49 protein-coding genes and 1 tRNA gene (1 of these 50 running past the window's edge) are annotated in these 57,671 nt (G+C 54.8%); 27 read left to right on the top strand and 23 right to left on the bottom strand.

The window, feature by feature from the left end; genetic code table 11:
• The 3 genes in view from gltB to AC2FIM_RS17535 are tightly spaced (at most 23 nt apart) and all read right to left on the bottom strand, a layout consistent with a single transcriptional unit that may run on beyond the window.
• Window positions 1-3,792, bottom strand: partial view of a glutamate synthase large subunit gene (gltB, locus tag AC2FIM_RS17545; RefSeq protein ID WP_271951683.1) — the 5' portion only. It extends 741 nt beyond the left edge of the window; only the first 3,792 of its 4,533 coding nucleotides appear in the window; its start codon is at window positions 3,790-3,792; the stop codon falls past the left edge of the window.
• Window positions 3,789-4,223, bottom strand: coding sequence for a GFA family protein (locus AC2FIM_RS17540; RefSeq protein WP_271951681.1), 435 nt, complete (start codon window positions 4,221-4,223; stop codon window positions 3,789-3,791). The genes gltB and AC2FIM_RS17540 overlap by 4 nt, the downstream gene beginning before the upstream one ends.
• Before the next feature lie 23 nt (window positions 4,224-4,246).
• Complete coding sequence (locus AC2FIM_RS17535; protein WP_271951679.1) at window positions 4,247-5,680, bottom strand: NAD(P)-dependent oxidoreductase; 1,434 nt, start codon at window positions 5,678-5,680, stop codon at window positions 4,247-4,249.
• A 230-nt stretch (window positions 5,681-5,910) separates the two neighbouring features.
• Here AC2FIM_RS17535 and AC2FIM_RS17530 point away from each other — a divergent pair, with 230 nt between their 5' ends.
• On the top strand, window positions 5,911-6,714 hold the full coding sequence (locus tag AC2FIM_RS17530; protein WP_142640289.1) for an undecaprenyl-diphosphate phosphatase: 804 nt from the start codon (window positions 5,911-5,913) through the stop codon (window positions 6,712-6,714).
• Here the strand turns inward: AC2FIM_RS17530 and AC2FIM_RS17525 are convergent, their stop codons facing one another.
• Window positions 6,715-7,698 (bottom strand): complex I NDUFA9 subunit family protein, encoded by a 984-nt coding sequence (locus AC2FIM_RS17525; protein WP_271951676.1) that lies wholly within the window; start codon window positions 7,696-7,698, stop codon window positions 6,715-6,717.
• A 198-nt stretch (window positions 7,699-7,896) separates the two neighbouring features.
• Here AC2FIM_RS17525 and AC2FIM_RS17520 point away from each other — a divergent pair.
• The 4 genes from AC2FIM_RS17520 to AC2FIM_RS17505 all read left to right on the top strand — a co-directional run bounded on the left by AC2FIM_RS17520 (window position 7,897) and on the right by AC2FIM_RS17505 (window position 11,904).
• Window positions 7,897-7,983 (top strand) — tRNA-Leu (locus tag AC2FIM_RS17520).
• A gap of 319 nt (window positions 7,984-8,302) precedes the next feature.
• Complete coding sequence (locus tag AC2FIM_RS17515) at window positions 8,303-9,283, top strand: AAA family ATPase (RefSeq protein ID WP_496708294.1); 981 nt, start codon at window positions 8,303-8,305, stop codon at window positions 9,281-9,283.
• A 58-nt stretch (window positions 9,284-9,341) separates the two neighbouring features.
• Window positions 9,342-11,630, top strand: coding sequence for a S8 family peptidase (locus AC2FIM_RS17510; RefSeq protein ID WP_496708299.1), 2,289 nt, complete (start codon window positions 9,342-9,344; stop codon window positions 11,628-11,630).
• Between the two features lie 4 nt (window positions 11,631-11,634).
• Complete coding sequence (locus AC2FIM_RS17505) at window positions 11,635-11,904, top strand: hypothetical protein (protein ID WP_496678849.1); 270 nt, start codon at window positions 11,635-11,637, stop codon at window positions 11,902-11,904.
• Window positions 11,905-12,369: 465 nt separating this feature from the next.
• Here the strand turns inward: AC2FIM_RS17505 and AC2FIM_RS17500 are convergent, their stop codons facing one another.
• Both AC2FIM_RS17500 and AC2FIM_RS17495 read right to left on the bottom strand, forming a co-directional pair.
• The gene (locus AC2FIM_RS17500) at window positions 12,370-12,588 is read right to left on the bottom strand and encodes a GDCCVxC domain-containing (seleno)protein (protein WP_142635985.1); all 219 of its coding nucleotides are present in this window, start codon (window positions 12,586-12,588) and stop codon (window positions 12,370-12,372) included.
• Between the two features lie 4 nt (window positions 12,589-12,592).
• Window positions 12,593-12,916 carry a hypothetical protein gene (locus AC2FIM_RS17495; protein WP_271950121.1) on the bottom strand — a complete coding sequence of 108 codons (324 nt, stop codon included), beginning with the start codon at window positions 12,914-12,916 and terminating at the stop codon, window positions 12,593-12,595.
• Window positions 12,917-13,015: 99 nt separating this feature from the next.
• Between AC2FIM_RS17495 and AC2FIM_RS17490 the strand changes: the two genes are divergently transcribed.
• The 3 genes from AC2FIM_RS17490 to AC2FIM_RS17480 all read left to right on the top strand — a co-directional run bounded on the left by AC2FIM_RS17490 (window position 13,016) and on the right by AC2FIM_RS17480 (window position 15,565).
• The gene (locus AC2FIM_RS17490) at window positions 13,016-13,414 is read left to right on the top strand and encodes a MerR family transcriptional regulator (protein WP_271950120.1); all 399 of its coding nucleotides are present in this window, start codon (window positions 13,016-13,018) and stop codon (window positions 13,412-13,414) included.
• Window positions 13,415-13,721: 307 nt separating this feature from the next.
• Window positions 13,722-14,921 (top strand): sensor histidine kinase, encoded by a 1,200-nt coding sequence (locus tag AC2FIM_RS17485; protein WP_496708293.1) that lies wholly within the window; start codon window positions 13,722-13,724, stop codon window positions 14,919-14,921.
• Window positions 14,918-15,565, top strand: coding sequence for a response regulator (locus AC2FIM_RS17480; RefSeq protein ID WP_496708292.1), 648 nt, complete (start codon window positions 14,918-14,920; stop codon window positions 15,563-15,565). Before AC2FIM_RS17485 ends, AC2FIM_RS17480 begins: the two co-directional genes overlap by 4 nt.
• 74 nt (window positions 15,566-15,639) lie before the next feature.
• Here AC2FIM_RS17480 and AC2FIM_RS17475 read toward each other — a convergent pair whose 3' ends face one another.
• The 4 genes from AC2FIM_RS17475 to AC2FIM_RS17460 all read right to left on the bottom strand — a co-directional run bounded on the left by AC2FIM_RS17475 (window position 15,640) and on the right by AC2FIM_RS17460 (window position 18,987).
• Window positions 15,640-16,392: a hypothetical protein gene (locus AC2FIM_RS17475; protein WP_496708291.1), complete on the bottom strand. Its 753-nt coding sequence runs from the start codon at window positions 16,390-16,392 to the stop codon at window positions 15,640-15,642.
• Window positions 16,393-16,551: 159 nt separating this feature from the next.
• Complete coding sequence (locus tag AC2FIM_RS17470; RefSeq protein ID WP_425595612.1) at window positions 16,552-17,385, bottom strand: cation diffusion facilitator family transporter; 834 nt, start codon at window positions 17,383-17,385, stop codon at window positions 16,552-16,554.
• A gap of 212 nt (window positions 17,386-17,597) precedes the next feature.
• Window positions 17,598-18,506: a c-type cytochrome gene (locus tag AC2FIM_RS17465; protein WP_496708290.1), complete on the bottom strand. Its 909-nt coding sequence runs from the start codon at window positions 18,504-18,506 to the stop codon at window positions 17,598-17,600.
• Window positions 18,507-18,519: 13 nt separating this feature from the next.
• Window positions 18,520-18,987 carry a c-type cytochrome gene (locus AC2FIM_RS17460; protein WP_496708289.1) on the bottom strand — a complete coding sequence of 156 codons (468 nt, stop codon included), beginning with the start codon at window positions 18,985-18,987 and terminating at the stop codon, window positions 18,520-18,522.
• An 86-nt stretch (window positions 18,988-19,073) separates the two neighbouring features.
• Here AC2FIM_RS17460 and AC2FIM_RS17455 point away from each other — a divergent pair, with 86 nt between their 5' ends.
• Window positions 19,074-19,919: a LysR family transcriptional regulator gene (locus AC2FIM_RS17455; RefSeq protein ID WP_142636002.1), complete on the top strand. Its 846-nt coding sequence runs from the start codon at window positions 19,074-19,076 to the stop codon at window positions 19,917-19,919.
• 435 nt (window positions 19,920-20,354) lie between these two features.
• Complete coding sequence (locus AC2FIM_RS17450) at window positions 20,355-21,053, top strand: hypothetical protein (RefSeq protein WP_142636004.1); 699 nt, start codon at window positions 20,355-20,357, stop codon at window positions 21,051-21,053.
• Window positions 21,054-21,477: 424 nt separating this feature from the next.
• On the opposite strand, the gene AC2FIM_RS17445 is transcribed toward AC2FIM_RS17450, so the two are convergent.
• Both AC2FIM_RS17445 and AC2FIM_RS17440 read right to left on the bottom strand, forming a co-directional pair.
• Window positions 21,478-22,110, bottom strand: coding sequence for a tyrosine-type recombinase/integrase (locus tag AC2FIM_RS17445; protein ID WP_496708288.1), 633 nt, complete (start codon window positions 22,108-22,110; stop codon window positions 21,478-21,480).
• A gap of 579 nt (window positions 22,111-22,689) precedes the next feature.
• Window positions 22,690-23,427 carry a polysaccharide lyase family protein gene (locus AC2FIM_RS17440; RefSeq protein WP_496678841.1) on the bottom strand — a complete coding sequence of 246 codons (738 nt, stop codon included), beginning with the start codon at window positions 23,425-23,427 and terminating at the stop codon, window positions 22,690-22,692.
• A 28-nt stretch (window positions 23,428-23,455) separates the two neighbouring features.
• On the opposite strand from AC2FIM_RS17440, the gene AC2FIM_RS17435 reads away from it, so the two are divergent.
• A complete protein-coding gene (locus AC2FIM_RS17435) occupies window positions 23,456-25,162 on the top strand; it encodes a winged helix-turn-helix domain-containing tetratricopeptide repeat protein (RefSeq protein ID WP_496678839.1) in 1,707 nt (568 codons plus the stop codon).
• A gap of 203 nt (window positions 25,163-25,365) precedes the next feature.
• Window positions 25,366-25,998 carry a tyrosine-type recombinase/integrase gene (locus AC2FIM_RS17430; RefSeq protein ID WP_496678837.1) on the top strand — a complete coding sequence of 211 codons (633 nt, stop codon included), beginning with the start codon at window positions 25,366-25,368 and terminating at the stop codon, window positions 25,996-25,998.
• Window positions 25,999-26,398: 400 nt separating this feature from the next.
• Here AC2FIM_RS17430 and AC2FIM_RS17425 read toward each other — a convergent pair whose 3' ends face one another.
• Together AC2FIM_RS17425 and AC2FIM_RS17420 are read right to left on the bottom strand one after the other, a co-directional pair.
• Window positions 26,399-27,685 carry a glycosyltransferase gene (locus AC2FIM_RS17425; RefSeq protein ID WP_281973948.1) on the bottom strand — a complete coding sequence of 429 codons (1,287 nt, stop codon included), beginning with the start codon at window positions 27,683-27,685 and terminating at the stop codon, window positions 26,399-26,401.
• Window positions 27,682-28,614 (bottom strand): FCD domain-containing protein, encoded by a 933-nt coding sequence (locus tag AC2FIM_RS17420; RefSeq protein ID WP_281973947.1) that lies wholly within the window; start codon window positions 28,612-28,614, stop codon window positions 27,682-27,684. Before AC2FIM_RS17420 ends, AC2FIM_RS17425 begins: the two co-directional genes overlap by 4 nt.
• Before the next feature lie 191 nt (window positions 28,615-28,805).
• Between AC2FIM_RS17420 and AC2FIM_RS17415 the strand changes: the two genes are divergently transcribed.
• From AC2FIM_RS17415 to AC2FIM_RS17370, 10 genes are all read left to right on the top strand, one after another.
• Window positions 28,806-29,855: a polyamine ABC transporter substrate-binding protein gene (locus AC2FIM_RS17415; protein WP_496678835.1), complete on the top strand. Its 1,050-nt coding sequence runs from the start codon at window positions 28,806-28,808 to the stop codon at window positions 29,853-29,855.
• A gap of 106 nt (window positions 29,856-29,961) precedes the next feature.
• Window positions 29,962-30,816, top strand: a complete 855-nt coding sequence (locus AC2FIM_RS17410) for an ABC transporter permease (protein WP_281973945.1) — start codon at window positions 29,962-29,964, stop codon at window positions 30,814-30,816.
• 1 nt (window position 30,817) lies between these two features.
• The gene (locus tag AC2FIM_RS17405) at window positions 30,818-31,609 is read left to right on the top strand and encodes an ABC transporter permease (RefSeq protein WP_281973944.1); all 792 of its coding nucleotides are present in this window, start codon (window positions 30,818-30,820) and stop codon (window positions 31,607-31,609) included.
• Window positions 31,606-32,670: an ABC transporter ATP-binding protein gene (locus tag AC2FIM_RS17400; RefSeq protein WP_281973943.1), complete on the top strand. Its 1,065-nt coding sequence runs from the start codon at window positions 31,606-31,608 to the stop codon at window positions 32,668-32,670. The genes AC2FIM_RS17405 and AC2FIM_RS17400 overlap by 4 nt, the downstream gene beginning before the upstream one ends.
• A 19-nt stretch (window positions 32,671-32,689) precedes the next feature.
• Entirely contained in the window at window positions 32,690-33,976 is a 1,287-nt protein-coding gene (locus AC2FIM_RS17395; protein ID WP_496708287.1) for a nucleotide disphospho-sugar-binding domain-containing protein, read from the top strand.
• On the top strand, window positions 33,973-34,332 hold the full coding sequence (locus AC2FIM_RS17390; protein ID WP_281973941.1) for a cupin domain-containing protein: 360 nt from the start codon (window positions 33,973-33,975) through the stop codon (window positions 34,330-34,332). Before AC2FIM_RS17395 ends, AC2FIM_RS17390 begins: the two co-directional genes overlap by 4 nt.
• Window positions 34,333-34,345: 13 nt before the next feature.
• Window positions 34,346-34,690 carry a cupin domain-containing protein gene (locus AC2FIM_RS17385; RefSeq protein ID WP_281973940.1) on the top strand — a complete coding sequence of 115 codons (345 nt, stop codon included), beginning with the start codon at window positions 34,346-34,348 and terminating at the stop codon, window positions 34,688-34,690.
• 12 nt (window positions 34,691-34,702) lie between these two features.
• Window positions 34,703-36,208 carry an aldehyde dehydrogenase family protein gene (locus AC2FIM_RS17380; RefSeq protein WP_281973939.1) on the top strand — a complete coding sequence of 502 codons (1,506 nt, stop codon included), beginning with the start codon at window positions 34,703-34,705 and terminating at the stop codon, window positions 36,206-36,208.
• A 34-nt stretch (window positions 36,209-36,242) separates the two neighbouring features.
• Window positions 36,243-37,631, top strand: coding sequence for an NAD(P)/FAD-dependent oxidoreductase (locus AC2FIM_RS17375; RefSeq protein ID WP_281973938.1), 1,389 nt, complete (start codon window positions 36,243-36,245; stop codon window positions 37,629-37,631).
• Between the two features lie 583 nt (window positions 37,632-38,214).
• Entirely contained in the window at window positions 38,215-38,970 is a 756-nt protein-coding gene (locus AC2FIM_RS17370) for an SDR family oxidoreductase (protein WP_496708286.1), read from the top strand.
• Between the two features lie 424 nt (window positions 38,971-39,394).
• Here AC2FIM_RS17370 and AC2FIM_RS17365 read toward each other — a convergent pair whose 3' ends face one another.
• On the bottom strand, window positions 39,395-40,297 hold the full coding sequence (locus AC2FIM_RS17365) for a 2OG-Fe(II) oxygenase (RefSeq protein ID WP_271951654.1): 903 nt from the start codon (window positions 40,295-40,297) through the stop codon (window positions 39,395-39,397).
• A gap of 130 nt (window positions 40,298-40,427) precedes the next feature.
• Window positions 40,428-41,336, bottom strand: a complete 909-nt coding sequence (locus AC2FIM_RS17360) for a LysR family transcriptional regulator (RefSeq protein ID WP_271951652.1) — start codon at window positions 41,334-41,336, stop codon at window positions 40,428-40,430.
• A gap of 96 nt (window positions 41,337-41,432) precedes the next feature.
• Between AC2FIM_RS17360 and AC2FIM_RS17355 the strand changes: the two genes are divergently transcribed.
• The 4 genes from AC2FIM_RS17355 to AC2FIM_RS17340 all read left to right on the top strand — a co-directional run bounded on the left by AC2FIM_RS17355 (window position 41,433) and on the right by AC2FIM_RS17340 (window position 44,505).
• The gene (locus AC2FIM_RS17355) at window positions 41,433-42,215 is read left to right on the top strand and encodes a CmcJ/NvfI family oxidoreductase (RefSeq protein ID WP_271951650.1); all 783 of its coding nucleotides are present in this window, start codon (window positions 41,433-41,435) and stop codon (window positions 42,213-42,215) included.
• 47 nt (window positions 42,216-42,262) lie between these two features.
• Window positions 42,263-43,051: an SDR family NAD(P)-dependent oxidoreductase gene (locus AC2FIM_RS17350; protein WP_496678825.1), complete on the top strand. Its 789-nt coding sequence runs from the start codon at window positions 42,263-42,265 to the stop codon at window positions 43,049-43,051.
• A gap of 99 nt (window positions 43,052-43,150) precedes the next feature.
• Window positions 43,151-43,996: an enoyl-CoA hydratase/isomerase family protein gene (locus AC2FIM_RS17345; RefSeq protein WP_496678823.1), complete on the top strand. Its 846-nt coding sequence runs from the start codon at window positions 43,151-43,153 to the stop codon at window positions 43,994-43,996.
• A gap of 167 nt (window positions 43,997-44,163) precedes the next feature.
• Window positions 44,164-44,505, top strand: coding sequence for an SDR family oxidoreductase (locus tag AC2FIM_RS17340; protein ID WP_496708285.1), 342 nt, complete (start codon window positions 44,164-44,166; stop codon window positions 44,503-44,505).
• A 323-nt stretch (window positions 44,506-44,828) separates the two neighbouring features.
• Here AC2FIM_RS17340 and AC2FIM_RS17335 read toward each other — a convergent pair whose 3' ends face one another.
• From AC2FIM_RS17335 to AC2FIM_RS17305, 7 genes are all read right to left on the bottom strand, one after another.
• A complete protein-coding gene (locus tag AC2FIM_RS17335) occupies window positions 44,829-46,454 on the bottom strand; it encodes a pentapeptide repeat-containing protein (protein ID WP_496678820.1) in 1,626 nt (541 codons plus the stop codon).
• Window positions 46,455-47,123: 669 nt separating this feature from the next.
• Window positions 47,124-48,539, bottom strand: a complete 1,416-nt coding sequence (locus AC2FIM_RS17330; protein ID WP_496708284.1) for an FAD-binding oxidoreductase — start codon at window positions 48,537-48,539, stop codon at window positions 47,124-47,126.
• 119 nt (window positions 48,540-48,658) lie between these two features.
• On the bottom strand, window positions 48,659-48,916 hold the full coding sequence (locus tag AC2FIM_RS17325) for a DUF4242 domain-containing protein (RefSeq protein WP_142640326.1): 258 nt from the start codon (window positions 48,914-48,916) through the stop codon (window positions 48,659-48,661).
• Window positions 48,917-48,943: 27 nt separating this feature from the next.
• Window positions 48,944-52,543 carry an adenylate/guanylate cyclase domain-containing protein gene (locus AC2FIM_RS17320; RefSeq protein ID WP_496708283.1) on the bottom strand — a complete coding sequence of 1,200 codons (3,600 nt, stop codon included), beginning with the start codon at window positions 52,541-52,543 and terminating at the stop codon, window positions 48,944-48,946.
• A 502-nt stretch (window positions 52,544-53,045) separates the two neighbouring features.
• Window positions 53,046-54,224, bottom strand: coding sequence for a carbohydrate porin (locus AC2FIM_RS17315; protein WP_142640335.1), 1,179 nt, complete (start codon window positions 54,222-54,224; stop codon window positions 53,046-53,048).
• Window positions 54,221-54,925, bottom strand: a complete 705-nt coding sequence (locus AC2FIM_RS17310; protein WP_246097354.1) for a DUF3299 domain-containing protein — start codon at window positions 54,923-54,925, stop codon at window positions 54,221-54,223. Before AC2FIM_RS17310 ends, AC2FIM_RS17315 begins: the two co-directional genes overlap by 4 nt.
• Before the next feature lie 86 nt (window positions 54,926-55,011).
• Entirely contained in the window at window positions 55,012-56,562 is a 1,551-nt protein-coding gene (locus AC2FIM_RS17305) for an amidohydrolase family protein (RefSeq protein WP_496708282.1), read from the bottom strand.
• On the opposite strand from AC2FIM_RS17305, the gene AC2FIM_RS17300 reads away from it, so the two are divergent.
• On the top strand, window positions 56,552-57,553 hold the full coding sequence (locus AC2FIM_RS17300) for an AraC family transcriptional regulator (RefSeq protein ID WP_271951637.1): 1,002 nt from the start codon (window positions 56,552-56,554) through the stop codon (window positions 57,551-57,553). The genes AC2FIM_RS17305 and AC2FIM_RS17300 overlap by 11 nt on opposite strands.
• The last annotated feature ends 118 nt before the right edge of the window (window positions 57,554-57,671 follow it).

Here is a 57,671-nt window from a genome sequence, read left to right as displayed (position 1 = left end):
CACTGCGTAAGACAGCTGCATTTTCTCGCCGTCTTTCAGGAACCGGGCGGCATCGCGCACGATTTCCGCATCCAGCGTATCGGGCACCGCGTTCCGGTCTCTGTCGCGATTATAGACGATGTTATGGGCACCATCGACGGTGATCAGCAGCGGGTTGAGGTCCAGATCATCCAGATGCGCCGACCCTCGGCTGACCTGCGCCAGCAGATCTGCCCGACCGATGATCTCGTCAATCGAGCGCGCACCCAGGCTGGCCAGCAGCTCGCGCACTTCTTGCGCGTAGAAGGTGATCAGGTTGACGACCTTATCGGCATTACCGGTGAATTTGGCGCGCAGGCTTTCGTCCTGAGTACACACGCCAACTGGGCAAGTGTTGGACTGGCACTGACGCACCATGATACAGCCCATCGCGATAAGGGCGGCAGTGCCTATACCGTATTCCTCGGCCCCCATCATCGCGGCCATGACGATGTCACGACCGGTACGCAAGCCGCCATCGGTTCGCAGGGTCACGCGATCCCGCAGGTTGTTCATCGCCAGAACCTGATGCGCCTCGGTCAGGCCCATCTCCCACGGCAGACCAGCATATTTGATGGATGTCGCAGGCGACGCGCCGGTGCCGCCATTGTGACCCGAAATAAGGATAATGTCCGCTTTTGCCTTGGCTACACCTGCAGCAATCGTGCCAACACCCGAGGACGCCACCAGCTTGACCGTCACCTTACAGCGCGGGTTGATCTGTTTCAGATCATAGATCAACTGCGCCAGATCCTCGATCGAATAGATATCGTGGTGCGGCGGCGGTGAGATCAGTGTTACACCCTTGGTCGAATGGCGCAGGCGCGCAATCAGGTCGGTGACCTTCATGCCAGGCAACTGCCCGCCCTCACCGGGTTTGGCACCCTGGGCAACCTTGATTTCCAGCTCTTCGCACTGGTTCAGGTATTCGGCGGTTACACCGAACCGGCCCGAAGCCACCTGTTTGATCTTGGCCGAGGGGTTGTCACCATTGGGTTCCGGCACGAAATGCGCCGGATCTTCGCCGCCCTCGCCGCTGTCGGATTTCGCCCCGATCCGGTTCATCGCAACGTTCAGCGTCTTGTGCGCCTCGGGCGACAGCGCCCCCAGAGACATGCCCGGCGTCACGAACCGTTTGCGGATCGACGTGATAGATTCCACCTCTTCAATCGGGATCGGCTTGCTCAGCGGTTTGAAATCCATCAGGTCGCGCAGATGGATCGGCGGGTTCGATTGCATCTTGGCCGAATACTGCTTCCACAGCTCGTAAGACGCCTTGTTGCAGGCCATCTGCAGCATGTGCATCGAAGTCGCTTCCCACGCATGGGTCTCGCCTGATTTACGGGCCTTATAGAAACCACCGATCGGCAGAACATCCAGACCGCTTTCCCAGCCCTTGGCATGGATCTCTTCGGCCTTGGATTGAATGCCCGTAACACCGATGCCGGAAATCCGGCTGGTCATACCGGGAAAAAATTCGGCGACCATGGCACGGCTGAGGCCCACGGCCTCAAAGTTCAATCCGCCACGATAGGATGAGATCACCGAAATCCCCATCTTGGCCATGATTTTCAGCAAGCCCTGGTCAATCGCCTCGCGGTACCGCGCGACATTTTCGGTCAGGCTGCCATCCAGCAACCCGCGATCAATACGATCGGCCAGAGAATCTTCGGCCAGATAGGCGTTGACCACAGTGGCCCCGCACCCGATCAGAACGGCGAAGTAATGCGGATCAACGCATTCCGCCGACCGCACGTTCAGCGAGCAGAATGTGCGCAGACCCTTGCGGGTCAGATGCGAATGCACCGCGCTTGTTGCCAGGATCATCGGCATCGCTACGCGACCCTGACCTGAATTCATGTCGGACAACACCAAATGCCCCGCGCCCGAGCGCACGGCCTCTTCGGCTTCGGCTCTAATACGGGCCAAAGCTGCGCCCAGCGCCCCTTGTCCGGCTTCAAAGCTACAGTCGATTTCTGCCAATGGGGCATTGAAGTTTTCTGCCAGTGCTTCCCATTGGGCATTGCCCACAAACGGGCTTTCCAGCACGATAATTTCGGTCTGGCTGCTGTCTTCATCCAGCACGTTTTTCAGGTTTCCGAACCGGGTTTTCAGCGACATCACACGATATTCGCGCAACGAGTCGATGGGAGGGTTGGTCACCTGGCTGAAGTTCTGGCGGAAGAAATGGCTGAGCGGACGGTACTGTTTCGACAGAACAGCCGATGGCGTGTCATCGCCCATTGAAGCCAGTGCCTCTTTTCCATCTTCGGCCATTGGCGCCAGAATCTGCTCCAGTTCCTCGATCGAATATCCGGCGGCGATCTGACGCTTGCGCAGCTCCTCGCCCGCATAGATCGGCGCTTCGGTGATGCAAGCCAGAGACTCGTCCAGATCGTTGATCTTGCCGACCCAATCGCCGAATGGCAGTGCGCGGGCCAGCTTGTTCTTGATCTGCGTATCGCGATACAGCTTGCCCTTTTTCATATCCACGGCCAGCATTTGGCCCGGGCCCAACGCGCCTTTTTCGGTCACGCTGGCCTCATCAATCGGGACCATCCCGGCCTCGGAGCCTGCAATTACAAGACCATCTCCAGTGACCACATAACGCATCGGACGCAATCCATTCCGGTCAAGACCGGCACAGACCCAGCGGCCATCGGTCATGGCCAACGCGGCAGGGCCATCCCAGGGTTCCATCACCGAGTTGCAGTAAGAATACATGTCGCGCCAGGCCTGCGGCAGTTCCACAGCTTGCTTGGACCAGCTTTCGGGCACCAGCATGGTTTTCGCCATCGGGGCCGAGCGGCCTGCGCGTACAAGAACTTCGAATACAGAGTCTAATGCGGCAGAATCCGACGATCCACCAGCGATGATCGGTTTGATATCCTCGGCGTAATCGCCAAAGGTGCCGCTGGCCATGCGGATTTCATGGCTTTTCATCCAGTTGACGTTGCCCCTGAGAGTGTTGATCTCACCGTTATGGGCCAGCATGCGGAAGGGCTGGGCGAGCCACCATTGCGGGAAGGTGTTGGTCGAATAGCGCTGGTGATAGATGGCAAAGGCGGATTCGAATCGTTCATCCATCAGATCGGGGTAGAAAACCGCAACCTGCTCGGCCAGCATCATGCCCTTGTAGATGATTGACCGGCAGGACAGTGACGCCAGATACAGCCCGGAAATCCCGGCCGCTGCGGCAGCCTTTTCAATGCGACGACGGATGACATAAAGCTCACGCTCGAATGTCTCTTCGTCCACGCCTTTGGAATTCGAGATCAGGATCTGCTCAATCTCGGGTCGGGTCGCGTTGGCCTTTTCGCCGAGGCAGGTGACATCAACCGGAACGTGGCGCCAGCCATAGATGTAATAGCCCATGCGCAGCACTTCGGATTCCACGATAGTCCGACACTGTTCCTGCGCGCCGAAATCGGTGCGGGGCAGAAAGACCTGACCAACCGCGATCAGCTGATCCAATTTGGGCTCGTGCCCAGTGCGACGGATCTGGTCATAGAAGAAAGGAACCGGGATTTGCACATGGATACCCGCGCCGTCGCCGGTCTTGCCATCCGCATCTACCGCGCCGCGGTGCCAGATCGCCTTGAGCGCGGCGATGCCAGCATCCACAACCTTGCGAGACGGCTTGCCATCGACTGAGACCACAAGACCCACACCGCAGGACGAATGCTCTTCTTCCTCGGAATAGAGACCGTTTTCGGCCATGAACTGACGTTTGGCTTCTTCGGCCCGCACCCAATCGGCATCATATTTGGTCATTGGCTGTCTCCTTCTTCCGGCAGGCCGTACATGGCTTCGACCTCAGCTTTGGTCATCTGCCGACGCTCGCCTGCGAACGCGTACCCGTCAGGCTTTTTGTCGATATAAAGTTCCAGTTGCAGCGGATTGTCCGTGTCGTCGAACAGGCCTGCTGCCATTTGGGTATGCCCGTGCATTTCACCCGGCAGCGTGATCCGGTACCACAGGGCCGATCCGCAATCGGCGCAAAATGCACGTTCCGCCCAATCCGAGGACGTAAAGGTCTTAACCGGCCCAAGGGCCGCATACCCCTCTTGCGCGGGAAACGTTATCAGCATCGAGCTGGTCCAGCGGCGACACTGGTCGCAATGGCACGCGCCCAACGACTCTTTCGCCGGGGTGGCAGTCACTGTGACCGCGCCGCACATACATTGGCCTTGCAATTCGGGCATCTCTGTCCCTCCTGTCGCGGGGCTTATTCGGCTGCAACCGCAGCCGTGTTGTTGAAACGGTCAAGGATCGCGTCGGCGCAGTCGCGCCCATCGCGGATCGCCCAGACCACCAGCGAGGCACCGCGCACGATGTCACCGATGGCATAGACCCCGTCCATCTCGGTCTCGCCGGTCTCGAACGCTGCTTTTACAGTGCCCCAGCGGGTCACGGGCAGGTCAGGCTGGCCAAACAGGGTGGGCAGGTCTTCGGGCTCGAACCCCAGCGCCTTGATCACCAGATCAGCGTCTTCGACATAATCCGCGCCTTCGATCAACTCGGGGGCCTGACGACCAGTGGCATCGGGCTGACCCAGACGCATCTTCTGGACCATAACGCCGGAAACCTGATCATCGCCGGTAAAGCCCTTTGGCGCGCTTAGCCATTCGAATACGACGCCTTCTTCCTCGGCATTCTGCGTTTCGCGCTGCGATCCGGGCATGTTCGCGCGGTCGCGGCGATACAGGCATTTGACCGAGGTCGCACCCTGACGGATCGAAGTCCGCACGCAATCCATCGCGGTATCACCGCCACCGATCACGACAACTTTTTTGCCTTCGGCATTCAAACGGCCATTGTCGAAATCTTCGACCTCGTCTCCAAAGCTTTTGCGGTTCGAGGCTGTCAGGAAGTCGATGGCCTTTTCAATACCCGTCAAACCGCTCCCAGGCATGGACAGGTCGCGCGACTTGTAAACGCCGGTTGCGATGATAATCGCATCATGTTTGGAACGGATTTCCGCGAATTTGGCGGCGTCCACGTCGCAATTCAGAACAAACTCAACCCCGCCATCAGCCAACAGGTCATTGCGGCGCTGAACAACGTCTTTTTCCAGCTTAAAACCCGGAATTCCATACATCAGCAGTCCGCCTGCCCGGTCATGGCGATCATACACGGAGACCTGAATACCCGCACGGCGCAGCATGTCCGCCGCTGCCAGTCCACCAGGGCCGCCGCCGATGATGCCGACGCTTTCGCGGCGCTCAGCACCCGGTACGACCGGCTTGACCCACCCCTTTTCCCAGGCTGTGTCGGTGATATATTTCTCGATCGAGCCAATGGTAACAGTGCCGTGCCCAGATTGTTCGATCACGCAATTCCCTTCGCACAGGCGGTCCTGTGGGCAGATGCGCCCACAAATCTCGGGGAAGGTGTTGGTGGCCTGACTGGTGTGATAGGCCTCCTCCAGACGGCCCGTTGCGGTCAGGTTCAGCCAGTCGGGGATGTTGTTGTGCAGCGGGCAATGCGACTGACAATAAGGCACACCGCATTGGCTGCAGCGGCTGGCCTGTTCTTCAGCTTTGGCAGCAGCGAATTCGGCATAGATTTCGTCAAAGTCTTCCGTGCGGGCATCTGCGGCCCGTTTTTCCGGCATTACTCGGTCGATCTGCACAAATTTCAGCATCGGTTGCTTGGCCACGGGTCAGACTCCATGAATTGGCTTGGTCGCGCCTCTTTAAAAGATGCGTAGGGGGATTAAAAGTCAAGTGTACTGACCTTTTTTCAAAAACTTTGCGGGATTCCACCGATGACCAGTGAGAAATACAGGATTTTAGTTCCGATTCGGACCTATTTGCATCCTTTTCTTTTCCTTACCGCGCTTATACGCAGGGATCACAAAGAACACGTGACGGCAGCACGGGCAGGTAAATGAGTCTTTTTCAGTTGATTCTTGCAGCAGTCATTCAGGGAATTACCGAATTTCTGCCGATCTCATCTTCGGGTCATCTGATACTTTTACCCAGCCTGACCGGTATGGACGATCAGGGGTTGGCCATCGATGTCGCTGTGCATGTGGGCACTCTGGGCGCCGTAATTCTGTATTTCTGGTCTGATGTGAAAATGGCGATTTCCGGACTGCCGCAGGCTCTTTTGGGGCGCACCGATACACCACAAGCCCGATTGGCCCTGGGGCTGATTCTGGCCACGATCCCAACCGTCATTGTCGGAGCGATCCTGTTCAAAACCGGGCTCAGCCAGTCTCTGCGCTCAATGACGGTCATCGGCTGGACGATGCTGGGGTTCGGCATATTGCTCTACTGGATGGACCAGAAAGGGCCGCAAAGCAAAGAAACCTCTGACTGGGGCCTGCGCGATGCGATGATCATGGGCCTGTGGCAAGTTCTGGCACTGATCCCCGGAACATCCCGGTCCGGGATCACGATCACCGGGGCGCGCCAGCTTGGATACAGCCGCGAAGACGGCGCACGCATCGCGATGTTGATGTCCATACCCACGATTCTGGCATCCGGAGCGCTGCTGTCCACAGAGGTCATCCGCCAGGCAAATGCCCAACTGGCGTTCGACAGTGCTGTTGCTGCCTTCTTTGCGTTTCTGTCCGCGCTGCTTGCCTTGTCGCTGATGATGCGCCTGTTGCGCAGCGTCAGCTTTACGCCATACGTGATCTACCGCGTAGTAGTGGGCGCAATCCTTCTGGTCATCGCCTACAGCTGATCAGGTCCGCATATTGCTGGCCGAGTTCTGTATGTCGTCGTACTGACCCGAGGGGCGGAACTTCCACAGATAATCCGGCAGGACCGATTCCAGCGTCGCCGGCTCGATCCCCAGATCGGCAAAGCCAAGCGCGCTATCTGAGGCAACATTGTCGTGACGCAGATTCTTGAGCTGATCACGCGTCAGGATATTGTTCGGAAACAACTGAAAGCTCGCAAATTTCATTATGTCCAGCATTCCCGCCATGATCCGGGCCACCCAAAAGGGAATCCCAAGGATAATCCGGTGGCGGTTGATCACATCCAGCATCTGCAGCATCAACGCACGGAAGGTTTTCACTTCGGGTCCGCCCAGTTCGTAGACACCCCCGCTGGCCTGCCCCAGCACGCCCTGCACCGCAGCCTTGGCGACATCATCCACATAGACCGGCTGAAATTGCGTCTGGGCCCCGACCAGCGGCAGAAATGGCCCCATCCGGGTCATCGCAGCGAAACGGTTGAAGAACTGATCCTCGGTTCCGAAAATCACCGAAGGGCGCAGGATCATTGCACCCGGCATATGCGCCAGAACACCGGCCTCGCCCTGCGCTTTGGTACGAGAATATTCGCTCCCCGCCTCGGCATCAGCACCAATGGCCGAGATATGGACCATACGGGTTACACCTTCAGCGGCTGCTAGACGCGCAACGCGTTCAGCCCCTTCGGTTTGAACGGTATCGAATTCATTCCGGCCAATCTCGTTCAACACACCAACACAGTTCACCACCGCATCAGCCCCCCGCATCGCCAAAGCAACCGAAGCGTCATCGCGGATGTTACACAGGACAGGTTCGACTTGCCCCACCGCACCGTAGGGTCTAACAAACATCGCTTCGTTCGGACGGCGCACCGCAACCCGAACGCGCCAGCCTTCATTCGCCAGACGTCGCGCAATATACCGGCCGACAAATCCGGATCCGCCATAAATCGTGACCAGTTTGGACATTTGAGGGCTCCTGCTATTGGGTCCTGATCCGATCTACCGCCCAATGCCCTTTCAAACAAGGCGCAATAACGCCGCGCAGCCACGAAAAAGCAACGCGGCACAGACGGTTGAAAGCAGTGGTTAAAAAACTTTCAAAAAACTTTCCGAATCCGGTTGACGCCTTCCGCCAGTAGGCTTAAACGCGCCTCCACGACACCTGCCCAGGTGGCGGAATTGGTAGACGCGCTAGCTTCAGGTGCTAGTGTCCGTATGGACGTGGAGGTTCGAGTCCTCTCCTGGGCACCAAATATCCAAAATATTATTATATTTTACAATCACTTAAGGCGGGTATCTGTATTTCTATCCACCTTATAGCCCACCTTTGAGCGTATGGTGTTATTCCAGCTTTCCGACTTGAAGGGCGGAAAGCAGACCTTCGCTGCGTCTGCACAGGGGGCACAACACGACGGCAGGTGCGGACATTCAGATATGCTTTTCTGAGGTAGAGGACTCGGGATCCTATGAGCAGTCACATCTTTGGGCGAGCCTAGAAATGAGGCAAGTTTCTATGGATTTCTTAGACCTGAACACCTAAGATTCTCGCCAAGAGCAGGGAGAAATTTCAGTGGCACGTGGCGAACTCATGAAAAAGCTTTTGGCCAGCTATGGCCAGGAAGACCAGTTTCGTGCGGTCGCCGAAGAGATCATTGGCGAAGAAGAACGGAAAAAAAACAAGGTTCTGGCACGCAGTCTGCGTAAGACATTAGAGAATCTTGGACAGTTTCCTCAGGCTAAGGGGCTTGCGCCGCTCATTCCATTTCCGGATGAAGCAAGCGAATTCATTCAGCGCATAGAGCCAAATCGAACGGCTCAAGATATCCAGATGTCCACCGACAATATTCGGCTCTTCACAGGATTGCTTCGTGAATTCCGCAAATCGGATCAGATCAAACAGCATGGGCTTCCCGTTCGATCCAAGTTGCTCTTTTGCGGCCCTCCTGGGTGCGGGAAAACGCTTTGTGCTGAGGTTTTTGCCCACGAGCTTGGGCTTCCGCTCTTTGTGGTTCAGTTGGACCGTTTAATGTCGTCCTATTTGGGCGAAACAGCAACGAACATCCGCAAGATTTTCGAGTTCGCAAGGCGCCAGCCTTGTGTTCTGTTTCTTGATGAGTTTGATGCGATCGCGCGATCTCGGGACGATGGTGGGGAACACAGCGAACTGCGCCGTGTTGTCAACAGTCTGTTGCTTTTCATAGATCAGATTCAACCAAGTGGTTTCCTCCTAGCAGCGACCAATCTTGACCAGTCACTTGATCCTGCGGTTTGGAGGCGTTTCGATGAGGTAGTTTGGTTCGATGCGCCCGACGAGCGAATGGTACGAAAGTTCCTGAAGAATGCGTTCAAGAACGTCATTGCCGATTTCGAACCCGAAGAACAGGCCTCAAAGGTGAAGGGATACTCTTACGCCGAACTCGAAAAAATTTGTACACAAGCCATTAAGCTCTCTATTCTTGGACGCGCGAAAACCGTGTCGTTTCGTCATTTCAACACAGCCGTTGAGGATGCAAAAAGGCGTGCAAAACGCACAAAGCGCCTCGCCAGCTAAACAATTGTAAAAACCATTGCCCCAGTATGATCACTTGCCGCTTGTGCGGCTCCCCGAAATGCTTGCTCGCCGAAAGACTGGACGCCCAGGGCCGAAACCGGCCCGCGGCGGCGGACATGGAACTGTCGTGCGGACCGAAGTGGATGACGCTGTCCAAACACAACGTCAACAACGACCACCGGAATTCGTAGACCCTTCTCTCATCCTCAAGGTCGAAATGACTGGAATGTCGATGGAAAATGATTGGGAAGGGGTGGGGCTGCGCCTTCTTTCCAGTGATGACGACAATACGCTTGTACTTTTTTCATCAAATGAAGAACTGACGGATTTTAGACGCAAGCTGGCTGCCTATGAAGGGCCCAAGCCAGCGGGCCAAGTAAACCGTAGCTTTGCTGGGTTCATTGACCGTATCGAAAGTGTTTCCACTCTAGAGCCAAAGGATCGCCTTGGCATAAGGCTGATGGAGCGCGGCTTTACCGACGTAACCGACTTTCATGATAACGAGATCTACCTCGTTGACATCGAACTCTGGGACTTTGCTGGGCGTGACGCGCGCAGCAGAAAGGCCGATGAAATCAGTGCATTTATCGAAGAACGGAACGGTGAGGTCTTTGACATCTATGTCGGTCCTTCTCTAACGATCCTTCGCGCACAAGCACCTGGCCATGCACTTCGGCCCATCTTATCCGTGCCTGAAGTCGCAATCGTCGATCATCCGCCCGAGCCAGACCTCGCCGCGCAGCCTATTGTCGATATGGCCCTCGGCGATCTGCCGCCAGTTTCGCCGGTTTCACCGGATGCGCCAATTGTGGCAATCCTTGATAGTGGCATCAATGCCCACCCGCTTTTGGATGACGTGCTGATTGCAACAGAGGCATTTCCGCCGGAGCTTCAAACGGCCGATGTTTGGGGGCATGGAACAAAGGTTGGAGGCGCTGCAGTATTCGGTGACTTGCGTGAGCAGATCGCCAGCGGTTCGCTTCAGAAGTCCGTTCGCTTAGTGTCAGCCAAGATCATTACCGATCAAGGTCAGTTTTATGAGCGCCGAACTTTACCAAACCAAATGCGGACTGTCTTACAAAGCTTGAACGAGCGATACGGATGTCGAATTTTTGTCTTATCCTTAGGCGACAATAAGTCCTGGTTTGAGCGGGGGCGGGTCGGCCCTTGGGCTATGACGCTAGACGAGCTCGCCCGTGATTTGGACGTTCTTATTTTTGTATCAGCTGGAAATCGCCCGCCACGCGGCGGCAACGCAGTCGAGCAAGCGGTCACACAATATCCGCAGTATCTTCTTGAAGATGCCAATCGCATATATGAGCCATCTGGAGCGGCAAACGTGGTGACAGTCGGAGCAGTCGCGCATGGTAGCGGCTTGAGTCCGATTCACCGTGATGATGCACATGTAAGCGCCATTACTAGGGAACGCTTTGAACCGTCGCCATTTACGCGCGCCGGACCAGGCGGAGGCGGTGTCGCAAAACCTGATTTCGTAGATTTCGGCGGTACTATGGTATTCAGCGCTATCACCCGATCCTTGCAAACCGCGCCAAATCTGCCAGAGGCAGGTATTGCAACGCTTAACCACGATTTCGTTCGTCAGTTGTTCACTTCAAGCAGCGGTACGTCTATTTCAACTCCTCTGTTGGCACGCAAAGCGGCGCTCTTGTTGCAACGATTCCCAAATGCATCAGCCAATCTGATCCGCGCGCTTCTCGCTGGCGCTGCTTCTGTTCCGGACGAAACCTCCAATCGTCTGCAGGCTATGGATAAGCAGGAGACTACCTCGATCATTGGCAACGGGTTCATCGATCCCATGAAGGCGGCATACTCTGATGATCATAGGGTCATATATTTCGCGGAAGACATCCTAGATATTGATCGGTTTGCGATCTATCGCATACCCATTCCTGCTGAATTCCAAACTGGCGGCAAACGGACTATTCGAGTCTCGCTTGCATATGATCCGCCGGTTCGACGAACACGCGCCGAGTACCTTGGTACCAAGATGGACTTTCGCCTCATTCGAGGGTGCCCCCCACAACATATATCAGACTACTTTCGTAGCCATGTTGGTGAGGATACAGAGCACCCAGAGATGTCAGGCAGATACGATTGTGACCTCAAGCCGAACAAGACCCAACGTAAGGGGAACACGCTTCAAACTGGCTCGATTACGTTTTCGAAAGACACGCTGGACTACGGCAACGAGTATCATTTGGTGGTAAGATGCATTGAAGGCTGGGCGACCGATGAGCTGCGCCAAAGGTTTGCAGTTGTCGTTGAGCTGGAACATCAAGCTGGCGTCCAACTATATGCTCGCCTGCGAGCAAGGGCCCGCGTATAGAGCCATGGAGCTTGCATACCCCATAAATCTCAATGGCTTTGAGGATGGTTCCACCAGCGGGGATGTTCTAACACGCTATGGCGAATTCCTAGGAGTCTGGGCGTTCGTAAAAGACGAAGACAACGAAACCGGTATGTTTCATTTCACGGTGCAGGGCGAAAGTGATCCAAAGTTCTCTGAACAAGTTGGTGTTCTGAGCAGTGGCATGCTTACAGGCCTGGCAATGAGCAAGCTATGTGGCTCCATTCGCGATTGGCATGAAAGCCGAGCCTGATCTCGGTTCACGCATTCACTGAAATCGTCACGTTGCGAGCGCAGCCAATGTCTCCTTCGAAAGGCCGCAACGCGGCATGAAGGCTACGCCACTGACGTCGGCTCTGGGGCGCTCGAGAAGGCGGCATAATGGCTTGAAAAGCCAGATGCTGCAGCGCCTCCGATGGCCGCGAAGAGCCCAATCTGTGAATTTGATTTTCTCGCTGCGCGCGCTCGCAGCATAGATTTTGCTGAGCGGGCATCATCTTGAACACGGCAGTGCGGCGTAAAGAGCGGCTATTGGTGCCGGGCGCAGCGAGGTTTTGTCAGGCAATTCGCGAGACGCGGACTTTGCTACCGTTAGCCATGGCGCAGAGTTGTGCGAGTTTGATGGTCGCGAAGCGCAGAAACCAGACTTTGCAAACTTTGGCGGACGAGCCAATGCGGACACTCAACATCTCTCTGGTATGCTGCGGTTGCGACCCGCTTATCCACAACAGCAGTCACCTAGCTGAATTGGCGGGCACGGGACAGTTGCGTAAGAACAAAAAACACAGCAATCGCCTTCCAATGGCTTCAAAACGACATTGCATGATTTGCATTCATAAAACCACTGGCACGAGTCAGTTGGCATTTTCTCGGTTTCAACGTGCCCACACCGAGGGCAGGTCAAAGTGCTATCCAGCACCACAGTTTGTTTTGTCATTGTCTCACATCTGCATGATTAGATAATCGTTGATTTGAGCCTCATTGAACACGATGACCCATGCCAACGCGGTAGTCGCCGTGTTTCCGACAAGCCACCATTTCAGATTTGCCAACGTCCCGTTTCGATGCGCTACGAACCACGAAACCGCGACCAGCACTGTTGAGATGGCGAGAACATAGTAGCTTGCTGCCGCTATTTTTCCGAATATCGCCAACCAACTGCCACCCAAGCCGAGCAACATCATGGCCATTGGAAGAACACAGCATGTCGCGACCCCCAGAGCGGAAACCGATCCCAGGTAGCTGAGGGTCACATATTTTTTCATCTTTCGCTCCCTGGATAGGCGATTTGATTGTGTTGAGGCACCGGCATTCAATGCGTATAACTCCTGTAGTAACTACAGGATCAAGTGGAGGCACTTCACATGATTGCGATAGGCGAGGCTTCCCGGCAATGCGGGGTCGGCATAGAAACTATCCGCTATTACGAACGCGAAGGTATCGTACCAAGACCCGCACGAGCTCTGAACAATCGTCGCCTCTATTCGGCAAGCGATGTTGGAAGACTTCGATTTTTGAAGAAGTGCCGTGACCTGGGGTTTCCTCTATCTGACGCAAAGGCGCTTTTGGAGCTGTCAGAAGGAAGTGCCGAAGACTGCCGATCAGTGAAAGAACTGGCCGAGGCACACATTGCCAGCGTTCAAAGCAAGATTAGTGAGCTCAGACGCCTAGAGTACGCCTTGAGTGAGCTTACGGCCAATTGTGATAGCGGAAACGTTCAATGCCCGATGCTGCAAAGACTGAGAACGATGGACGATATCTGACTCTGGCCACTGGACGGAAGCGCAGGATCTGAGATTTAGCCAGATCAGGTCAGACCAAGGTCTGTGGTGCGATAACAGATTGTAGTTCATAGTCGATTTCACGATGAGAGCGAAAGTAACTGACCTGACGATTGGCAATTGGTCGCTGTCGCGAGTCTTTCTTGCGGCCAGCATTTTCGTGATGGGTACTGCTACCGCAATCGTCGGGGTCTGGGTGTCAAATCGAATCCAGAACGCAGTCGTGCAAAACTCCGCCAATTCCGCTGCGCTATATATGGAAAGCGTAGTATCCCCGCTCAGCCAGGAATTGGCACATGGCAACCATCTTTCTGAGCAGGCGAGCCTGGCGCTGGACGAGATTTTCATGACCCAGCCAATGCGTGACCGCATTGTCTCCTACAAATTCTGGAAGCAAGGCGGTGTGATTGTACATGCCTCTGATACAGACATCATTGGAAACCGTTTCAATCCAACGGATGACTTAAGGCGGGCGTGGAGCGGTGACATCTCCGGCTCTTTCAAAGAGCTTGATCATGCCGAGAGCGCCGCCGAGGCGGCTTTGGGGATACCACTACTTGAAGTTTACAGCCCCATCCGCGAACTTTGGTCCGGCGAAATCATCGCAGTTGCGGAGTTCTACGAAAGAGCTGATCAGCTTGAGTTAGATTTAGCCAAGGCCAGGCGAACAAGTTGGTTGGTCGTCGGTTCCGCATTTCTGGCAAGTACTATTGTTCTGTATTCCATTGTCGCAATTGGCGACAAAACTATTCGACGACAGGGGGCTCTTCTTAAACAGCGCCTGACAGAAAGTGAGAGGATGGCCGAGCAGAATGCCCGGCTGCGGTCGCGTGTAGTAGATGCGTCAGAAAGATATGCCACGCAAACAGATCGGTTCCTCAAAAATCTCGGTGCCGAGCTACATGATGGTCCTGCGCAATACCTGTCGCTCGCCGCCCTTAGACTGGAGGCGGCGTTTTCCAAAGAGTCCGAAAGTTCTAAAGAGGCAGAGGAAATTCAGCAGTCTTTGCAAAAATCTCTGGCTGAAATTCGTGCAATATCGCGAGGGCTTTCTGCGCCAGATATCGACAGCTTGTCACTCGTCGATGTTGTGAAGAGAGCCGTAGAGGATCACGTCGAACACAGCCCGTTGCGACCGGATATTTCACTTTTGGGTAGCCAGGCCCCAGAGTTGTCATTGTCCGACAAGCTGTGCGTTTTTCGGTTCCTTCAGGAGACGCTTTCCAATGCCGCGAGATATGCTCCAGCTTCCAAGTGCACCGTTATCTCTGAGGCGCAGAACGACCGCATAGTTATAAAGGTCAAAGACGACGGGCCTGGTTTTGACAGGTCAGAAGAAACCGCGTTGCGAGACGATGGTGGCCAGGGGCTTATGGGCTTGCGGGATCGGGTCGAGAGTATTGGCGGCAGGTTCGAAGTCGCATCGAGACCGGGTGAGGGCACCACCGTTTCTATGACACTCTTTCCCAGAAAGTTAGGCACATCATGACTACATCTGTCGTAATAGCTGATGATCACCCGATATTCAGGGATGGTTTGCAACGCACGCTGGATGAAGCTGATGGTTTTGAAGTTTTAGCTGCCGGGTCCAGCGCTGATGATGCAGTATCGCTGGTCGTCATGCATCAGCCGGACATAGCCATTCTTGACCTCTCGATGCCCGGTGGCGGGATAAGCGCAACACGTAAAATTGCGGCAATGGCAAATCCGCCTTTCATTGCAATCTTGACGGTCTCAGAGAACAGCAGCGACGTCGCGGACGCGTTGGAGGCGGGCGCGATAGGGTACATCGTGAAGGGAGTAACCGCGAGCGAATTGACCGCTTCCTTAAGCAGCATCGCCGCAGGTGAAGGGTTCGTTTCTCCGGGCTTGGCCTCGCGGGTACTGCTTCAAATCAACGCTGACACCGGCACCTCTAAGAACAGCAGCATTCTCGATGACCTTACGCATCGTGAGGAAGAAATACTTCGACGTGTAGCCAAAGGACTGAGTAATCGTGAAATCGCTGACGAGTTAGACCTTCAGGAAAAGACCGTGAAGCACTACATGACGGCAATACTGTCCAAGCTTCACGCGCGAAACCGAGTAGAGGCCGCGCTCATTGCCCATGATGTTTGGAACAAGGGAGACTAACAGCGGTCTCTAGTACGAAGATGGCGGCCCCCTCTACAAGAAGCCACCAACGGGTTATCTACTGGAGTTGCTGCTCAGTTGGCAACCGACTGCAACCTTCGGCGATCGGAAGCCGTTGCGTTTCTCTCAACAACAGTCCGGTTGTATGGGTCTTTCAGCTCGTAGCGCCCAAACTCGATCTCCTCTTTCCAACCATTGGCATAGTTCACTTCGATATTTTTGCCCTGGCGTTCAATTTTCGTAGGTCGACTTCCAGCAGTGCCGCCTTGCCCAGAAGAGAGCACGTTGTCGATTGAGATACCATTCGCCAAAGACCGAAGCCTTGAGACGTCAGCACCGGTCGCAGGGCGTTCCTCAACAGTTCGGTTCTGAGCATTCTTTCTCTCATACCGCCCGTTTTCGATCTCCTCCTTGGTTCCGTCGGCGTAACGCACTTCAATGCCGTTAGCGTTTGTTTCGACCTTTGTTACACCGGTCGAACCCAAGGGTTTACCACCTGCTTGAGACCGATCCTTCTTTCCGCTGCCCTTATTGGAGCGTTTGGAGTCGTCATCGTCATCATCATCGTCGCGACCACCTTTGCCTGATCCCGAATTGTCGTCACGATCATCATCCCGGTCGTCGTCGCGGTCATCATCTCTGTCGTCATCCCGATCATCATCGCGACCATCCCCGTCGCTTCCCCTGCCGCTCTTGGCAAAGGCATATGATGGTTCAAAATGTAGGCGACCATCGGCATCAAACGCTGGCACATAAGGTGTTGCCGCGATCAACGAAGCCAACGCCGCGGTACTAAGAAGTTGACCCAGCTTTCTTTGAATTTTCATTTTCGCCTCCAATTTTGAGCATCACGCTTCGTGACGTTGGAGGCAGGTTACTTCTTGTTCGGCTTCCCCACATCGGGCTTAGGTCTGACGAATTTCAAGCCGAACGTCTTAGTCAGATCAGTCAAACCAATTGGGTTTTTGCTGAGCCATGTGACCAGTTTAGCGGGAACTAACCCGGTCACCCTTCAGCTCGTCATCAGGTTCGAGGTGAATGACAAAGACAGAACCCGGATACAAACGATCCAATTCTTCCTTGATGTCATTGCATATATCATGCGCCGCGCTGACTGGCATTGTGCCGTCCACAACAAGATGAAACTCCACAAAGATGACGTTTGCGGATCTACGCCCTTTGAGGTCGTGGTACTCCAAGGCTGCGCCGAGATTTGCTTCGATTGCATTAGTAACGGTCTGCAAGTCATGATCCGAAAGGGTCACATCAATCAGTCCATCGACAGACGCCCGAATAACTTTCCAGCCCTCCCACAAGATGTTCAGTGCAACAAGAATTGCCAGGATCGGATCGAGGATCAGCCAGCCGGTGACAAGTGCAAGTATCAGACCTGCGATGACACCAACTGAGGTCATGACATCTGTGAAAATGTGCCGGGAGCTCGCCTCCAATGCAGGCGAACCCTCGCGACTGCCGATTTTGAGCAATAGGTAAGCCCATGCGCCATTCACGCCCGTTGCAATGACACTGACGGCGGTTCCAAAAAGAGGCGCATCCTCAAGATGCGGGTTTGGGAGTGCCAGTACAGCTTCTCCGATGATCAAGAACGCCGCCAGAACAATCAGTACGCCCTCGACGACAGCGGAAAGATACTCAGCTTTTTTGTGACTAAAGGGGTGGTTTTCATCAGGGGGTTTATTGGCAACCCGAACCGCAAAGTATGCCAGCAACGCCGCAACGACATTCACGGTAGATTCCATTGCGTCCGACAACAACGCCACCGAGCCTGTCAGCAACCAAGCCAACAGTTTCAGAGCCACTACCGCAATGGATATTGGAATGGATTAAAGAGCGATTATTTGTGTCATTTGACCACAACGCTCAATCAATCATGAACAGAATCTCGGGGTATTGCTGAGCTCCGACGTTCAAAACGTAAAACAGGTGGTTGGTGAAAAGGGAATAGGCCCTGCGGCTTCCTACCGGCGATCGACGACAGCATCTGGTCCCCCTGCATGGCGCCAAACGACTGTTACTCTGATGGAAGCACCGCCGACGAAACAGGAACCGCCTTGAGATAGGCGGCAATCGCCAAACGGTCCTCATCGGTGAGGCGAGTTGTGTTCTCGATGACCTCTACCATCTCACCACCAGCGCTGTCATAGTCCGGTGTAAAGCCAGATTTGAGGTACTCGGAAATGTCGGCCTCGGACCAATCAAGCTGGTCTGAGGTAAGGCCCGGGACGCGACCCTTCCCGTTTGGATTTGGTGCACCTGTCAGCCAAAGGTCTCGTTTCAGACCACCTAAGCCATTTCGCGGCGTATGGCATTCGGCGCAGTGACCCAACGCCTCCACTAAATACCTGCCATGTCTTTGTTGGTCGGTCAAATCACCTTCGACTACCCAGCCTGGTGTCATGAACAACAGTTTCCATCCCCCCAATCCACGACGAACATTGAAAGGAAAACCGACTTCATGAGAAACGCTTTCGGCTTTGGACGCTGGCAGGGTTCTGAGGAATGCAAGGAGCGAAATAACGTCTTCGGCCGTAATGTTGGCGTAAGATGTATAGGGAAACGCTGGAAAATAGTGCTGCCCTTCGGGTCCGGTCCCATGGATCAAGGCATTGGCCAGATCCAGGGCAGACCAGGACCCAATACCAACTTCTGGGTCACTGGAAATGTTGGGGGCAATGAACGTGCCGAATTCCGTCTCAAACCGGCGACCACCGGAGAGCATGAGCTTGTCCTCACCAACCGCATCCGGCGCTGAATGACAAGATGCGCATCCTGAGGCGTGGAACACGATTTCGCCTCTGGTGAGATCCGGATGCAAACCGTCGAGTTTAGATTGATCCGTTCTTTGTGGTCGGGTCAGCACCAAACCTGCCAACCCAACCAAGAGTGCAACGAAAGCGGTGAAAAGGAAAAACCGCTTCACAGCTATCTACCAATTAATCTTTTGGCGCTCTGTACGCTTTGTGACATGCCGAACAGCTTCCACCCAGATCGCCCATAGCCGCTTTCAGGGCATCAACATCTTGCCCTGCCGCAGCCTGCATCGCAACAGCGGCATCTGCCATAGCCTGCCCTTTCGCACCAACGTCAGGGGAGTTTTCCCAGATTGTCGGCAGTGCACGGGTGGACGGATCGGATACGTTGTCTGATCCTGCGGGCCACATCGCGGATTGATCGATCTGCGTCAGAACCACCAGGTTGTTCGCGGCCCGTGTTGCTGCTTCGGCGTCATATTCCACCTCGCCCTTGGCCATACCGCCCAGAGTTCCAAGATTGAAGGAATAGAGCTGCATGATTGAAGTCCGAGCTTTCACAGCCGGATTTTCGCTTTCATGGGCGATGGCTGCGCCAATGGCCGCTACAGACAAAATGCCTGCCGCCAAAATTGAGAACTTCTTCATCATGATGTCTCTCCCTGTTCAATACTTCGAATGTTAGCTTGAACGAATTTACTTGTAATTGTTTGTTATTCGCCGCCTCCTGTTAATTTATGAACAACGATAATTGGGATGACATTCGATATGTGCTTGCCGTTGATGGATACGGTTCGCTGAACGCGGCGGCGGAAGCTTTGGGGGTAACGCATGCGACAGTCCTGCGCAGAGTGGTTGCCTTTGAACAGAGAAGTGGCTGTGCGATTTTTCGGAAGAGCCCTTCTGGATATTCCACGCTGCCTGAGGCCAGAACAATTCTCTCGGCTATGGAAAACGTTGAAGATGCGGTGCTTTCAGTAGAGAGGGCAATCGTAGGCGCGAACCGCTCTCCTGTTGGTCACGTTCGCATCACGTCCACTGACAGTCTTTGCCAGATGGTATTGCCTCAGATTTTGAATGAAATTTCCAAAGAGTACCCAGGGTTGGAACTGACTTTGTTGAGTAGCAACAGCCACCGTGATCTATCCCGGCTGACTGCGGATATCGCTGTGCGCCCATCGATTAAACTTGAGGACGGCCTGGTTGGAGAACGATCAGGCACATTGTCGTTTGGGGTCTATGATGATGGTTCCCCAAATCGTAAATGGATGAGGCTTGACGGCGCGTTGAGCCGCTCTCTGCCTGCCAAGTGGCTAGCAGAAAACGCGAATACCGAACAAACTACCAACGGAGCAGACAGTTTTTTGGTGCTTCAGCAGATGGCCGTTTCCGGAGCGGGCAAGACATTTTTACCTGAATTCATCGGCGACGCTGACCCCCGCCTTCATAGATCGCCCGGCATGAATCCCCAAATCGAAGTTCCGCTCTGGGTCGCGACATTAGAGGAAATCGCGCAGACACCAAGGTTTGCTGTCGTGCAACGGGCCTTGGTTGAACGCATAGCCAAAGCTCTAGCCAACTGAAATCACCTAAATACAGTTGTAAGCAGTCGCATTATTTGCAGAGCAGCATTACGAGTTCAGTGTTTCAAAGGCCGACATTCCGATGCAAGGCATTCAGCGCAATAGCGGCTTTAGGCTGACTACGGATGTTGCCGCGGTCAAGTCGGAAAGCTGTTTTGTCCAGCATCTGACGCAATTGATCACAGCACGGTGGTGGAGTACGTCTGTCAGACCGGGCGTTCGTAATACTCGCGGCGAAAGTTTCGTGCGAACCCCATTTTGGGTTTGCCGCAATGGTGACGAAAGTCGGCCATAACGTCTGTGCCGACCAATAATCCGTCAAGATATGTTTCGAAGGCTGAACTGTCATGTTCTCTAATCCCTGTGCGCTAATCGTGGACCCAAGCAATGCATACGGCTAGCATCGGAGATCACACAGCAAGAAGGGAGAATCACATGTCGAAGTTCACCAACAGAACAGCTGTCCATGGGGTTGCTGCACTCGTAATCTGCTGTTTCGCGGCAATCGCTCAGGCACAATCGGCAGGCGAGGAGATGTCGTTCTTCATCACTAGTGTAGGCAAAGGAGACGGTGCCAATCTAGGCGGCCTCGACGGCGCCGATGCTCATTGTAATGCACTTGCTTCTGCGGTCGGTTCTTCCAAAACTTTTTCGGCCTATCTGAGCACGTCAATGTCCATTGATCGCAGCACCGACCCGATGACAATAACCAACGGCATTTCGGCACGCGACCGAATCGGGGCGGGTCCATGGTACAATGCCAAGGGAGAACTCATCGCCAACAATGTAGAAGACCTGCACAGCGACAGCGTGAACATTAGTATTCTGACCGCACTCGATGAAAACGGTAACCCTGTAAATGGGCGTGGTAGTCAGCCGAACAAACATGACATTTTGACCGGCTCCGATTCTGCCGGACATTTCTCGACGGCAGGTGGCGATACGACATGCAGCAACTGGACTTCGAATAGTGAAGACGGGTCCGCGATTGTCGGACATCATGACCGTGTAGGTCTCAATGATGCGCGAAACATGGTGTCCTGGAACTCGTCGCACGGCTCGCGTGGTTGTGGAGAAGAACATCTGCCACGTTCTGGCGGGGCGGGTCTGTTTTATTGCTTCTCAACGGACTGATCAGACAGCGCTGGTGCGTGTGCCACCCGCATTGCCGCTAGTATTCACCAGGTCAATTTTTCGGGGCGCATTCTGGAAGCGCTCGTTGTCGCCATCGTAAGCAATGAGCGCTGTTTCATGCGTCCAGATTTTCCAATCTGGATGCACCGAAAGCTCCGTTTGAAATTCGGACTATGACCTCGCCTTGAATGGCCGGTTTGACGAATAAAGTTGCACCGCAGCGATGCGCGTGCAGCAGCTGCGAACCGATGCTGCGTCAGCAATAGCAGCGGTTGCATAAGGCTGCTTTGTCCGCGATGTGTGAGTTCGACAGAGCCGGGAGTTCGCACTTGCAGCGAATGACCGCAAAGCGGGCTGCGACCGCAGAATCTTGCCTGGGTGCTCATTGTCCGGAATGGGCCGTCCTTTCGAACGGCCCTTTAGTCTAGATTTCAATGGCTTCGGCAATGGTCAATGCATCCTCAAGTTCGACACCAAGGTATCGGACCGTGCTGTCCATCTTCGTGTGACCGAGTAGGAGCTGAACAGCTCGGAGGTTGCCTGTCTTCTTGTAGATCTGCGTGACTTTAGTTCTCCGCATTGAATGGGTGCCATACGCGCTCGCCTCAAGACCGATCGATGTGACCCAATCTCGGACGATCCGTGCATATTGGCGGGTCGAAATGTGCAGGCGCTCATGAAAGCGCCCGGGCCAAAGGTACTCGGAACCGACCATCAGCTCGTCCTCCATCCACTTTTCGACAGACGCGCGCGTTCCTTCGGATATCTCGAAGCGCACAGGTTTTTGCGTCTTGCTTTGAAGGACTGAGGCTCGTTCTTTGATTTGGCCTGAAGCCATGACATCGACCACTTTCATCTTCACCAGATCACAGCCGCGGAGCTTGCTGTCGATCGCCATGTTGAACAGGGCGAGATCGCGGCGGTTCTCGGCCAATTCAAGTCGAACCCGTATCGCCCAGACGTGTTTTGGTTTCAGTGGTCGCTTCTGGCCGACGATACGCCCTTTGTTCCAGGCAGGGCGAAGTGCGCGAATGGCTGGTAGGTTTGGTGTTTCCATGACTGATCCTCCGATCCGCCATGCCCTCCCAAAACGACAACCCGACGTTGACCGGAGCATTTTATCACGACACGCTGCGCTGCCTCCGAGGTCCGCTCTGAGCCCATTCTGTAAATTCGGCTTTCCTGCTGCGTGCGCTCGCAGCGTGGAAAATGCTGCATCAGCGTAAGATTAGGTGCTGCCGCGCAGTGGGAAAACCAGCCATTCGTGCAGAGCGCAGCAAGGATCAAAGGTCGAATTCACAGATTGCGGACTTTCCTGACCTTCGCGGCGCATCGTACCAAGGTCAGCTTCCAAGAGATAGAGCTGTTTTTGGACCCTCTGTGTGCAGCCTCCGCTGCCATGATTGCGAATATCAATACGCCAACTCGACGGATGGCGAAACTGAGCTTTCAAGCTACAAAGTCGGGTGTCCGCCGCCTGCTGCCAATTATCTTACCCAAGAACCGGTTCCCGCTTTTTTTCGAGCGGGTCCGTATATGTAAGGGGGGGATCAAGACGCACGACACGTGACGGACACGGCGCATAGCCGAGAGTATCCGGAACACGAAGGCGCCGGTTTTGCGTGGCCTGCAGCCCTTACCACTCCGAGATTCGGACGTTCCGATATGATACCGAGACGTTGTCGGTGTCAGGGATATTCTTGGCACCGAAGAGGCCATATCTGAACTGAATCTCGCCGCCCTCGGCCATATTGGGTCTGCCAGATGAGTCGGCAATAACCTTTCCATCACATTCGACCACAAACACACCGGGCGTTTTATCCTTGAGGGATTTGCGCGGCGTAGAATCGTATTGGATGCGCACAGAGACCTTGTGCCAGTCACCGAAATCGTCCGCAGAGATGCAGTCGCGTGCTCGGAAGGTGTAGCCATCATTATTCAGTTCGAAACCATAAAGCATATCGGAGCCCGTTTCGAATTGGCCGACGGTCAAACGTGCGTTGAGTGCATTGTAGCTGAAATCCTCCGGAATGAAGATCTCCCACTCGTACATACGCCGGTCTCCGGCGCCAGATGACGATGTTTCGAAGTACTCGATCCTGTTTCGGGAGCGGCCACAATCTGAGGTGTTGCGTTGTAACTCGTCAGAAAAATATTCACGATCGCTGCACTCGCCAGGAAGAAGCCGGAAACTCTCACTTCCGTCCGCATGGCGAACAGGGGCATCTGCACGAGGTGTGGTCAAATCGAAACTCTCGGCAACAGCCGAGTTGGCGAGAAGCAATGCAATTGAAATTGCAAGAATGCGCGGCGGCAGGCCCGCACGTGCAGTTCGCATTAGAAGATGGTTCGCTGTTTTCGTCACACGTTTCATCAAGTATCCTCGTTCGTGGGAGCGGAAGATGCTCCTCCCCGTTGCCGAAGGGCCACTGTCGAAAAAGTCGAGACAGTGGGCATTGGCGATGGTCGAATTGGAGGACCAGCCGGTGCGATTTACCAAACGAAAAACCTTGAAATCTTCCGAAATCCGCCTGGGAACCGTGATTGTCGAGCGGACAACCGGCCGGGTCTACGACTTGGCCGGAAACGAAATAGAGCTGAGGCATCAATCCCGCGAAGTCCTTGTGGCATTGGCAAAAAAAGCCGACCAGACAGTAACACGCGAAGCGCTGATCGACGAGATCTGGTCAGGCCGCGCCGTTGCAGCCGACAGCGTCGCGCAATGCATCGCGGAAATCCGGCGCGTGGTGGGCGATACCGAAAAACGCATTATCGAAACTGTTCCGCGTGAGGGCTACAGGCTGGTCCTGCCCGCCCCGGAAACCCACTCCACGACTTCGAAGAAACGGCTTGGCGCCTATTCGATGGTGGCCGCCCTCGCGGTTTTCGCCCTGATCACCGCCTATGTTCTGACGCGCCCTGACAACGACATCGATGCACCGGTGGTCGCCGTCCTGCCGTTTGAGGATTTCTCTGTCGAGCCGCACAAGGGCTTCTTGAGCGACGCGATCAGTGAAAACATCATAACCGCCCTGGCACGGTTTCCACAGATGGCGGTCATTTCGCGCCGCTCCAGCTTTCAGTTTCGCGACTCGCCTCAAGGGATTAGTGAGATCGCCAAGGCGCTTGGGGCCGATTTGGTTCTTGAAGGCAGCCAGCAATATGACGGCTCGCGGCTGAAGATCACCGCCCAGTTGATCGACGGCGCAACAGAAGCCCATATCTGGGCGGATGAGTTCGACGTGCCGCTGAGTGCGATGCTTGAGGCAAACAGCGAAATCAGCCGAATAATCGCCAAGGCTGTGGGCACAAACGTGATTGATACCGCGGATGCCAGCATGTCCGCTGGCGATGTCAGCGCCTTGATGATCTCGAATGCAGCGCAAAGCCGGATCATGCGCAACTTCACCCGCGAAAACCTGCTGATCAATATCGAGGAACAGGAACAGTCCATGAAGGACTACCCGGACTCCGCCTGGGGATTTTTGGGGCAGGCCCTGTCGTTGCGTATCGGGCTCCACAATGGCTGGATCGAAGGCGACGAAGTGGCCCTGCGCAAACGGATGAACGATCTCGCCCGCCGGGGCGTCGAGCTCGATCCCAACAATTTCCTGGCCTACCATGCGCTCGGGCGGGCCTTGATGTTCGACGGCAATGTCGAAGACGCGGCACGCGCATTCCAGCGCGGGATCGAATTGAATCCTTCGTCCACCATCGTTGGCAACGGGCTCGCGGTATCGCAGATATATCAGGGCAAGACGGATGAGGCCCTGGCGACACTTGGTCAGCTGGAGCGCATTGACCCGCTCAAACACTTTGACCTGCAATGGAACAAGGCGTGGGCGTTGTGGCAGAAAGGGGACTGTGACACCGCTCTGGACTCGTTCAAATCAGCGCCCTCGATGCCGGTCGCGGCAAACAAACTCCTTGCGGCCATTCACCATTGCCTTGGCGACAAAGACAATGCGGCAAAAGCCATGAGCGACTATCTTGCGGAGAACCCTGACTGGACCGTTTCGCGGGTGAAGGGCATAGAATCCCGGATGTGGACCGCCCCCGGGGCACTGGATCGCTGGCTTGTCGCGATGGAGGCTTCCGGAATGCCTTAGCATTGATGGCGTCCCGCAATCACGGCATTGCAGACAATCATTCATCGCGCGGAAAAACGCACTCAGGGCTCGGAGCTGTCTGATGCATACGCGGCATGGTACACCTACATGACAAGTCCAAAGCAGTTATAGAAATTATGCTATTATCCATCGTCAGCGCGATGCCGACGCTTGGGTTTGGAGGGCGGTATGGAGGGCAAAATATGCCTAGAGTACAGCTTCCAGCAATCACCCCCAAACAACGAGCTTGGAACAAAGGTCGCATCATCGGGCAAAAGCGCCCGTTGCGACCCAAACAGGTCTGGGCCATCCGAGCGCGTCTCGAACTGGCAAACAATTTGCGAGATCTGGCGCTCTTTAATGTCGCGATCGATAGCAAGTTGCGTGGATGCGATTTGGTATGTCTCAAGGTGAGCGACCTCGTAAACGCTGATCAAGTGCGCGAACGTGTTTCGGTGGTGCAAAGCAAAACAAAGCGGCCAGTTCAGTTTGAACTGACTGAAAACACGCGTGATTCCGTTGCCAACTGGGTCAAAAGTCCAGAAATGTTGAGAGGCAGCTTCATGTTTCCAAGTCGGTTCCACGACCATCCCCACATTTCAACACGCCAATACGGCCGACTTGTCAGGGATTGGGTCGCAGCAATTGGCTTAGAACCAAGTGGCTACGGCACGCACTCGATGCTCAGGACGAAGGCCGCTGAAATTTACCGTAAGACTGGGAACTTACGAGCAGTACAACTGCTTCTTGGCCACACAAAGATCGATAGCACTGTTAGGTACTTGGGCGTCGAAGTCGAAGATGCCCTAAGCATTGCTGAGAAGATCGACATTTGAACTTTAGGCGAGCGGTACAAGCCGTTCGCCTTCCGTAAGCAGCCATGCAGCAATCATCTTCTGATGACAGCAAAGAGCCCTTTCTGACGGATGCCGCGCGGGGCGCGAATGGCAGCAAAGCGTACGATTCTGAATCAGGGAAGCCTGACGACGAAGGACCATCAAATGCGCCTTCAATGCATTTTACCAAAACTTGTTGGCGTTGGGTTTCGACGGGGAAGATTCGACTTTTTACTGCGTGGGATACGCGCCAATCTTCTTGCGAGCACCCATTTTCAATCGGTCAGCAGGTCAGTTGCTTCTGACATAAGGTACTGCGCAAAGAAAAGACGCACGGCGATCAGAAACTGCCAAATTCCGGAGCGATTTCTGATCGTGCCAAGGGCATTGTCGCCTAACATCAAGCCGGTACAAGAGCCACCTTCAGGACAGCCTCTGCAGCTTTTCGCGTGCCCGAGTGCTTCTTCATCACATCCGACATTTCAGCTAGATGAGTTTTCATGGGCGCATTGTTCAACAGCTCCAGAATCAGGGACCGCAGGTCTTCTGGCTCCCAGTCTGCGCGATGGATTGCGCGCCCCACGCCCACGGCCTCGGCGCGTTGCGCATTGTCATGACCATCCCAGCAATAGGGCATCACCAGCGACGGAACACCGTGATACAGAGCCTCGCAAAAGCTGTTGTTGCCACCATGGTGGATGATCACGGCGCATTCGGCCACAACAGAAGGTTGGGGAAACCAGCTTCCCAGAATGACGTTATCAGGAACCTGACTATAAGCCTCCAGAAAGCCACCCACATTCACCAGGAACCGCGCCGGCAATGTGGCGAAGACCTCTATCATCCGCCCGATCAGCTGTGTGTCACTTGCCCCGAGAGAGCCGAAACTGAGATACACCAGCGGGCCGTTGTCCTTGGGGAAATGCGGTGACTTGAAATGGCCTTCATCCCTCACGCAGCCTTCGAGAAAGACAAACTGGCCTTCAGGCAAAACCTCGGCGCGCTGGTACCGCACGCAGGCAGGCGCCAGAAGCAGGTTGAGCCACGGTGACGTTTCAAGAAAAATCCCTGCGGGAAGGGGCGGTAGTTTCCGGGCCTTGCGAAATTCGTTGTACCTGCGATGTGGGGCGCGGGTGTTGTCCACATAGGCCTTTTCGAATTCGGTACGTGCCGGAACATCATCGGGCGCCAGACCAGAGAGATACGGTGGCACGTTGGCATCAGGTAGCTCGGTTTCCGCACAGGATACGATCCGCACCCAGGGGCAGCCAGCGTTTGCGACAGCGGGAAACATGATGACGTTATCGAGCAGAATTGCATCCGGTTTGATCCGGTTGAAGAGGTCTCTTAATCCGTCTTCGACAGCTTCGGCTGTGCTGACAATCGCCTCCCAGGTTGGAGCGACGTAGGTTGCCAGCTGATCGAGGGCGGACAGGTTGAAGTGCGGTAGATGCGTGTTGATAAAGCCCTGCCAGTAATCTTCATTTGACGCGTCGTTGCTGCGCCTTTGCTCAGGAAGGTGATACTCCTTGAAACCATATTCAGCGAACACGCCGGTGAAGCCCGGGTGGCAGATAAACACCGGGTTGGCACCCTGTCGTTCCAGTTCCTGAGCTATCCCGACGCAGTTCAGCGCGGCACCAAAGCTTGCCTCGGGGAACAGGGCAATGGTTGGCCCGGATGTCATGACTGCACCCCGCGTTTCATTGGAGGAATACCGCGGTTGGCGGCTTCGGGGCGGCGCACCCGGGACTTGCGTAGGTGCAGGACCATCTGGTCCGCCGCCAGGTCGAACTGATTGCGCTCAAGGCTTTCAAGAATTTCCAGATGCTCTTCCAGCGATTGCCGTAGCCGGAAATCCGGTATCGAGGCATCTTTCTGGGTGGTGCGGCGCAACCGGTGATGTGTCAGCAGGCTGCCGCGGATGAAACGGTTGCCGGAACATTCGGCGATGAAGCTGTGAAACTCTGTATCAATTGCCCGGAACCCGGAACAGGTGATGCTTCCGTTACGAAGCTTCAGGATGTCTTCCATCTGGCTGCGCAGCAGCCCGGCGCGCTTGAAATCCATTGTGAACCTAGGTGCCAGGATCGCCTGAGGTTCCATGGTCAGACGGAAGGCAACGCTGTCTTCGACGGAATTTGGGGAATCAAGGATTGGCTGAAAGGCCCAAGATCTGCCGGGCAATTGGGTAACAATGCCATCGCGAGATAGTATTTTTAATGCATTAAGTACAGTATTGCGTGAGACTTTGTAACGACGCACGAGGGCACTGGCGGACTGAACTTCGCCGATACGGCGCTCGGCGCGATCAGACAGAATGCGCCTAGCTAGGGAATCTTCGAGGTCTTCTAGCCTGCGTACTGCTTCGGCCTGTTCTTCTCGTGTCTGAATTGCCAGAAAATAACCCTCCTCCTCCTTCCATGACAGAACTCCGTTTTCTTCCAAAAGCTTAAATGCAGACCTGATTGGGGTTCTCGACACACCACAGGCGGCGGAAAAGCCCTGTTCGGGCAAGTGGTCGCCGGCCTTCATGCCGCGTTCGAACGCTATGTTCAACACTTTTTGGGCTAGCTCGAGGTGGTTTTGTCGTGTGTTGCGACGCGCATCGGTCATCAGCTCGGCCTTTCGGGGGCAAAAAATTCGGGAAACAAGCCACGCCCCGAAAAAGAACATTGAATACAGATTGACGTATCTTTTCACATAATAATACTGAATCCAAGGCGGTCAGCAAGAACCGCTTTGAAGAATCTAAGATCACGAAGCGTTGGCTTTGCGATCATCCAACATTGAACTGGAGGAATGGTATGTTCCACAAATCACCTACTGCCCGGGCCCTGATTGGGGTGGGTTTGACCTGCTTCGCAAGTGCCGCATGGGCTGATGATCTCGTTGTGTCCAACTGGGATGGCTACATGGCACCTGATGCCGTTGAGGCGTTTAACACCGCGTCCGGCAACACCGCTGAACTGGTGCTACACGCAACCAACGAAGAAATCATGGGCAAGCTGATTGCCTCGAAGGGCAAAGGCTATGATGTGGTCTTTGTGTCTTCGCCGTTCGCCGAAGTGTTGCACAACCTCGGGCTGGCTGAGGAACTGGACCATGCAAAGCTGCCCAACGCGGCCAATCTTTATGCCGAGGCAACGACGCTTAACCACGATCCGGGCAATAAGTTCTCGATGCCTTATGCGTGGGGCACAACCGGGTTGTGCTATCGCTCAGATCTGGTGGCCGACGTGCCCGACAGTTGGATGGACCTGTTAGCACCAAGTGATGCAGTCTCCGGCAAAACCACCATGCTAGCCACGGATCGCTGGCTGTTAGGTGCAGGGCAACTGGCCAAAGGTTATTCGGTTAACGAAACGGATGCCGACAAAATGGCCGAGGTCCGCGACCTGTTGATTAGCGCCAAGGGCACGCTGCTGGCCTATGACGACACCACTTTCTATTCCAAACTGGTATCGGGTGAAGCGGAGCTGGTGCACGCATGGGATGGCTGGTGCAACTATGGCATCGCCGAAAACGCCGACATCAAATACGTTGTGCCTGAAGAAGGGTCTGATCTGTGGGTTGATACCATGGTGATCCTCAAAAACTCTGAACACAAAGACGCGGCTTATGCATTCGTGGATTACATCCTGGGTGCCGAAACGCATCGCTGGGCGGCAGAGAACATTTTGTACAAGGTTCCAAATCAGGCCGCGATGGAAGGGCTGGATGCCAGTCTGATTGAGACTTTCCCGAACATGGGCATGAGCCCGTCCGAGATGACGGCCTATGAACAACTTCGTGATGTGGGTGAAGCGCAGCGAGACTATTCGCGCATCGTTTCGGAAATCAAGGCGGCGAACTAACATCGCCAAATAGGTTGGGGCGTTTCGCCAAGGCTTGGTGCCCCTTTCCGCTATTGTTTAACCTCTCCCGTCGCGTTGCAGCGGCGCGTGGACAGAAATTGCCGCCATGAAAGACCGCAAACCCATCTACCTAATGTCGCCCGCGCTGGCCTGGTTGACCGCGTTCATGGTTATCCCGTGTCTGCTAATTTTGGCATTGGCGTTTTTCCGGCGCGGTATTTACGGCGGTATTGAATACACTTTTACGCTCGAAAACATCGCACTGGTGTTTGACCCGCTTTATGCCGGTATCTTTCTCAAATCGGCCTGGATTGCCGGGCTTTCGGCTTTGATCGCGGTGGTCGTTGGTTATGCGGCGGCCTACGCGATTGCCGCGATGCCGCGCCGGCGCCAGCCTGTGCTGCTGTTCTTCGCAGTGCTGCCGTTCTGGTCAAACTATCTGGTGCGCACTTATGCTTGGATCGTGCTGCTGAACCGCGAGGGACTGATAACCGGTATCGCGCGCGCCTTGGGGTATGACGGAGAACTGCCCAAACTTCTCTATACCGAAGGCGCCGTTGTGGCCGGGTTGGTCTATAACTACCTGCCCTTTGTGATTCTTGCCTGTTATGCGCCGCTGTCGCGCCTGAACCCAGAAATATCCGAGGCCTCACGCGATCTGGGCGGATCAGGCTGGACCACGTTTCGCCGGGTGATCCTGCCGTTGACAGTGCCGGGAATCGCCACCGGTTTCGTGTTTGTCTTCGTCCTGTCGATCGGCAACTTCGTAACCCCGGCATTGCTGGGGGGTGGGCAATTCCAGATGATCGGCAACCTTGTTTATGCCCAGTTCCTGACCGCCAATGACTGGCCGTTTGGATCTGCGCTATCGATGATATTGATCGCAATCATGATGGGGCTGCTGACATTGCAGACCTTTGCGACCGAACGTGCCTCTGGCGGCCGTGGCGGAGGCAGCTGAGATGGCCGGGAAAAGCAACCTTCGCCTGATGTACATGATCATTGCGGCCGTGTTTGCGTTTCTTTACGTGCCGATTTCGGTGTTGTTCGCCCTGTCCTTCAACGAAGGCGGGTTGCCCACGGCCTGGACCGGGTTCTCGGTCAAGTGGTATGGCGCACTTCTGGCCAACGATCAGATCCTTGGCGCGGCCCTGAACACCCTAATCGTAGCCGTAGTGTCAACGCTGATGGCAACGGTTCTGGGCACCCTGTTGGCAATCGGCGTGGAAATCCGTCGGCGCAAGGGGCGCTTTCTGGAAACCATCATCTTTGCCCCGATGATCATCCCGGACATTGTTCTGGCCATCGCGCTTCTGAGCTTCTTTTCCATGCTGAATGTCACAATGGGCCTGCACACGATCATTGCCAGCCACGTGGTGTTCAACCTGGCCTTTGTGTGTTCGGTGGTGCGCGCACGCCTGAAAACCTTCGACTGGTCGATTGTTGAGGCCTCCACCGACCTTGGCGCATCCACCCCGGTCACATTATGGCGGATCGTGCTACCGGTCATGATGCCCGCAGTCATTGCGGGGGCGCTTCTGGCTTTTACCCTATCGGTGGACGAATTCATCATCGCCTTTTTCACCGCCGGTGCGGGACGCGATTCCATCACCCTGCCCATGCAGATATTTGCCATGATCCGGTTTGGTGTCACGCCTGAGATCAATGCGCTGGCCACCCTCGTCATGACGCTGTCGGTGGTTGCACTGGCGCTGTCGCAACGTCTGAACCGCGGAGGTTTGCCGGGACAATGACCACCCCTCTTTTGTCACTTCGCAATGTCGAGAAATGCTTTGGCGCTGTTCAGGCGGTAGCCGGCCTGTCGCTGGATATCGCGGAAAATGAGTTCTTCGCGCTTCTGGGTGCCTCGGGTAGTGGCAAAACCACCCTGCTGCGCATCCTCGCCGGGTTCGAGATGCCAAGCGCGGGCACCGTGCATCTTGATGGTCACGACATTTCGCATGTGCAGCCGAACCATCGGCCCGTGAACCTGATGTTCCAGTCCTATGCACTGTTCCCACATATGAGTGTTGCACAGAACATCGCCTACGGGCTTGAAATGGAAAAACTGCCCCGCTCGGAGATCAAATCGCGGGTGGCCGATATGCTGGACATCATCCAGCTATCGCATCTTGCTGGCCGCAAACCCGATCAGTTGTCAGGTGGCCAGAAACAACGCGTCGCACTTGCCCGCGCGCTGGTCAAGAGACCCCGCCTGTTGCTACTGGATGAACCGCTTGGCGCTCTGGACAAGAAGCTGCGCGGCGAAATGCAGCTAGAGTTGAAGCGCATCCAGGATGAGTTTGGCATCACCTTCATTGTCGTGACCCACGATCAGGAAGAAGCGCTGGTCATGGCCGATCGCATTGCCATTCTGAAAGATGGTCAGCTACTGCAATGCGGCAACCCAAGGGAAATCTACGAGCATCCTGCCAATCGCTATGCTGCGGATTTTATCGGTGTCATGAATTTCCTGCCTGCAAAGGTATCGGGCGGCAAAGTTCTTGCCGCCAACGGCCAGATGTTCAAGGCTGAGCTTCCCGATGGCCTAAGCGACGGGGCGGATGTTGTCGCGGCAATCCGGCCAGAGCGGCTTCACTTGGGCGGCGAGGGCAATGACAACAGCCTTTCAGGCACCGTGCGGGCGATGGCCTATCATGGGCTTGATCTGCACCTGCATCTGGAAACACCCACATCCCCGCAACCGGTTTTGGTACGCCTGACCGCTGATGCGGCTGAAATACGCCCCCTGTCGATTGATGATGACGTCACCGTCGGCTGGTCGGCCAAGGATACCCGCATTTTTGCGGCTTGAAACAACAAAGGAGACTACAATGACACAGAAAACCTTTGCATTTTTCCCCGAAGCGGCTTTTGGCCCGGCGCTGAACTCGGTTGGTATTGCCCAGGCGGTGGAACGTATGGGCCACAAGGCCGTGTTTCTGTCCGACCCTGGTTTTATCGAGGTGTACGAAGGCTATGGGTTTGAAGCGCATCCGGTCAACCTGTCCGAGCCGATGCCACCTGAACAGATGGCCAAGTTTTGGGAAGACTTTATCAACGGTCATATCCCGAATTTCCGCAAGGCGCCGATCGACCAGATTGATAACTACGTCAAGGAATGCTGGGAGGCGATTGTCGACAGCGCCAAATGGGCGGAAAAGGATCTGCCGGGAATTCTTGCCAAGATCAAGCCGGATGTGATTTCAGTTGATAACGTCATCCTGTTCCCCGCGATCAAGCAGTATGGCGTGCCGTGGGTACGCATCATCTCATGCTCGGAAAACGAGATCGACGATGACAGCATTCCACCGCATCTGTCGGGTATGGCCGAAGACGATATAGCAGGTCACGCCGCGTTCCGGGCCCGGTTCAACGAGGTGATCAAGCCGATCCATGGCGATTTTAACGCCTTTTTGGAAACGACGGGCGAAGACGCCTACCCGATTGGCCAATTCTTTGAAGCGTCGCCCTACATGAACCTGCTGCTCTACCCCGAGCAAGTGAAATACACCCGGTCCGCGCCGCTTAATCCCGCACAGTTCCAGTATCTTGAAGGCTGTGTGCGTCAGGACGAACCTTATGAGGTGCCGACTTTCAAAAAGAACAATGACGGGCCGTTGCTTTATATCTCGTTTGGGTCTCTGGGGGCGGGTGACACTGATCTGCTCAAGCGTCTGATCGATCTTGTCGCCAACTCGCGCTACCGTGCGTTGGTCAATGTCGGCGACTACAAGGAAGAGTATTCAGACATCCCCGACAACGTCATCATCGAGGGCTGGTATCCGCAGCCTTCGGTGATCCCGCAGGTTGATGCGGTTATTCACCATGGCGGCAACAACTCGTTTACCGAATGCCTCTATTTCGGCAAACCGGCGATTATCATGTCCTATGTCTGGGACGGGCACGACAATGCGATGCGGGTGCAGGAAACCGGGCATGGGTTCCGCTCGGATCGCTATGAATGGACCGACGAGGAATTAATCGCGAAGATCGAAGCCTGCCTGACGGATAAGGCGATGGCCGACCGGTTGCAGCAAACCTCGGCCCATATGCAATCGCAAAACGGACAGGAAAAAGCCGCCAGGATACTGGTTGATCTGGCAGGGTCATCCGCATGACCAACCTGTCTTCTACGGCCCCCCATATCCATCAGGCGACCAACTATGATGACCTGCTGGATTGGGGGCCACAGCCCGATATGGTCGAAGGTCAGTCACATTCCACCGGGCGGCTTTTGCACAAAGGACCGGACAATTCACCGGAAACCGGCGTCTGGTTGTGTTCGCCGGGGTGCTGGCGGTTGTCTGTGCCGCGCGACGAGTTCTGCCACTTCGTCGCCGGAAGAGCCACCTATGTGTCAGACAGCGGTGAAGTGATCGAGGTCAGTGCGGGCACCTGCGTGCTGTTCCCTGCTGGCTGGACCGGAGAGGCCACGATCCACGATACCACCCGCAACATCTACATGCTAGCCTGAAGGGGACACGCCGATGAAAACACCCGTGATGCACAAGCCGCTTGAAATCACTGACACGGTGGACTGGGGCGAGATTCCGACCATGATCGAGGGCACATCGCACACGTCCGGTAAACTGTTGCACAAGGGGCCGGACGGGCAAAGCGAGTGCGGCTTGTGGATCTGCACGCCGGGCAAATGGGACTGCCATGTCACGAAGGATGAATTTTGCCACTTTCTGGAAGGGCGATGTACCTATGTGCATGAAAGCGGCGATGTCATCGAGATCATGCCCGATACGGCTGCGTTTTTCCCGCAGGACTGGAAAGGGGTGTGCACGGTACACGAGACGGTCAAGAAGGTCTACATGATCCGCTGAAGGGAGCGCAGAATGCCTGGTGAAACGACAGCGCGATATTATCTATCGCCAACCTACGAACTCAGCCAAATGCCGGGTGTGCCAGTGATCGACCCGGCCACTCAGGATCAGGTTGGTATACGCGCCCAGGTATCCGGTGAGGAGCTGGAAGCCACTCTTGCCCGGGTCAATGCAGCACAAAAACTGTGGGCAAAAGTGGATGCCAAATCCCGAGCGCAGAAGTTGCACGCGCTGGCCAGCAGGATCGAGGCCACCGACATGACGCAATGCGCCATTCTGATGAGCCGGGAGATGGGCAAGCCTTACCCCGAGGCGATTGGTGAGGTCGCAAACTGTGCACCCGTCTTCAGGTATTTCGCAGAAATGGCACGGGATGAGGCCGGTAAGCTGGCCGGCACCACACAAGCCGGATCGCTGCAATATGCGCGGTATGAACCTTACGGCGTTTCGGCCCATATCATGCCGTTTAATTTCCCGATCCTGCTGATGTGCTGGACGGTTGCGGCCTCATTGGCGGCGGGCAATGGCTGTGTCATCAAACCGGCCGAAGCGGCCACACTTTCAACGCTGGAATTCATGCAGGTGTTTGACGATATGCCACCGGACCTTGTGGCCTGTCTGCCCGGCGGGGCGCAGGTTGGACAGGCACTGGTGGAAAGCGACAAGACCCACGCCATCGCCTTTACCGGCTCGGTGGCGGCGGGGCGGGCCGTGTCTGGTGCCGCAGGCGCGCGGATGAAACCGGCAGTGATCGAGGCTGGCGGTTCTGACCCGATGATCGTTACAGATCATGCGCCGCTAGACATTGCCGCCGCCGGCGCGGTTACCGGGGCATTCCACCTGTCCGGTCAGGTCTGCACCTCGACCGAGCGTCTGTTTGTGACGGATGCCGTCCATGATGCGTTTGTAAGAGCTTTCGTTGCGGAAACGAGCCGTCTGCGCATTGGCAACGGGCTTGAAAAATCCGAAATAGGCCCATTGGTCAGCAAGGCGGCACGCGACAAGGTAGAGCGTTTGGTGGCTGATGCCGTGAACAAGGGTGCAAAGGTCGAATGCGGCGGGCGGGTGCCACCGGGGCTGGACAACGGCTGGTACTATGAACCAACAATTCTGACCGGATGTCGCCCGGATATGGATCTGCTAAAGCAAGAGATTTTCGGGCCGGTTGTTGCCATTGTCCGCGTGCCTGATTTTAACGCGGCGCTGGAACAGGCCAATAACAGCCCCTTCGGGCTGGGCGCTTCGATTTTCACCACCGACCTCGCCGAAGCACATGAAGCGTCAGAGCGGTTGGAGGCGGGCATGGTCTGGATCAACAACCCGATGATCGACAATGATGCGTTGCCGTTCGGGGGGTGGAAAAGCTCGGGCCTTGGGCGCGAGTTGGGCCGGCAGGGGTTGGATGCATTCCGGCGCTCAAAAATGGTTGTTCTTGATCACAAACCGGTGCGCCATGAGTGGTGGTACCCTTATCCCGACGATTGGTTTCTGGAAACAGGCGGGCGCAAACATGTCTGATCCGTTCATGCAGTACTTTTAGAAAGCCTGTCAGGTGCAAAATTTTTGCGATCCCGATCAGTTAACCAAAACACCGTTCTGGACCAGTTCTTATGTGCCAGGGGCTGACAACCCATCCCTTGAGGATGATCTGACCTGTGATCTGGCGATCGTCGGCGGGGGATTCACCGGCCTGTGGAGCGCGCTGAAGGCCCGCGAACGCTGGCCGGACAAAAACATCGTTGTTCTGGAGGCCGACAGATGCGGGAATGCCGCCAGCGGGCGCAATGGTGGTTTCTGCGCCCCAAGCATTTCACATGGGGCGGCCAATGCCGTTGCCCGCTGGCCGAAGGAAGCCGAAACCCTTGTCCGGCTAGGCCACGAGAACCTTGATGGGTTTCAGCAAGATATCACAGATTTCGGCATAGACGCCGAGTTTGAGCGCGCGGGAAAGCTTAATGTCGCGGCCACCCCATGGCAGGTGCAGGGCCTGAAGGCCACGCAGGAGGTTTTTGCGCGGTTCGGGTATGACACGCAGATTTTGCAAGGCGCTGATCTGCACGACAAGTTGAACAGCCCCGTATATGATACTGGCCTGTTTGAGCCCAATTATGCTCTGATCAATCCCGGTAAACTGGTTGCAGGCTTGCGGGAAAATTGCATCGACAAGGGTGTCGAACTATATGAGCATTCACCGGTAACAGCGCTTCCCAAACAGGGTGCGTCTATCCGGCTGGCAACCGATAAGGCGCGCATTTCCGCGCGACAGATAATTCTGGCCACAAACGCCGCCGTGCCGTTGCTGAAACGCCTGCGCGCCGCGATTATCCCGGTGTTTGACTACGCGCTTGTGACTGAGCCGTTAAATGCCGATCAACTGGCCGCCATTGGCTGGGAGGGGCGGCACGGGGTCGCTGACAGCGGCAATCAGTTTCACTATTCCCGTAAAACCGCAGACAACCGTATCCTTTGGGGCGGGTACGACGCTATCTATCATTATGGTAGCGACCGCGATGTCGCCCTGCAGGATCGGCCAGAAACGTTCAACCGGCTTGCCGGTACTTTCCGGGCGGCTCTCCCGGCACTGGACGGCGTGCAGTTTTCGCATGCCTGGGGCGGGATCATCGACACCTCGGCCCGCACAACGTTCTTTGTCAACACCGCCCTTGATGGCCAGTTGGCCTATGCGATGGGGTTCACCGGGCAAGGGGTTACCGCCTCGCGGTTCGCGGCCCTTGCGATGCTGGACATGCTGGAGGGCAAACAAACCGAACGCACAACGCTGAGCATGATACGCCGCCGCCCGGTGCCCTTTCCCCCCGAGCCGCTGAGAAGCCTTGCAATCCGCCGCGCGCAACGAGATCTGGCCTGGGAAGATCAGACCGGAAATCGGTCGTTTTACCTAAGGTGTCTTGATCGGCTGGGAATTGGCTTTGATTCCTGAAGACGTCAGACCGCCATCGCACAGCCAAGTGGTCTTATGGATTGGCCTTCCCTTTCAACACTTTTCACCTCCCTGGCCGATTTTGTCGCTGTGCGTGGCTTGAATCAATCCTCTCCAGGTGAAAGGGAGAGCATGAGTGTTGGAAAGCAGGTAAATAGGACTTTACTACCTGAGCGTCTGACGACAGGTGGCAGAACTTTTTTGATATCCGACATTGGAGCAATCGCAGCGAACTCACACTCAGTCCGCACTCCCGAAGTCGGGTCACGCTACAATCTCGTGGGCGCAGCGAATGGCCGGTTCGGTGAAGCTGCACTGCGGCGTAGTCTGACACGATCAATGTCTGGTATGGGCCGTTCTCGTAGGCTCAATCGCTAGATATTGCACTTGCAACAGCGTTGGTACTGATCCCAATAAAGTGATTTCGCTACCGCGAACGAACGGCGGCTCCCGTTTGAGGTCAACCAATTGATCCGTTTCTTGCGCTTTCACCTCAAGTAGCTCAACACCCGCAAGAACCGGGTCGCGATTCACTCGCATCATTCCTTAGGTGATTGGCATGTAATTTCAAAAAGGCATGACCATGGAACTTAAAGACAAAACCATCATCATTACCGGCGCGAGCAGCGGAATCGGTGCTGCAGCAGCGCTTCTGTTTGCCTCGGAAGGGGCGAATGTTGTGTTAGGTGCCCGCCGGGAAGCTCAGCTAAACACACTCGTCGGGCAGATTACCCAAAGCAACGGGCGCGCCGTTTACCTTGCGGGCGACGTGACGGACGAAACATATTCCAGGGATCTTGTTGATCTGGCGAAACGGCAGTTTGGCGGCCTTGATGGCGCATTTAACAATGCGGGCATTATGGGCGAGATGGGTCCAATTCCCGAAATGGAGTCCGGCAACTGGCAGTCGGTTCTTGCTACAAACCTCAACAGTGCATTTTTTGCGGCCAAAGCGCAGATTCCGGCAATAGAGGAACGCGGTGGCGGGTCTATTGTATTCACCGGAACTTTTGTTGGTGTCAGCAATGGGGGAATGCCCGGCATGGGGGCTTATGCCGCATCAAAGGCTGGACTGATTGGGCTCGTACAGTCTTTGGCATCTGATCATGCGGCCAAGAGGGTCCGTATCAACACTATTTTGCCGGGTGGTACTAAAACCGACATGGCCGGCGATGATCCTGCGACGCACGACTTTATTGCCAACTTGCATCCCCTGAAACGCATGGCGGAGCCAAAGGAGATTGCCCAATCTGCATTGTTCCTTCTGTCAGACCGGGCAAGCTTCGTGACGGGTTCTCCGGTCGCCGTTGACGGTGGTATGGCGACCCGCCTGCTTTAGATATCTGCCGTTGGTTGCTTCGTAACCAACGGCGGTCTCCATCCAGACAAGATAGCTCGCCCAAAAATCCATATCGTGGTGAACGCCATCTTTGACGACTTTCGCCAGGGTATCGTCACCGCAGACTGAATATTCGGATTGGACTTTCGCTGCTCGCCGCCTTTTTGATCAGGTAGATGGGCTTTGTTGCGCAAATCGGAGTTTGAGCGCAGTTCCCCCTTCCCCGGACAGACTTATCCTATATCTGCGGCTCAACTGAGGATGATGCCGCGCTGCCTCCGAGGTCCGCTCTGAGCCCAAAACAACGAATGCTGCAACCTGCACCAATGGCTGCTTCGAGATTATCTGAAAAAGCGGCCAACGAGCCTCCGCTATGTTGGCTGGGCGACGTCTATCACCCAACCAACCTGTCGAGGTCCGCGGATCAGAAGGGCGCAAACCCGTCCGATGGATCGGCCGGGACCGTCCAGCGCGCGCGCGGATCGATTGTGGGCGCGAACGCACTAGGATGCGGGATCTGGCCGTTTTGACCGTAGAGCCACAGCACGAAATTGGAGCGTTGACCTTCGGTGATCGGTTCAGACGCATGGGGGACGCTGCCGTGGTGGATCAAGGCCGTGCCGGGCTCAAAGTGCAGTTTTTCGACCCGTCGCGACGCGGGATCAATGAAGCTGACAGCGGAGCCAGAATAGGTCTCGTCCGGTAGATTTAGATTGATATTCAGCGTGACCGATGATGCGTCTGAGTGAGGCCGGAGCGACGTGTCGTTATCTGCTTGCCACTGGATGGAAAACCCGAAGGTCTGCGTGTCGTATCCCATCACATCCGGGAACAAGAGCCGTGAGATGGGCCGCATATAGGTGTTCATCAGGTCGCGGTAGAACGTCTGGAAGGCTGAGGCCCCAAGATGCCCTTCCGAGCGCGGGTCAAGCATTGCACCGCCCCGGTTGAGGGAAATGCCATAGGGCGGGCGCAGCGGAATGCCTGCATCGGCGACACTGTCCAGATAGCTGCGCAAAACGAACAGCCGTTCGGGGTCAAAGAACTGGGTTTTGTAGACACCGGGGAAGACCTCTTCCCATAGTTTTTTCACTTCGCCTTCGGTTGCCGGGTCTTTCCAGGCCCCGTCGACCGCTGCGCGGAGACGGTCGTCATGAACAGATGCATCCAAGGCGGTTTGATTGGCCTGCTCCCATTCCTTCCATGCGTGTTTGAACAGCTCCTGGTTGTCATTCCAGAATTGCGCGACTTGCGGGGCGCGTTGCAGCATTGCTTCGCGTGTGGGGCGTTCCACGGCGCGTGCGCGCTCTAATGCAGATTGTGTCATGTCCTGTCTCAACTTTCTGATGGTCAAGCCTGTTGCTTCCGAGACATCAGATATTACCCTTAGATTGCGTATAAATGGACATATTTTTGATAACAGAATTCGTTTTCTCTACATAATAGAGGTGTGGCGCCTAGGACCCGGCCCAAGCCGCTGACCGTCCGATCTGTTGGATCAGATAGTCCATGAAGACGCGGACCTTTGCGGAGACTACGTTGCTTTTGGGGTAGATCAGCCAAAGCGCCGGATTGTCCGCCAGTGTGTACCCGGGCAGCACCTGCACAAGGGACCCATCATTCAGCTCGCTGTGGACCGCCCAGAGGGAGTTAATCGAAATGCCGGCACCCTTGAGCGTGACACGCACTTGTGTCAGCCCGTCGTTCACGATCAGCCTGTGGGAGGCTTTGTGGAGGTCGAATGTTGCTTTGGCTCCGTCATCTGACACCAAGGCGCGCGGCTCCAGATCCTTGAAGGCGACCAGACGATGCGCCGCGAGGTCATCCGGTGTGCCGGGCACCCCATGTGTTTCCAGATAGTCTGGTGCTGCACAAAGAATACGTGTGTCGTTTGCCAGTTTGCGCGCCGTCAGACTGCTGTCCTCCAGAATAGAATTGCGGAGGGCCAGATCATAGCTGCCCTCAATCAGGTTGAACTGGGTATCTGATAAATGCAAATCGAGCGTCAGGTCTGGATAGGCATCCATAAAAGCGGGCAACAGGGGCGCGATATAGAGCTGGGCAAAGGTGCTTGGAGCGGCAAAGCGCAATGTCCCGCTCACCTCGGCCTTGCCTTTGCCGAATGCGGCGAGGGCCGCTTCTTCCTGTTCGATCATCTCTCGGGCGTACGGCAAGAAGTCCTGCCCCTCTAGGGACACCGAGACTTTCCGAGTGGATCGATGCAACAATTCGGCGCCCAGCAGTTTTTCAAGCTTTGCGAGCCGCGCGCTGGCCACCGCCGGTGCCATCCCTAGCGTTCGGCCCGCCGCGCTGATGTTCAGCGTTTCAGTAGCAAGGACGAAGAGGCGGAGGCTTTGCGTATCCATATTGTATATTTTTCCAGAAAACTGAATTCGATTATCTACCGTTTATATATCTGCGCAGCGGTATAGGTCAAAGCTCAAGACAGAGCGGAGAGCGGAATGACTCAGACAGCGACAGTGAATTATCACGTCCACAAACCGGAGCGTCAGGCGTTCGAGCTTGATGCCGGTGGCATCGTTGGCAATCTGATCGCGCCAGAACTCGCCCCAACCGAAGTGAAAGTGCGCGACGCGCGCAGGTCAGCCACAGACCCATCATTCGAGGATGACGCTGTCGCGTTTTCTTTCGTCCCAACAGCGGTCTCGTTCGCGCAAGACGATGATGCCTGGCAAGCGGAGTACGACGCAGAGCTGACGTCGCTTCTGACGACCAAGCTGGACGCGCAGGAGGTGATCATCTTTGATCACACGATCCGGGTGGATGACCCTGACGCCGCGCGCAAGCCCGCGCGAAACGTCCACAGCGACTACAGCCCTGACGGCGCAGAACAGCGACTGATCGACATTCTTGGTGCTGATACAGCGGCAAAATGGAGCGCGGGGCACTACGCCTTCATTAACATCTGGCGACCGATCGAGGCGGCGATCAACTCAGCCCCGCTCGGGTTTATCCTGCCGTCGAGCGTCGCCCCGGAAGACTGGATCCTGCTTGATCTGATCTATCCCGACCGCAAAGGACAGATCATGGGGTTGGCGGCAAACCCGAATCATCAGTGGATCTACATGTCGAAGATGACCCCGGATGAGGTCGCCTACTTCAACATCTTCGACAATCAGGGACGGCCCTCCATCGGGCACTCCGCGTTGGACATGGTCGAAGACCCAAACGTCATGACCATCCGCAAAAGCATTGAGAGCCGCACCCTAGTGCGTTTTGCCTGATCCCATCATCGGACCCACGAAACACGAGCAAACGGAGAGAGACAATCATGACCAAGACAATTCTTATCACCGGATCAACAGACGGCATCGGTCTTTTGACGGCGCAGACCCTCGCAAAAGAGGGGCACAAAATTCTGCTTCATGGACGCGGTGCAGCCAAACTGGAAGCCGCCGTCAACGAGGTCGGCGGCGACGTCGAAACCTATGCCGCTGACCTGTCGCGTATGGCCGATATCCAAACCTTCGCGGCAGAGGTGCGCGAGAAACACGACCGCCTTGATGTGCTGATCAATAACGCGGGCGTGCTGAAAGTCGCGGAGACCCAGACCGAGGCCGGCCATGATGTGCGGTTCATGGTCAACACCTTGGCGCCCTATGCGCTGACCCGCGCGCTTCTGCCGATCATTCCGAAAGACGGGCGGATCGTGAATCTATCCTCTGCCGCGCAAGCGCCGATTGATTTGGCTGCCATGCGCGGGGAAAAACAGCTTGGCCACAATGACGCCTACGCGCAAAGCAAGCTCGGCATTACGATCTGGACCCGCGAATTGGCGAAGGAGTTGACCGACGGACCCGTCGTCGTCGCCGTCAATCCCGGATCGTTGTTGGCTTCGAAGATGGTCAAGGAAGGCTACGGCATCGCGGGCAACGATCTGTCCATCGGCGCGAACATCCTGCGTGAAGCGGTGCTCGGGTCGTCGTTCGCGGATGTTTCGGGCAAGTATTTTGACAATGACAGCGGCCAGTTCGCGCAGCCACATGCGGCTGCACTGGACGCAACTCATTCGGCGCAGGTGATGCAAGGCATCGAAGATGCTTTGAAATCTCTCAGCTGATCCCACTGACGCCCGTCTGACGTCGGGCGTCTTTTACACCACCTGAAACTGCAACCCTCCGGCGACATGCGTTGTCCGGACCCAAGAAAGGACTGACTGATGAAATACGAGAATTTTCAAACCTTTGACGTGAAGGTCCAAGACGCCATCGCAACGGTGGCATTCGATTTTGGAACAGTGAATGTGCAAGGCCAGGAAATGCTGGCCGACCTCAACAGCCTTGCCATGCGGCTGGAGCGGGACCGCGATACCAAGGTGGTCATCTTCCAATCCGCGAACCCCGAGGTTTGGGTCTGCCACTACGACACCGAGCTGCTCAAGGACATGTCGACCGAAGCTGTCTCCCGCGATGAAGCCCAGCTGCTCGATTTGCAAGCGGTCTGCGAACGCATCAGCAAGGTGCCTCAGGCCACGATCGCGAAGCTGGAAGGCTTCGCACGCGGTGGTGGCCACGAGTTGGCCCTGGCGCTGGACATGCGCTTTGCGGCGCGTGGCAAATTCAAGTTCATGCAGATGGAAGTCGGCATGGGTATCCTGCCCTGCGGCGGCGGTGCGTCCCGCATGGCCCGTCAGACCGGTCTGGGCCGCGCGCTGGAAATCATCCTGAGTGCCCGAGACTTTGACGCCGATGAAGCCGAGGCAATGGGCACGATCAATAAAGCGTTGGATGCTGATGCGATCGACGACTATGTAAACACCTTGGCGCAGCGGATTTCCAAGTTCCCGGCAGAGTCCATCAATGCCTGCAAGCAGATGGTCTACGAGTCGATCGACAAGCCTATCGATGAGGCCCTGAAGGCCGAGGCCTATTGGCTCTACCAGGCAACGAGCAAAACATCAGCCGTTAAACGCTTCACGATCGCAGACGAGCAGGGCCTAGAGCACGACATGGAAAACCAGCGGAACTGGGAAAACCTGGTCATGGATGTTCAGGATATCAACTGAGATTGATTGGATTAAGCGGACATTCGGCCTTGTGCGTCGGATGTCCGTTTTGTCCGCGTCTTTCCAGTTCGGGCTTGGCGCGGTGAAGGGTCGGTTACGTACCAACCTTTTCAGAAATCTCCTTACCGCCCTATTTTGCACTCAGCCTGAATCGACCCCACAAGCTGATGGGCCAGATCAACCTTGTCCGCGTTGGACAGAGACATATCAGCGATGCTGGATCGTTCACGCTCACTGCCGGCATACTGTCACGAGATCCGATGCAGGGCTCGGTGGTGATCAGCATCGCCAATGGGGCGCTGGAATCCTTTGCCAAGGCAGCAGCACTCGAACTTGATCGCGAACTACGGGTGAACACCGTCAGCCCGGTCTTCGTCAAGGAAACGATGGAGATGATGGGCATGGATTCAAGCACGGGCTTATCGGCGGCAGACACTGCAAAGGCCTACGTCGCTGCCGTCGAAGGGAACATGAACGGTGAAACGTTGGACGCGCCTGACTATGCATAACGCTATGAGCTAATCAAACTTGCTTGGAAAAAACCTGCCGTTCAGACCGCGAGGCCGAATGGCAGATTTGTCCCGCGTCTTGCCAGTTCGTGCGCCGCGCCGCGAAAGGCGCTCCATCGCGAAACGGTCGTTCATGGATCTCGCGGCGAAGGTGCCGGGAGAGCCCAAAGTCACAAATTCTGCAGAGCGAACGAACAATCACAAGGCGTCATAAGCCGGACATTAACTGACGCGAAAGCGGTTCTTGCTTCAAGTCAAAGGCGGAGATGTTTCTCCCAATCAACGCCGTGACATAAGTCTAAACACCGAAACTGAGATGTACCTCAGGACCAAATGCAACCCTCGGGCGGGTCGATGGCAACCACGTCCTTGTATTGTTCTGGAGCCAATTCCTCAAATGTTGGGCCGGGAAAGGGACGGGCGCGGATCCAACCCTTCCAGCGTCCGAAGAATTCAGCGTCATCAAGAACCACGTCGGGCTCAGCCCATTGGCATGGCCTCGCAAATTGCAAGGGCATCAAAACTGAACCATCTCCAAAAGTGTCTCGAAAATCCGCGTCATCTCCAAGGACTGCTTCTGAGAAGTCAACGTTTCGAAATGCCCCGCCGGTGTTTTTGAGGTGGAACAGTGTTGCACCGCCAAATTGAACTTTCTCGGCCTCGCTTCCAGCGATGAAACTATAGCTAAGGATAGCACCACGCAAATTGGCAAGCGTGAAATCCACGTTCTTGGCATAAGCAAACCGAAAATCGGCGCCCCACAGCCTAGATTCCTCAAACGATACGTTTCTCAATTTTGCTCCCATAAAAATAACGCCCTCTGCATTTTCGAGTTCTGAAAAGTCGGAATCTACAATCTCAGACGTTGCAAAATCTGCCATTCGAATATCTGCGCCTGCAAAGTCAACCGAATAGATTTTGGATCCAAAGAAATTTGCGCCCTGAAGACTAGCAGAAACTAAGATCGAATCTTCGAGTCTTGAAAAGGCCATAAAGGAACCAAGCATATTCGATTCTGAAAGGCGCGCGCCTTGCAATAGAATTCGAGGAAATTCTTTGGGATGAAGGTTGGCAAATAACGTTCTTCTTTCTTTACGGAATGCCGGGACGAAGCTACCTATTTGCTCGAAAATATGGACATCGCATTCGTTTGGAAGGGCCTGCTCGCCGCAGTATTCTCGAGAGTATTCCTCGCGATGTATTGAGTAATCAGGGACTTGATCAGAAATTCCGGAAAAGTCATACCTATTGAGTTCTAAAATCTGATTCATAAAAGTATTGATATGGCCAGCTCGACTATAGCTCAAAAATGATATTGCAACTGCACCAATCAATACTATTAAAAAAGCGCATCCGGTAAGTAATCCTCTCAACTTTCCCGAGGTTTTTCCAGAAATATGTAGTGCGGTAAGAAAAGAGGACGCCACCATAATAGAAATTATTAGGGAGTGTATCAGCGTTGTGAAAATGGTTGGATCGACATAGCTACCACCGAGCGCGACGACTGTGGCGAGTGGCACCCCAAAGATCGAAATTGCAAATACGATCTTGACCACAAACGTGTATGGGTCTGAGGAGTGCGTTGCGAGGGTCAAGGACCCAAACCATGGTGTAACAACGTCTCCAACTCCGCCCTTGGAATGTCCTTTGGTTATTTCTGAATAGAACCACCACAGCCTCGACAAAACTGAGAAGAAGTAAACACTAACTAAAACAATCAGTATTGATAGAAAAAGAAAGAAGTTCTGTGGCGCAACTGTGCTGCCTACAAACGGAAGTTTCAGAGTCTCGGCATTGGTGAGAATTTCTGCATCGCTTGTGGAAGCAAGTGCTATAGCGCCAATTGCACAACCAGTAAGTATTGCCAGCCACGTGTTTCTTGCTGACTTTGATAATGCTTCGACCATCTTCAATAAGTGTTCTGAAGGAAGCCCTGATTCTTTTGCCACCATATCAAGCCCTTATCGGTTGTGTTTACGGCCATCTAAACCTAAGCCAGCAAGGCATTCGGCCATCAAATTTTACACGAATCAGAGCACAAGACCGTACGAAGTGACCTTTTGCTCCGATCCAGTAATGACTGCAGGACATTATACGATTTTGAAGCTAAAGACATGGGGACTCTCAGGTCTGAACGGTTTGCTGTCGTAGTAAAGGGCTGCTCACCCCTATGCCATTTCTCGTAGGTGTTGCGAAGTGTACAAGACCGGTCGTTCATATTGAAAGCATAAGCAACCGCTTTGTCCGCATTGCGTGAGTTCAACCTACCTCATCTTTTGCGGTTGCGGCGAACGGCAGCAATGCGGGCTGCGGATGCAGTATTTCAAGACAGTGGCCAAGGTCGGCTCTGGGCCGCTCACACCTGAGCGAGGTCAGGCAGTCGAAAAGATGCCACGATAGCTCCGGCGTTAGCATCGAGCCCAAAGCGGCTAATTGGTCAACAAATCCTTGCCGTCGCAGCGGAACACGGAATTCGCCTGACAGTGGAAAAGACAGTGTCGACATTTTTGACGCGAAAAATATTTGGTGGTCTTAACGCGTAACAGAATACTCGTTGTCAAATATCAAGCATAAGCTCTAAGCGTCCGAATAGATCGGCCTTTCCAAATCGGATGGCCCTACTCAGGCACTATGTTGTGATTAATCCTGAACAGGTTCTTTGGATCATAGCTGCCCTTTATTTTCGAAAGCTTCCCGCTGTTTAGGCCGTATGCACCAGCCATATGATCCGCTTCGTCTTCGGGCATAAAGTTTACATACGCGCTACCGGTCGCATGAGGCCGCATCTGATTATAAAGTCCCCGCGCCCACGCAATGCACTCATCATCCTTGCTCGGGTCTTCCCAACGTGTGTGAACATTCATTATGAAGTGTGCTGATCGTTGCGGATAAGCTGTTGAGTGGGGTTCAATGCGTGCCATTGCGCCACCTACATGCGCAATAAATACTTCGCAAGCAGGGTCGGGAAGGCTGGAAACCGCCTCGAGAAGACCTGTGATTGCTTCCGAGGAAAGCGCTTCGAAATCATGGCTTTTCCAATAATTCCGAGCGCCCGGTGTAAGCAAAGGGTCGAATGCTGCTTGCCAGTCTACAAACTTGTGAGGTGAGATGACATCGGCAATCGGTTCTCCTAGCGCGCGCAAACCCGACAAGGCTTTTTCACCATCGTCTATAGGACCACTGTAGCAAGCTGCAAAAATCAGCACCTCTCTCCCATGCCACTCTTCTGGTAGGAACGGGAGAGGAGGAGCTTTTCGCATCACGCTCCAGACGGTCAGCTCATCGGGTGAATCATCTGCAATGGCTGCGAATTCTGCAAGCAGCTCTGGCGCCTTTTCGATCGGGTGAACGATCAGGCCGGACAGAACATCGGGCCCAAGATCATGCAACTGGAACTCGAATGAGGTCACGACGCCGAAATTGCCGCCTCCACCGCGGATGGCCCAGAAAAGCTCCGGATGGCTTGTGGGCGAGGCGCAGACAATCGTCCCATCTGCCGTCACAACTTCTGCCGACAGAAGATTGTCGATCGTCATTCCGAATTTCCGCGTCGTCCACCCAAAGCCGCCGCCAAGGGTCAGACCAGCGATACCAGTTGTCGAATTGATGCCGACAGGGACAGCAAGCCCATGAGCCTGGGTTTCGCGATCTACATCGCCAAGCAATGCACCCGGTGCAACCCGAGCAGTCTTGTTGACAGGGTCTACGTGTACCGATTGCATCTGGGAAAGATCGAGTAATACGGTCTCGTCTGCAACAGCGTGCCCTGCAATTTGATGCCCACCTGATCGGACCGACATTATGAGGCTGGCGTCCCTAACAAAGTTTACAGCTTTCTGTACGTCGCTCGCCCCCATCGCGCGGATCACGAACCCAGGGTGACGTTCGAACATGCTGTTCCATGTTGTTCTTGCGCCTTCATATTCCGGAGTGCCCTGTAAGTAGACGCCGCCGCGAAGCGAGGAATTAAGCGCATCCAAAGCGCCTTGATCCACAGTTGCCGTGTTTCCGTCGAGTGTTTTTATGTCGTACATGCATAGGCCTCCCTGTTTTCAGATCAGGCTTCTTGCGCGGCTGCCTCATGTAGTTGTGACTTCCGATGCGTTGTCCCGCAGTTAAATCGCCTCGGATTAGGTTTTAGAACTGCGAATACTCAGGTGAATATTCCGGGATCTATCTGATCCACGGGTGTTATGACATCGGCTGGGATGTTAAGGCGCTCGGCCGCCTTTCTGAGGCTTTCCTCGTCAGGGGCCTCATACAGGCAGTATGTTTTGCGCTTGTCTGCGCTGAGGAACGAGAAAATCCACTCGACCCCGACTTCGTCATTGATCTCTTTGATGTGAATTTTGTCGTCGTCGCTGACGTTCAGCTGCTCGGCAAAATTTCTCTCAATTATGTACCTTGGCATAATGCTCCCCCAAGCATGTAAATGACTTTAAACAGCTACTCCCTCGAGCTTTGACCTAAGGAAAACCATACTCAATTGCTGTGAAATTGCCAACGCTTCCCCTTCTAGTTGAAACGCTAGTTTCAAATCATTCGTTCGGCCCCGTTGCCTTAGCGCGGATGCATACGCGGCCTTGCTGTGCGCAATCCACGGTGGGCACTTCATGCGCGTGTCTATTTCGATGGCCTTATGGAACATCCTCTCAGCGGCGTCCCAGTTTTTTAGCACCGCTGCCAGATTGCCTAGACGTCTTGCTGCCGCCCCGGCGCAAACTGTTGTTGCCCCAGCGGTGATCGTCAGCTCTTCGTATGGGGTCAGCATGTCATAGAGGGTCTCAGCATGTCCCAGATGCTCGACTGCGACACAAATGTCAGCGAGATAAGACAAAGTAGTTGAAAACATAGCATCAAGCGGAAGATCGAAGCCATTCTCTGCCATTTCATTCAGTATGCGTTCAGCTGGTTCCTTGTATCCCAACTCGGCGGCAATAAGGCCAAATCCTGGTTTCCAGGAAATGTCTTCCGGGCTATCTGTCATCAGCTTCTTGATCACCGGTGCAACTTCGTGCAGCCGGTTTTGTTCGCGGCGGATGGTAAACATCTGAACACCGAATACGCCCTCAACATGTTCTCCATGTGTCTGACGACCGATTTTCACCGCTTCGTTGGCATGCATCTCCGCTTGCTCAAAATCGCCATCCATAATTGCAACCATGGCGCGTGCGTGCTTTTGCACCCAGTAGAGTTGCAGATGATTGTCCTTTTCCGAAATCTCCGTCAGCAATTCGAGTGAATGATCCATCAAGTCGCGGTCGGCCATTTCGGCCCCGACAAAAAGACTGAGTGTCCGGTCCCGACCCTGATCAATACTCCCCAGGTTTTCGGCCGCTCGATGCATCGCATCAAGATTTTCACGCCAATGACGTACCTCTCTTCCTTTGCGCGCGACGAATGGCGCCCCAAAATGCATCATCATCACCGAGAATTGGGATTTATAGTCCCCTAGTTTCGCGGCCAGTTCCATTGATTGCTGACCATAGCGAGCGCCTTCAGAAAACTGGCCGACAAACATATGTGCCCGTGCAAGTTGGCTCATCAATCTGCACTGCCGTACTTCGTCATCGTCGGGGAGGTCGTTCAGAGCTCTATCACAAAGTTCAATGGCCTCGCCGTGTCTCTTACTCGACATCATACACGAGTCCGCAAAATGGTTCGCAGCATCAGCGGCGAGCGCCACATCGTGTATTCCACGGGCGGCGTCCGAGGCATCTTTCAAGGCCGCTATCCCCTCCGGCAACTGACCCAGGCTGTCATGGCTGCGACCAATAAGGATTTTGGCTTTGATCGTTTCGACACCGTTATCAGATCCAAGATTTTCAGCCGCTTTGAGTGTTTCCCTGGCGTTGACCATCGCCTCTTGGCTGGCGGATCGCGCCAATGCCATATCAGTTGCCGTCTGCCATTTGTCGAACGCAGCACGCCATTCTTCGGCCTCTGAAAGATGGCGGGCAACCAACTCGGGCCGACGTTCAATCTCAGCTGACCGCAACTGCATCAAAGCACGGGCCACGTTTGCATGTTGTTGTCTGCGGGTTGAGCCAAGCATGGATTGATAGGCGGTATCGCGAATAAGGGCATGACGGAAAACGAAATACCCTCGATTGTGCCCGCTTTCAAAGATCAAACCCGTTCGAGACAGCTCTTCTATACGAGATTGAATTTCCGCACTCGCAAGACCTATTGCGGAAGCCAGCAAGCTAGGCTCGAACTCCCGTCCAATGACGGCTCCTGTTAACGCGACTTGTTTAGCCTCTGGCGAGACCGCGTCAAGACGTGCCATCAGTGTGCCCTTCAAAGACGCGGGTATGTGGACTTGCCCGTGTTCACCCGCCTCAACAATCGCCCGGGCCAGTTCCTCGACGAACAAAGGCACGCCGTCCGTCTTCTCAATGATTGTGGCAATCAGAGCATCGTCGGGTGCTTTTCCGGTAACATGGCGAACTAGGTTCGAGACATGGGTCGTATCAAACCGACGCAGCTGGAGCGTATGTACGTGCGCTTCCCCGTCATCATGGGCAAGTTCCCAGCCGGGCCTGTGGGTAATCAAAATCATCAAAGGCAGATCTGCGCAAATTGCTTTGAAGCGATCCAAAAGAGCTTGGGTGGAAGGATCAATCCAATGCGCGTCCTCAACACAAAGAATAACAGGACGCGTGCTTGCGCGCACCTGAACCGTGTGGATTAACGTCTGAATCGTGAGGTCACGTTGCTCCTGCGGTGACATATCGAGAACGCTTCGGGCAAGAGCACTGTGAGGCGCAACCAGCGCGGCAAAGACGGGCAGAACCTTTTCCCATTCCAAGCCCTCTCGGCTTTCCAACATTTTTTTGACAAGGTCGAGAATTTGGTCGTCATCAAAATCTGTCCCCACACCAGCATCCTGAGAAATCCTCTGGGCGACAGGGTGGAACGGGCTACTGATAAGGTAAGGAGAGCAGTTCAGCCTGATAATATCAGCTTCGCTAGTCGCTACAGCATTAGCGAGAAACTCTTCCGCCAATCGCGATTTACCGATCCCTGCTTCACCGGCAAGCAGAACAACCTCTCCCTGACTGTTCTGCGCACGCAGCCATGATTGTAAAAGGATACCTTTTTCGTAGTCGCGACCAATCATGACGCTGCCACTTTCGTCCCTATAAGATGCTCGAAACCGGCTTTCCGCGCTGTGTTCTGATACGACAGTCAAAAGGGTCCGTGGTTCTTTGAAACCTTTCAGCTCGGTTTGTCCAAGAGACCTAAACTCAAATAGCCGATGCAAAGTTTCTTCGGTCTCCTCAGCAGATAAAACAACTGAGTTCGGTTCTGCGTGTTCCTGAAGCCGCGCTGCCAGATTGACAATTGGCCCCGTCATGGCTCCTTCTTCGTAGGTGTTTTCACCGATCGTATCGCCAACTACCACGTCGCCACTCGCGATACCTAACCTGGCTGACAAACGCTCACCGTCAGGTGCTTGAAGATCTCTGACCCGCCGAACGGCCTCAAGACCAGCCTTTAAAGCGCGAACTGCATGATCTTCATAGGCTGTAGGCCAGCCAAAAAAAACCAGGAGACCGTCGCCCAAATACTTCGAGACGTAGCCGCCATACCTGCTAACTGCACCTGCAACCGCATCCTGGTAGCTCTGCAGCAGTTCGCGCATGTCTTCGGGATCAAACCGGTTAGTCAACTCAGTCGAGGCGACGAGATCAGCAAACAAAACTGTTAAGTGACGCCTCTCTGCGATCGCTAATGAAGCAGGCTTCCTTGCGGATAAGGTCACGCCTTGCGATTCATCCGAAATGGGGACCGGGCCGACTTCGTCTGCATCCACGTCTACGGCCTGCGGCGATTGAGACGAGTGCTTTTGACCAGTCAATTCCTGAACCGCTGCCAGGATGATTTTTCGATGGCCCAGACTAACCCCAAGCTCTTTAAGGTCGTCGTTTGACAGTAGTGGCAGTACGCGCGCGTCGATATCATGCTGTGCAAAAGCGTCTGAGTATTGACCCAGTTCGAGATCGTTCAGCCATTTGTCGATTTCAACCGCCATAACGGGATCATGCTTAGATACGGGACGCTAATCAAGAAAACGCTGTAACCACAGGCTGATTTTTGGCGGTCAAACGTCCGCATTGCTTTTCACAGAAATGACACCTACTTATGCAACTTTTTTCAGAATGCAGAGGTTTTTTGCAGGCAGATCTCCCTCAGCGAGCACTTGCTGCGCTGCCGCGATAGGCAGCTTTGTCCGCGATGTGTGAGTTCGGCGAGCCGAGGGTTCGCGCTCGCGGTGAAGGTCGGCAATGCGGGCTGCGACCGCACCATATTTACCCATTGGCCAACGGCCGGTATGGGCCGCCCTCGTGATCAGCTACTATTGGGGCAGGGGGCTTTGCTGCAACGGCACCGAAGTCGGCAGCGAGCCCAAAGCTACCGGGTGCTGCAGTCCGCGCTAACGGTGGCAACGCGCAGAAAGCGGGCTTTGCAAAGTCCTGTTGATCTCCCTTAGTCGCCCTTTGGCACTGCCACTTACCTATTGCATTCACCCCGCATTAGAAAACGATCCGGGTTCTTAGGCCGAACAGCGTAATGCTATCCTGGGCGGGATTCAGCAGCGGGTCAGAAATGAACTGCAGTGATGGCGTGATCTGCAGTCCGGGTGCGATTGAAAAACGGTAGAATGCTTCGAGTGTGAACTGATCGCCATCTATGCCTCTTGCCTCGGCCCAGTTCAGGCCCAACCCGGCCAAATCGGTATTGCGACCGTAGTAGCCAATACCCGCAGAAACGGACCGATCATAGAGTGCTGCTGCCCCTTTTGAGGCCCCTGCCCGGAAGAACGGCATCCACTTATTGTCAATAAACCATGCTGCTGAGAACGCGGCGCCGTAATCTTCTGGACGGCTACCATCGTCAGCCGCATCCGCATGCCAGAGGGTCAGATGGATATTGTCGAAGTAAATGCGATCAAAGCCAGAGGTGTAACCAAGTTCGAGTGATTTGAAGAGATTGCCGTCGCTAAACACATCAAAGTTCGGATCAGACGGGTCGGCGTTTGCGTCTGAGACGCTCGCAACGGCGTAAAGGTTCTCGCTTAGCTTTACCCCACCGGCAATGCCAAGGCCTTGGTTGGGTGCGTTGATTGTCGGGTTGGTATTGAAAGACAGGTTTTGGAAACCACTGTATGGGCTTACCAACCCATAAATGTCCACAAAGTCCGTTACATCAATCTGGCCGACTTGCAGCGTCCACGAACCGTTCTCGGCCCTTTGGGTCCAGAACAGGTTGGTCAATAGCAAACCATTATCGTTGAAGGCTGTTCCCGTGATTGAAAGGGCTCCACCATCCAGACCAAGAAACTGTGGGGCAACATCGGTATAGTTGTGCCGGTCTTCGATCTTGAATGTCAAAGACCCCTGTTCAGTCGCCTGCCAACTGCCATAGAACCGCGCAATTCCGCTGGCAGCTTCGCCCTCCCCCAGATCCGCGTTCGTGGTTTGGCCCAATGCCAAGTAATCAACGTTGAACCGAAACCCATTCTCCGCCAGTCGGTCTTTCCACTGAAACCAACCCGGTGCGGTATTGCGCGGAAAATCGGAACGATATTGTGGATCGGTCAGTCCATCTCCGGGCTCAAGATCAGCTTCGACCGAAGAGGGCCCGGACAGACCTTGAGCCGACGCCGCGCCGGCAAAGACAATACTCAGTACGACAACGAGAAGTCTTATCATTCAGACGCTTTTGCCCCGCCGGTCTTGCGATTGCCCGCCGCTCGGATACGATCAGCGGCACGCTGCTTCCATTCCAGCCTGTCTGCTTCGGTTTCCAGAGTTTCGACACGTTCCGTCTCCAACTGGAATGTCGCACTCATAGGCATGAGGCCGTCCACAACCATCATATTCTGAACAGTGGGATCGATAGTCAGCGTGCCCGTCAGCCGAACGGGTTCGTGGAAATAGCTGGGCGTCCAGTCGCCATTCAACCGCACGCGAATCATTTGATTGGGTTGGGGCGGGGGCATGTGGCTACACATTCCTCGTTCTGGCACTAGATACGCCACAGATCGCCCGTCTGGATCGCTCGGGCCCGGGATGGCAAAGCCCGCGATTGTTATTGTTTGACCGTCGAATTGCGGATTTCCGTTTGTTCCTGCCTTTCTTCGCCGTTCTTTCACAAGCTCTCTTTGATCGAGCAGCCAATCGACATCAACGCCAACTCCCGCCAAGGCATCCTCGGTCTCGGTCAGAAGCTCCTGCCAATTCAGTCTTTCTTCCGCGCTGCCAGTGTCTTGCTGCAGCCTGCCACGCATCCGCACAACGAATAGGACGTCGTCGAACTGTTCGGGGCTGAGCTCCCGATAGGGATCCTCAAAGACCTGCACAGATGGGTCCGGGAGGTCTGCCCAGTCCAGCGCTGCTCCTGGCGTTGCCATGGCGGAATGACCGTAACAGACCAAACCCGCGAGCAAGACGGAACGAAACCAAAGGAACATGAATACTCTCCAGTCGAGTTTTGGGGTCAATTCAGTGTATTTTTGTATATCACACCGTCCTTCATGATAAGCCGGATCGTTTCAGGGCTTTCCGGCCTCGGATCGGCACCAAACCACTGATCACCCGTGCCAACGACCGAGAAGTCTTCGAGGGGGTTACCATCGATCAGCAGGATGTCTGCATAGGCGCCTTCCTCGATCACACCCAGTTTTCCTGCGGTATAAGGGTTCATAAAGTCTCCTGATAGAGCGACTACCTCGCCACCCGTCGATGTCAACGTGACCATTGACGTGTAGGGGCCGAAAAAATCATTGTTTAAGTGTTTTTCGTAGGCAATCTGGATATTGCACGCCTCTACCGAACCAACACAGTCTGTCTGGAAACCCCGCTTCACCGGGCATTCTTTCATATTGTCGATATAGCCTGCAAATGTGGCCGAGGCAGACTTTGCCTTGGCAAGGCTCGCCGGAACATTCGCCACAGCCGGAATGTCGAGAAGGCCGGGGTCAAATGCCGTTAGGTTTGTTGTAATGTACGCACCCTTCTCGTTCATGACTTCGGCAATTTCGCAGTCAAAAGAAAAACCATGTTCGATTGACATAACACCTGCGTCGAGCGCACTCAGGATAGCTTCCTTACGATAGGAATGCGCCATGACATAGCTGCCATATTCATTCGCGACCTGCACGGCGGCTCTGATTTCTTCGGGCGACCCGGCCAGCAATTGCCAAGGGTCGAATGCCGACACGACACCACCGGATTGCATGAATTTCAATTGCGTCGCGCCCATACGAAAGTTGTTACGTGCGAATTTATAGACGTCATCGACACCACTGACCTCCTGAGCCATGTTCAGCCGACCCATGTTTGTCTCCGAACCAGGTGGTGCTGTGAAATTCGCGAAGTCAGCGTGACCACCGCGTGTTCCGATAAACGCCCCAGATGGATAGTAACGAGGGCCCTCGATTTGCCCCGAGTCAATCGCCCTACGTAGTCCGCCATTAGCGCCACCAGCATCCCGGACAGTGGTGAAACCCTGCATCAAATACATCTCGGCCATCCGCGCACCGTGTATGGCAAAGTCCTCCCAGGTCGTGTTGGCCTCCATCGCAGGCAAGGTCGGCCCCATCAGCATGAGATGTGCGTGTAGTTCAATAAACCCGGGTGTCAGTGTCCGCCCCTCTCCGTCAATGACTGTAGCATTGGGGGCATCGATCGCATCGGTCGATACGGACTTAATCAGGTTGCCCTCGACCAATACGCTGGCATTCTCGATACGCTGTTCATTCACGCCATCGAAGATATGCACGTTGGTAAACAACGTTTGGGGTTCTTCTTGATCCTGAGCCTGCGCGGATGCTGAAAAAGAAAGACCTGCAGCGACAATTACGGTCGAGCAAAGCGACATTCGTAGACCGGACATAAGTACTCCCTTCATATTCATGTTTTGCCAACTGTAGTCCGGAAAACTTTTCCTCGGTTGCCCCTTTTGAATTGGCATGTTCGAATGTGTTCGTAAAAATGGCCACTGAATACAAATACTAATCATCACAAGGGTGACGAGCTTGCCTTTCAACTCCGCCTCTCAAGAGCATAGCGAGGGCTTTATTCGCCTCTCCTTAGCCGCTCCGTTTTTGCAATATCTCACCGAACGCAAGATCAATCCGCAACCAGCATTGGACCAGGTCGGATTGAAAGCCGAACTGTTGTCTGACCCATCCGTGTTCGTTCACTCAGAGCTGGTCTACGGATTGGTGAATGCCTTCTCAGAAGTATCAGGAGATCGATACCTAGGACTGAATGTAGGGGAGGCGTTTGACCTGCAAGGATGGCCGCCCTTCGCTCAAGCCTTGCAATCTACGAAAACGTTATTCGAGTTTTTTACCCGCTTTGTTGGGCTCGTACCGCAGGAGTCCAATTCTGTGCGGCACAGCCTTGTGATTGAAGCAGACAAGGCGACTTATCGTATCGAGAGGCAACAGGAACCAACTGTCCCACCCATTCAGGTGACCGGTTTTGGTGCCGCAATCTATGTACGCCTATTGCAGACCGTCGTCGGAGATTCTTGGGATTCTTCGCGTGTGCGATGGGAAAGCAGATACATCAATGGGCTGCCTATCGACTACAAAGGGATCGAGGTTGGCCTTGGGACTGATCCCGGAATGCAAATTAGTTTTCCTGTGGGATGGTTGTTTTTGCACCATGTCTCTGAGGGCTCTGCCAAGCCCATAGCTTCACCTCAACAAGAGGAAGAAGTAACCGTGGTGGCAGCTTTGCGCTCTGTCTTACGCGACAAACTAGATGAAACCGATTTGGGACCTGAGATGGTGGCTGGAATGCTGGGAATACAACCGGAACGGTTTCTGAAAGCGCTTCAGCGACAAGGCACAACGCTACCCCGTGAAATCAAACGGCTGCGTGTCGATGTCGCCAAAGAGCACCTCAAAGAAGACCAGATGACAATTGCGGAGATTGGTCTGATGCTCGGCTATTCCGACAAGTCCCATTTCACTCGCTTTTTCCGAGGTCAAACCGGAATGACACCGACTAAGTTCCGAAGCAAGTAAATGTGGTCGAGCCAAAAGAAAACTTGGTTGGGAACGTACGACTAGGCTCCAGACTCATTGATTTACAGCCAGAATAGGACTGTAGCAGCGAGAGCGATGGCCGAGAGGAATACCTTTG

The organism is Ruegeria sp. CDSC052 (assembly GCF_059610685.1).
The sequence above is the reverse complement of the archived record's forward strand: the minus strand, read 5'-3'. Positions and strand labels throughout refer to the sequence as shown.

What these genes read in the sequence shown, in the direction of transcription:
- AC2FIM_RS17540 (WP_271951681.1), bottom strand. Translation starts at nt 4,223, where the DNA reads ATGCCCGAATTGCAAGGCCAATGTATGTGCGGCGCGGTCACAGTGACT.
- AC2FIM_RS17530 (WP_142640289.1), top strand. Translation starts at nt 5,911, where the DNA reads ATGAGTCTTTTTCAGTTGATTCTTGCAGCAGTCATTCAGGGAATTACC.
- AC2FIM_RS17525 (WP_271951676.1), bottom strand. Translation starts at nt 7,698, where the DNA reads ATGTCCAAACTGGTCACGATTTATGGCGGATCCGGATTTGTCGGCCGG.
- AC2FIM_RS17510 (WP_496708299.1), top strand. Translation starts at nt 9,342, where the DNA reads ATGCTTGCTCGCCGAAAGACTGGACGCCCAGGGCCGAAACCGGCCCGC.
- AC2FIM_RS17505 (WP_496678849.1), top strand. Translation starts at nt 11,635, where the DNA reads ATGGAGCTTGCATACCCCATAAATCTCAATGGCTTTGAGGATGGTTCC.
- AC2FIM_RS17500 (WP_142635985.1), bottom strand. Translation starts at nt 12,588, where the DNA reads ATGACAAAACAAACTGTGGTGCTGGATAGCACTTTGACCTGCCCTCGG.
- AC2FIM_RS17495 (WP_271950121.1), bottom strand. Translation starts at nt 12,916, where the DNA reads ATGAAAAAATATGTGACCCTCAGCTACCTGGGATCGGTTTCCGCTCTG.
- AC2FIM_RS17490 (WP_271950120.1), top strand. Translation starts at nt 13,016, where the DNA reads ATGATTGCGATAGGCGAGGCTTCCCGGCAATGCGGGGTCGGCATAGAA.
- AC2FIM_RS17480 (WP_496708292.1), top strand. Translation starts at nt 14,918, where the DNA reads ATGACTACATCTGTCGTAATAGCTGATGATCACCCGATATTCAGGGAT.
- AC2FIM_RS17475 (WP_496708291.1), bottom strand. Translation starts at nt 16,392, where the DNA reads ATGAAAATTCAAAGAAAGCTGGGTCAACTTCTTAGTACCGCGGCGTTG.
- AC2FIM_RS17460 (WP_496708289.1), bottom strand. Translation starts at nt 18,987, where the DNA reads ATGATGAAGAAGTTCTCAATTTTGGCGGCAGGCATTTTGTCTGTAGCG.
- AC2FIM_RS17455 (WP_142636002.1), top strand. Translation starts at nt 19,074, where the DNA reads ATGAACAACGATAATTGGGATGACATTCGATATGTGCTTGCCGTTGAT.
- AC2FIM_RS17450 (WP_142636004.1), top strand. Translation starts at nt 20,355, where the DNA reads ATGTCGAAGTTCACCAACAGAACAGCTGTCCATGGGGTTGCTGCACTC.
- AC2FIM_RS17445 (WP_496708288.1), bottom strand. Translation starts at nt 22,110, where the DNA reads ATGGAAACACCAAACCTACCAGCCATTCGCGCACTTCGCCCTGCCTGG.
- AC2FIM_RS17440 (WP_496678841.1), bottom strand. Translation starts at nt 23,427, where the DNA reads ATGAAACGTGTGACGAAAACAGCGAACCATCTTCTAATGCGAACTGCA.
- AC2FIM_RS17435 (WP_496678839.1), top strand. Translation starts at nt 23,456, where the DNA reads ATGCTCCTCCCCGTTGCCGAAGGGCCACTGTCGAAAAAGTCGAGACAG.
- AC2FIM_RS17430 (WP_496678837.1), top strand. Translation starts at nt 25,366, where the DNA reads ATGCCTAGAGTACAGCTTCCAGCAATCACCCCCAAACAACGAGCTTGG.
- AC2FIM_RS17425 (WP_281973948.1), bottom strand. Translation starts at nt 27,685, where the DNA reads ATGACATCCGGGCCAACCATTGCCCTGTTCCCCGAGGCAAGCTTTGGT.
- AC2FIM_RS17420 (WP_281973947.1), bottom strand. Translation starts at nt 28,614, where the DNA reads ATGACCGATGCGCGTCGCAACACACGACAAAACCACCTCGAGCTAGCC.
- AC2FIM_RS17415 (WP_496678835.1), top strand. Translation starts at nt 28,806, where the DNA reads ATGTTCCACAAATCACCTACTGCCCGGGCCCTGATTGGGGTGGGTTTG.
- AC2FIM_RS17410 (WP_281973945.1), top strand. Translation starts at nt 29,962, where the DNA reads ATGAAAGACCGCAAACCCATCTACCTAATGTCGCCCGCGCTGGCCTGG.
- AC2FIM_RS17405 (WP_281973944.1), top strand. Translation starts at nt 30,818, where the DNA reads ATGGCCGGGAAAAGCAACCTTCGCCTGATGTACATGATCATTGCGGCC.
- AC2FIM_RS17400 (WP_281973943.1), top strand. Translation starts at nt 31,606, where the DNA reads ATGACCACCCCTCTTTTGTCACTTCGCAATGTCGAGAAATGCTTTGGC.
- AC2FIM_RS17395 (WP_496708287.1), top strand. Translation starts at nt 32,690, where the DNA reads ATGACACAGAAAACCTTTGCATTTTTCCCCGAAGCGGCTTTTGGCCCG.
- AC2FIM_RS17390 (WP_281973941.1), top strand. Translation starts at nt 33,973, where the DNA reads ATGACCAACCTGTCTTCTACGGCCCCCCATATCCATCAGGCGACCAAC.
- AC2FIM_RS17385 (WP_281973940.1), top strand. Translation starts at nt 34,346, where the DNA reads ATGAAAACACCCGTGATGCACAAGCCGCTTGAAATCACTGACACGGTG.
- AC2FIM_RS17380 (WP_281973939.1), top strand. Translation starts at nt 34,703, where the DNA reads ATGCCTGGTGAAACGACAGCGCGATATTATCTATCGCCAACCTACGAA.
- AC2FIM_RS17370 (WP_496708286.1), top strand. Translation starts at nt 38,215, where the DNA reads ATGGAACTTAAAGACAAAACCATCATCATTACCGGCGCGAGCAGCGGA.
- AC2FIM_RS17365 (WP_271951654.1), bottom strand. Translation starts at nt 40,297, where the DNA reads ATGACACAATCTGCATTAGAGCGCGCACGCGCCGTGGAACGCCCCACA.
- AC2FIM_RS17360 (WP_271951652.1), bottom strand. Translation starts at nt 41,336, where the DNA reads ATGGATACGCAAAGCCTCCGCCTCTTCGTCCTTGCTACTGAAACGCTG.
- AC2FIM_RS17355 (WP_271951650.1), top strand. Translation starts at nt 41,433, where the DNA reads ATGACTCAGACAGCGACAGTGAATTATCACGTCCACAAACCGGAGCGT.
- AC2FIM_RS17350 (WP_496678825.1), top strand. Translation starts at nt 42,263, where the DNA reads ATGACCAAGACAATTCTTATCACCGGATCAACAGACGGCATCGGTCTT.
- AC2FIM_RS17345 (WP_496678823.1), top strand. Translation starts at nt 43,151, where the DNA reads ATGAAATACGAGAATTTTCAAACCTTTGACGTGAAGGTCCAAGACGCC.
- AC2FIM_RS17340 (WP_496708285.1), top strand. Translation starts at nt 44,164, where the DNA reads ATGGGCCAGATCAACCTTGTCCGCGTTGGACAGAGACATATCAGCGAT.
- AC2FIM_RS17330 (WP_496708284.1), bottom strand. Translation starts at nt 48,539, where the DNA reads ATGTACGACATAAAAACACTCGACGGAAACACGGCAACTGTGGATCAA.
- AC2FIM_RS17325 (WP_142640326.1), bottom strand. Translation starts at nt 48,916, where the DNA reads ATGCCAAGGTACATAATTGAGAGAAATTTTGCCGAGCAGCTGAACGTC.
- AC2FIM_RS17320 (WP_496708283.1), bottom strand. Translation starts at nt 52,543, where the DNA reads ATGGCGGTTGAAATCGACAAATGGCTGAACGATCTCGAACTGGGTCAA.
- AC2FIM_RS17315 (WP_142640335.1), bottom strand. Translation starts at nt 54,224, where the DNA reads ATGATAAGACTTCTCGTTGTCGTACTGAGTATTGTCTTTGCCGGCGCG.
- AC2FIM_RS17310 (WP_246097354.1), bottom strand. Translation starts at nt 54,925, where the DNA reads ATGGCAACGCCAGGAGCAGCGCTGGACTGGGCAGACCTCCCGGACCCA.